53 protein-coding genes and 1 other RNA gene (1 of these 54 only partly in view) are annotated in these 56220 nt (G+C 64.2%); 31 read left to right on the top strand and 23 right to left on the bottom strand.

The features are described 5' to 3' along the window. Positions 1-450: the 3' portion of an SsrA-binding protein SmpB gene (gene smpB, locus J5M71_RS17280; RefSeq protein WP_013974300.1), read on the top strand. Its footprint begins 33 nt before the window's first position; only the last 450 of its 483 coding nucleotides appear in the window; its start codon lies off the left edge, out of view; the stop codon is at positions 448-450. A 135-nt stretch (positions 451-585) separates the two neighbouring features. Here the strand turns inward: smpB and J5M71_RS17275 are convergent, their stop codons facing one another. Then, on the bottom strand, positions 586-1353 hold the full coding sequence (locus J5M71_RS17275; protein WP_063911802.1) for an FCD domain-containing protein: 768 nt from the start codon (positions 1351-1353) through the stop codon (positions 586-588). A 256-nt stretch (positions 1354-1609) separates the two neighbouring features. Here J5M71_RS17275 and J5M71_RS17270 point away from each other — a divergent pair, with 256 nt between their 5' ends. The 7 genes from J5M71_RS17270 (at position 1610) to J5M71_RS17240 (ending at position 9305) form a co-directional block, all read left to right on the top strand. Continuing rightward, the gene (locus J5M71_RS17270) at positions 1610-3280 is read left to right on the top strand and encodes a lactate permease LctP family transporter (RefSeq protein WP_063911803.1); all 1671 of its coding nucleotides are present in this window, start codon (positions 1610-1612) and stop codon (positions 3278-3280) included. A 63-nt stretch (positions 3281-3343) separates the two neighbouring features. Then, positions 3344-4489, top strand: a complete 1146-nt coding sequence (gene lldD / locus J5M71_RS17265) for an FMN-dependent L-lactate dehydrogenase LldD (protein WP_013974303.1) — start codon at positions 3344-3346, stop codon at positions 4487-4489. A 75-nt stretch (positions 4490-4564) separates the two neighbouring features. After that, on the top strand, positions 4565-7375 hold the full coding sequence (locus J5M71_RS17260; protein ID WP_207834314.1) for an FAD-binding and (Fe-S)-binding domain-containing protein: 2811 nt from the start codon (positions 4565-4567) through the stop codon (positions 7373-7375). Positions 7376-7645: 270 nt separating this feature from the next. Beyond that, a complete protein-coding gene (locus tag J5M71_RS17255) occupies positions 7646-7930 on the top strand; it encodes a hypothetical protein (RefSeq protein WP_207834306.1) in 285 nt (94 codons plus the stop codon). Positions 7931-8029: 99 nt separating this feature from the next. Next, positions 8030-8421: a transfer-messenger RNA gene (gene ssrA / locus J5M71_RS17250) on the top strand. 354 nt (positions 8422-8775) lie between these two features. Next, positions 8776-9018, top strand: coding sequence for a hypothetical protein (locus J5M71_RS17245; protein WP_207834303.1), 243 nt, complete (start codon positions 8776-8778; stop codon positions 9016-9018). A gap of 23 nt (positions 9019-9041) precedes the next feature. After that, on the top strand, positions 9042-9305 hold the full coding sequence (locus tag J5M71_RS17240; RefSeq protein WP_207834301.1) for a DUF3077 domain-containing protein: 264 nt from the start codon (positions 9042-9044) through the stop codon (positions 9303-9305). A 398-nt stretch (positions 9306-9703) separates the two neighbouring features. Here J5M71_RS17240 and J5M71_RS17235 read toward each other — a convergent pair whose 3' ends face one another. After that, positions 9704-10582: a WYL domain-containing protein gene (locus J5M71_RS17235; protein WP_085625710.1), complete on the bottom strand. Its 879-nt coding sequence runs from the start codon at positions 10580-10582 to the stop codon at positions 9704-9706. Positions 10583-10931: 349 nt separating this feature from the next. On the opposite strand from J5M71_RS17235, the gene J5M71_RS17230 reads away from it, so the two are divergent. Continuing rightward, positions 10932-11177, top strand: coding sequence for a hypothetical protein (locus J5M71_RS17230; protein WP_085625711.1), 246 nt, complete (start codon positions 10932-10934; stop codon positions 11175-11177). A gap of 104 nt (positions 11178-11281) precedes the next feature. On the opposite strand, the gene J5M71_RS17225 is transcribed toward J5M71_RS17230, so the two are convergent. Both J5M71_RS17225 and J5M71_RS17220 read right to left on the bottom strand, forming a co-directional pair. Next, entirely contained in the window at positions 11282-11761 is a 480-nt protein-coding gene (locus tag J5M71_RS17225; protein WP_207834299.1) for a hypothetical protein, read from the bottom strand. Between the two features lie 163 nt (positions 11762-11924). Beyond that, entirely contained in the window at positions 11925-13451 is a 1527-nt protein-coding gene (locus J5M71_RS17220; RefSeq protein ID WP_207834297.1) for an MFS transporter, read from the bottom strand. Positions 13452-13627: 176 nt separating this feature from the next. Here J5M71_RS17220 and J5M71_RS17215 point away from each other — a divergent pair, with 176 nt between their 5' ends. Beyond that, positions 13628-14491 (top strand): LysR family transcriptional regulator, encoded by an 864-nt coding sequence (locus tag J5M71_RS17215; protein WP_207834295.1) that lies wholly within the window; start codon positions 13628-13630, stop codon positions 14489-14491. A 57-nt stretch (positions 14492-14548) separates the two neighbouring features. On the opposite strand, the gene gabP is transcribed toward J5M71_RS17215, so the two are convergent. The 5 genes from gabP to J5M71_RS17190 all read right to left on the bottom strand — a co-directional run bounded on the left by gabP (position 14549) and on the right by J5M71_RS17190 (position 19627). Then, positions 14549-15940 carry a GABA permease gene (gene gabP / locus J5M71_RS17210; protein ID WP_207834293.1) on the bottom strand — a complete coding sequence of 464 codons (1392 nt, stop codon included), beginning with the start codon at positions 15938-15940 and terminating at the stop codon, positions 14549-14551. Between the two features lie 337 nt (positions 15941-16277). Beyond that, positions 16278-17288, bottom strand: a complete 1011-nt coding sequence (locus J5M71_RS17205; protein WP_063911817.1) for an NAD(P)-dependent alcohol dehydrogenase — start codon at positions 17286-17288, stop codon at positions 16278-16280. Positions 17289-17453: 165 nt separating this feature from the next. Next, entirely contained in the window at positions 17454-18044 is a 591-nt protein-coding gene (locus J5M71_RS17200) for an HAD family hydrolase (protein ID WP_063911818.1), read from the bottom strand. Further along, positions 18041-18910 carry an acyl-CoA thioesterase II gene (gene tesB / locus J5M71_RS17195; protein ID WP_063911819.1) on the bottom strand — a complete coding sequence of 290 codons (870 nt, stop codon included), beginning with the start codon at positions 18908-18910 and terminating at the stop codon, positions 18041-18043. The genes J5M71_RS17200 and tesB overlap by 4 nt, the downstream gene beginning before the upstream one ends. Before the next feature lie 147 nt (positions 18911-19057). Further along, positions 19058-19627, bottom strand: a complete 570-nt coding sequence (locus J5M71_RS17190; protein ID WP_063911820.1) for a GNAT family N-acetyltransferase — start codon at positions 19625-19627, stop codon at positions 19058-19060. A 180-nt stretch (positions 19628-19807) separates the two neighbouring features. On the opposite strand from J5M71_RS17190, the gene J5M71_RS17185 reads away from it, so the two are divergent. The 3 genes from J5M71_RS17185 (at position 19808) to J5M71_RS17175 (ending at position 22926) form a co-directional block, all read left to right on the top strand. After that, a complete protein-coding gene (locus J5M71_RS17185) occupies positions 19808-20500 on the top strand; it encodes a histidine phosphatase family protein (protein ID WP_207834290.1) in 693 nt (230 codons plus the stop codon). A 121-nt stretch (positions 20501-20621) separates the two neighbouring features. Next, a complete protein-coding gene (locus J5M71_RS17180) occupies positions 20622-21536 on the top strand; it encodes a histone deacetylase (RefSeq protein ID WP_207834441.1) in 915 nt (304 codons plus the stop codon). 148 nt (positions 21537-21684) lie between these two features. Beyond that, on the top strand, positions 21685-22926 hold the full coding sequence (locus J5M71_RS17175) for a TIGR03862 family flavoprotein (RefSeq protein ID WP_207834288.1): 1242 nt from the start codon (positions 21685-21687) through the stop codon (positions 22924-22926). Between the two features lie 117 nt (positions 22927-23043). Here J5M71_RS17175 and J5M71_RS17170 read toward each other — a convergent pair whose 3' ends face one another. Together J5M71_RS17170 and yedA are read right to left on the bottom strand one after the other, a co-directional pair. Next, the gene (locus J5M71_RS17170; protein WP_207834286.1) at positions 23044-24375 is read right to left on the bottom strand and encodes a DEAD/DEAH box helicase; all 1332 of its coding nucleotides are present in this window, start codon (positions 24373-24375) and stop codon (positions 23044-23046) included. A 55-nt stretch (positions 24376-24430) separates the two neighbouring features. Then, a complete protein-coding gene (gene yedA / locus J5M71_RS17165; protein WP_207834284.1) occupies positions 24431-25351 on the bottom strand; it encodes a drug/metabolite exporter YedA in 921 nt (306 codons plus the stop codon). Positions 25352-25505: 154 nt separating this feature from the next. Between yedA and J5M71_RS17160 the strand changes: the two genes are divergently transcribed. Beyond that, positions 25506-25955 carry an Lrp/AsnC family transcriptional regulator gene (locus J5M71_RS17160; protein WP_015271918.1) on the top strand — a complete coding sequence of 150 codons (450 nt, stop codon included), beginning with the start codon at positions 25506-25508 and terminating at the stop codon, positions 25953-25955. Here J5M71_RS17160 and J5M71_RS17155 read toward each other — a convergent pair. The 3 genes from J5M71_RS17155 to J5M71_RS17145 form a co-directional block, all read right to left on the bottom strand. Continuing rightward, the gene (locus J5M71_RS17155) at positions 25952-26557 is read right to left on the bottom strand and encodes a 3'-5' exonuclease (protein WP_207834283.1); all 606 of its coding nucleotides are present in this window, start codon (positions 26555-26557) and stop codon (positions 25952-25954) included. The genes J5M71_RS17160 and J5M71_RS17155 overlap by 4 nt on opposite strands. An 8-nt stretch (positions 26558-26565) precedes the next feature. Further along, a complete protein-coding gene (locus tag J5M71_RS17150) occupies positions 26566-27045 on the bottom strand; it encodes an NYN domain-containing protein (RefSeq protein ID WP_004576858.1) in 480 nt (159 codons plus the stop codon). A 162-nt stretch (positions 27046-27207) separates the two neighbouring features. Continuing rightward, positions 27208-27963: a DUF2076 domain-containing protein gene (locus J5M71_RS17145; RefSeq protein ID WP_207834282.1), complete on the bottom strand. Its 756-nt coding sequence runs from the start codon at positions 27961-27963 to the stop codon at positions 27208-27210. A gap of 166 nt (positions 27964-28129) precedes the next feature. On the opposite strand from J5M71_RS17145, the gene J5M71_RS17140 reads away from it, so the two are divergent. Next, entirely contained in the window at positions 28130-28786 is a 657-nt protein-coding gene (locus J5M71_RS17140) for a YciC family protein (RefSeq protein ID WP_207834281.1), read from the top strand. 87 nt (positions 28787-28873) lie between these two features. Beyond that, complete coding sequence (locus tag J5M71_RS17135; protein WP_207834280.1) at positions 28874-29365, top strand: hypothetical protein; 492 nt, start codon at positions 28874-28876, stop codon at positions 29363-29365. Between the two features lie 18 nt (positions 29366-29383). Here the strand turns inward: J5M71_RS17135 and hrpB are convergent, their stop codons facing one another. Further along, positions 29384-31912: an ATP-dependent helicase HrpB gene (hrpB, locus tag J5M71_RS17130; RefSeq protein WP_207834279.1), complete on the bottom strand. Its 2529-nt coding sequence runs from the start codon at positions 31910-31912 to the stop codon at positions 29384-29386. Positions 31913-32028: 116 nt separating this feature from the next. On the opposite strand from hrpB, the gene J5M71_RS17125 reads away from it, so the two are divergent. Both J5M71_RS17125 and J5M71_RS17120 read left to right on the top strand, forming a co-directional pair. Beyond that, complete coding sequence (locus tag J5M71_RS17125; RefSeq protein WP_013974328.1) at positions 32029-32448, top strand: hypothetical protein; 420 nt, start codon at positions 32029-32031, stop codon at positions 32446-32448. Between the two features lie 22 nt (positions 32449-32470). Then, the gene (locus J5M71_RS17120; protein ID WP_272493152.1) at positions 32471-33343 is read left to right on the top strand and encodes a cation diffusion facilitator family transporter; all 873 of its coding nucleotides are present in this window, start codon (positions 32471-32473) and stop codon (positions 33341-33343) included. A gap of 130 nt (positions 33344-33473) precedes the next feature. Here the strand turns inward: J5M71_RS17120 and J5M71_RS17115 are convergent, their stop codons facing one another. Beyond that, positions 33474-34259: a DUF6515 family protein gene (locus J5M71_RS17115; RefSeq protein ID WP_207834278.1), complete on the bottom strand. Its 786-nt coding sequence runs from the start codon at positions 34257-34259 to the stop codon at positions 33474-33476. A gap of 395 nt (positions 34260-34654) precedes the next feature. On the opposite strand from J5M71_RS17115, the gene J5M71_RS17110 reads away from it, so the two are divergent. After that, complete coding sequence (locus tag J5M71_RS17110; RefSeq protein WP_003249795.1) at positions 34655-35131, top strand: Lrp/AsnC family transcriptional regulator; 477 nt, start codon at positions 34655-34657, stop codon at positions 35129-35131. A gap of 54 nt (positions 35132-35185) precedes the next feature. Beyond that, on the top strand, positions 35186-35389 hold the full coding sequence (locus tag J5M71_RS17105) for a DUF2788 domain-containing protein (RefSeq protein WP_013974331.1): 204 nt from the start codon (positions 35186-35188) through the stop codon (positions 35387-35389). 113 nt (positions 35390-35502) lie between these two features. Here the strand turns inward: J5M71_RS17105 and J5M71_RS17100 are convergent, their stop codons facing one another. The 4 genes from J5M71_RS17100 to J5M71_RS17085 form a co-directional block, all read right to left on the bottom strand. Further along, on the bottom strand, positions 35503-36135 hold the full coding sequence (locus tag J5M71_RS17100) for a pseudouridine synthase (RefSeq protein ID WP_233687365.1): 633 nt from the start codon (positions 36133-36135) through the stop codon (positions 35503-35505). Positions 36136-36141: 6 nt separating this feature from the next. Beyond that, positions 36142-37605 carry an AMP nucleosidase gene (gene amn / locus J5M71_RS17095; protein ID WP_063911834.1) on the bottom strand — a complete coding sequence of 488 codons (1464 nt, stop codon included), beginning with the start codon at positions 37603-37605 and terminating at the stop codon, positions 36142-36144. Positions 37606-37781: 176 nt separating this feature from the next. Further along, the gene (locus J5M71_RS17090; RefSeq protein WP_063911835.1) at positions 37782-39434 is read right to left on the bottom strand and encodes an acyl-CoA dehydrogenase family protein; all 1653 of its coding nucleotides are present in this window, start codon (positions 39432-39434) and stop codon (positions 37782-37784) included. A 471-nt stretch (positions 39435-39905) separates the two neighbouring features. Beyond that, on the bottom strand, positions 39906-41894 hold the full coding sequence (locus tag J5M71_RS17085; protein ID WP_207834277.1) for a hybrid sensor histidine kinase/response regulator: 1989 nt from the start codon (positions 41892-41894) through the stop codon (positions 39906-39908). Between the two features lie 265 nt (positions 41895-42159). Between J5M71_RS17085 and J5M71_RS17080 the strand changes: the two genes are divergently transcribed. From J5M71_RS17080 to J5M71_RS17065, 4 genes are all read left to right on the top strand, one after another. Beyond that, a complete protein-coding gene (locus J5M71_RS17080) occupies positions 42160-42957 on the top strand; it encodes a hydroxymethylpyrimidine/phosphomethylpyrimidine kinase (RefSeq protein ID WP_207834276.1) in 798 nt (265 codons plus the stop codon). A gap of 13 nt (positions 42958-42970) precedes the next feature. Beyond that, a complete protein-coding gene (gene thiE, locus J5M71_RS17075; protein WP_207834275.1) occupies positions 42971-43594 on the top strand; it encodes a thiamine phosphate synthase in 624 nt (207 codons plus the stop codon). A 16-nt stretch (positions 43595-43610) separates the two neighbouring features. Then, a complete protein-coding gene (gene hemL, locus J5M71_RS17070) occupies positions 43611-44894 on the top strand; it encodes a glutamate-1-semialdehyde 2,1-aminomutase (RefSeq protein ID WP_063911840.1) in 1284 nt (427 codons plus the stop codon). Positions 44895-45151: 257 nt separating this feature from the next. Further along, positions 45152-45697, top strand: coding sequence for a tetratricopeptide repeat protein (locus J5M71_RS17065; protein WP_063911841.1), 546 nt, complete (start codon positions 45152-45154; stop codon positions 45695-45697). Between the two features lie 3 nt (positions 45698-45700). Here J5M71_RS17065 and J5M71_RS17060 read toward each other — a convergent pair whose 3' ends face one another. Continuing rightward, a complete protein-coding gene (locus J5M71_RS17060) occupies positions 45701-46027 on the bottom strand; it encodes a DUF1820 family protein (RefSeq protein WP_207834274.1) in 327 nt (108 codons plus the stop codon). Between the two features lie 251 nt (positions 46028-46278). On the opposite strand from J5M71_RS17060, the gene J5M71_RS17055 reads away from it, so the two are divergent. Genes J5M71_RS17055 through lnt form a run of 4 tightly spaced genes read left to right on the top strand, consistent with a single transcriptional unit; the run spans position 46279 to position 50134 of the window. Beyond that, a complete protein-coding gene (locus J5M71_RS17055; protein ID WP_112253612.1) occupies positions 46279-47277 on the top strand; it encodes a PhoH family protein in 999 nt (332 codons plus the stop codon). Further along, positions 47270-47743: an rRNA maturation RNase YbeY gene (ybeY, locus tag J5M71_RS17050; RefSeq protein ID WP_133975639.1), complete on the top strand. Its 474-nt coding sequence runs from the start codon at positions 47270-47272 to the stop codon at positions 47741-47743. The genes J5M71_RS17055 and ybeY overlap by 8 nt, the downstream gene beginning before the upstream one ends. Before the next feature lie 25 nt (positions 47744-47768). Continuing rightward, complete coding sequence (locus tag J5M71_RS17045; RefSeq protein ID WP_003257584.1) at positions 47769-48608, top strand: HlyC/CorC family transporter; 840 nt, start codon at positions 47769-47771, stop codon at positions 48606-48608. Positions 48609-48616: 8 nt separating this feature from the next. Further along, positions 48617-50134 carry an apolipoprotein N-acyltransferase gene (gene lnt, locus J5M71_RS17040; RefSeq protein ID WP_207834273.1) on the top strand — a complete coding sequence of 506 codons (1518 nt, stop codon included), beginning with the start codon at positions 48617-48619 and terminating at the stop codon, positions 50132-50134. A gap of 129 nt (positions 50135-50263) precedes the next feature. Here the strand turns inward: lnt and J5M71_RS17035 are convergent, their stop codons facing one another. Both J5M71_RS17035 and J5M71_RS17030 read right to left on the bottom strand, forming a co-directional pair. Next, a complete protein-coding gene (locus J5M71_RS17035) occupies positions 50264-51025 on the bottom strand; it encodes a YdcF family protein (protein ID WP_207834271.1) in 762 nt (253 codons plus the stop codon). A gap of 136 nt (positions 51026-51161) precedes the next feature. Beyond that, positions 51162-51476, bottom strand: coding sequence for a hypothetical protein (locus J5M71_RS17030; RefSeq protein WP_207834270.1), 315 nt, complete (start codon positions 51474-51476; stop codon positions 51162-51164). Between the two features lie 227 nt (positions 51477-51703). Here J5M71_RS17030 and leuS point away from each other — a divergent pair, with 227 nt between their 5' ends. The 3 genes from leuS to holA all read left to right on the top strand — a co-directional run bounded on the left by leuS (position 51704) and on the right by holA (position 56054). Next, on the top strand, positions 51704-54310 hold the full coding sequence (leuS, locus tag J5M71_RS17025; RefSeq protein ID WP_063911847.1) for a leucine--tRNA ligase: 2607 nt from the start codon (positions 51704-51706) through the stop codon (positions 54308-54310). A gap of 61 nt (positions 54311-54371) precedes the next feature. After that, entirely contained in the window at positions 54372-54977 is a 606-nt protein-coding gene (gene lptE / locus J5M71_RS17020) for an LPS assembly lipoprotein LptE (protein WP_207834268.1), read from the top strand. Between the two features lie 39 nt (positions 54978-55016). Continuing rightward, positions 55017-56054 carry a DNA polymerase III subunit delta gene (holA, locus tag J5M71_RS17015; protein WP_207834266.1) on the top strand — a complete coding sequence of 346 codons (1038 nt, stop codon included), beginning with the start codon at positions 55017-55019 and terminating at the stop codon, positions 56052-56054. The last annotated feature ends 166 nt before the right edge of the window (positions 56055-56220 follow it).

Genomic DNA, 56220 nt, shown 5'->3' with positions numbered 1-56220 from the left:
ATCGCGCAGAACAAGAAGGCGCGACACGATTACTTCATCGAACACAAGTTCGAGGCCGGGCTGGTCCTGTCCGGCTGGGAAGTAAAAAGCCTGCGAGCCGGCAAGGCGCACCTGACTGACAGCTACGTGCTGCTGAAGGACGGTGAAGCCTGGCTGTTCGGCAGCCACATCACCCCGCTGACCACGGCCAGCACCCACGTCATCGCCGACCCCATCCGCACCCGCAAGCTGCTGCTGAACAAGCGCGAGCTCGAGCGCCTGGAAGCGGCCGTGGCGCAAAAGGGCTACACCTGCGTGGCCCTGGCGCTGTACTGGAGCAAGCACCTGATCAAGTGCGAAATCGCACTGGGCAAGGGCAAGAAGGAATTCGACAAGCGCGACACCATGCGCGAGCGCGATTCCAACCGCGAGCTGCAGCGGGCGGTGCGGAACAAGGGCAAGGAAGAGTAATACCTCTTCTTCAGCCTGCTCCGGCCTCTTCGCGGGTAAACCCGCTCCCACAGGGTTAACACTGAATTCAGATTCGGTGCCATCCCTGTGGGAGCGGGTTTACCCGCGAAGAGGCCAGCATTGCCAATACAAATCTCAACGCCCGCTACGCCGCTCCGCCCGCGCCACTCGCTGCGCTTCTTCGTGCGCCTCCTCCAGCACCTCCTGCACATACAGAATGTGCCGGCTGGACACCTCCCGCGCATCCTCCGCCCTGCCCTCGACAATCGCCAGGTACAGTTCCCGGTGCTGACTGATCAGCATGTCCCGGGTCTCGGTCCGTTGCTGGTACATGCCACCAATGTTGGTCACCACGTTGCGCTTGAGCAGGTCGAACAAGCCCCGAATGGTGTGCAGCAGCACGGCGTTATGGCTGGCCTCGGCAATCGCCAGGTGGAAACACGCATCGGCGGCGCCCTCCTCCGCCCGGGTCACTTCGTCAGCCCTGGCATAGCAGTCCTGCAGCGCATCGAAGGCCGCCTTGAGCCGCGCCCGGTCCGGCTCGGTGGCGCGCCGAGCCGCGTAGTAGGCGCAGGACGCCTCAAGGGTATGGCGGAATTCGAGCAGGTCACGCTGCGCCTCGGCACTGTGCTCGAGCAACTGCAACAACGGGTCGCTGAAGGTGGACCCCAGGGACTCGGCGACAAAATTGCCCCCACCCTGGCGGCTGACCAGCAGCCCCTTGGCCACCAGTTTCTGGATCGCCTCACGCAGTGACGGGCGGGACACGCCGAACTGCTCGGCGAGGACGCGCTCGGCCGGCAGCCGCTGCCCCGAGGTCAGCGTGCCTTCCAGAATCATCCCTTCCAACCGATCGACGATGTCGTCGGACAGGCGCCGTTGGCGGACCTGATCAAAAACCATCACATGCTCTCCACAAACCCCCGGCAGATTTCAGGGGGCGTCTATTCTCGCCGATCCAGGCCGCGCAAACACCCATCAGGCAACGATTTTCCCAGCCCATCAGGGGCCCGCTCATCGGCACGCGACCAAAGTTTTGCACAGGACAAATTGACACACCCACGGAGACGCTTTTAACCTAGCGACCAGCCATTGTAAATTGGTCTTACCAATTATCCAATGCCAGTGCCTGACCAACAACAATTAGGGGCCACCCCATATGCAAACCTGGCAACAACTCTATAGCCCGCTTGGTAGTCTTGGCCTGTCCGCACTGGCGGCGGTCATTCCCATCGTCTTCTTCTTCCTTGCCCTCGCCGTGTTCCGCCTCAAAGGCCACGTGGCCGGCAGCATCACCCTCGCGTTGTCGATACTGGTGGCAATCTTTGCCTTCCAGATGCCTGTCGACATGGCATTCGCCGCCGCGGGTTATGGCTTCCTCTACGGCCTCTGGCCGATTGCCTGGATCATCGTTGCTGCGGTGTTCCTGTACAAACTCACGGTCAAGAGCGGCCAGTTCGAAGTGATCCGCAGCTCGGTGCTGTCGATTACCGACGACCAGCGCCTGCAAGTGCTGCTGATCGGCTTCTGCTTCGGCGCCTTCCTGGAAGGTGCGGCGGGCTTTGGTGCACCGGTGGCAATCACTGCCGCGCTGCTGGTGGGCCTGGGCTTCAACCCGCTGTACGCCGCCGGCCTGTGCCTGATCGCCAATACCGCGCCAGTGGCCTTCGGCGCCCTGGGCATCCCGATCATCGTGGCCGGCCAGGTCACCGGTATCGACGCCTTCCACATTGGCGCCATGACCGGTCGCCAGCTGCCGCTGCTGTCGCTGTTCGTGCCGTTCTGGCTGGTGTTCATGATGGACGGCCTGCGTGGCGTGAAGGAAACCTGGCCTGCCGCCCTGGTCGCCGGCCTGAGCTTCGCCGTCACCCAGTACTTCACCTCGAACTTCATCGGCCCGGAGCTGCCGGACATCACCTCGGCCCTGGCCAGCCTGATCGCCCTGACCCTGTTCCTGAAAGTCTGGCAGCCCAAGCGTTCGTTCGCCGAAGCCAAAGGCAGCGTCGGCGCCGCCGTGGTGCAGCCAAGCGGCAGCCAGCCAAGCCCCTACAGCTTTGGCGAGATCTTCAAGGCCTGGTCGCCGTTCCTGATCCTCACCGTGCTGGTGACCATCTGGACCCTGAAGCCATTCAAGGCGGCCTTCGCCCCGGGCGGCGCGATGTACAACTTCGTGTTCAACTTCGCCATCCCGCACCTCGACCAGCTGGTGATCAAGAGCGCACCGATCGTCGCCGCGCCAACCGCCATGCCAGCGGTGTTCAAGCTCGACCCGATCTCTGCCACCGGCACCGCGATCTTCCTCTCGGCGCTGATCTCCATGGCGGTGCTGAAGATCAACTTCAAAACTGGTCTGACCACTTTCAAGGAAACCTTCTGGGAACTGCGCTGGCCCATCCTGTCGATCGGCATGGTGCTGGCCTTCGCCTTCGTCACCAACTACTCGGGCATGTCCTCGACCATGGCCCTGGTGCTGGCCGGTACCGGTGCCGCGTTCCCGTTCTTCTCGCCGTTCCTCGGCTGGCTTGGCGTGTTCCTGACCGGTTCCGACACCTCGTCCAACGCCCTGTTCAGCTCGCTGCAGGCCACCACCGCACACCAGATCGGGGTCAACGACACCCTGCTGGTAGCGGCCAACACCAGCGGCGGCGTGACCGGCAAGATGATCTCGCCGCAATCGATCGCCGTGGCCTGCGCCGCCACCGGCCTGGTCGGCAAGGAATCCGACCTGTTCCGCTTCACCGTCAAGCACAGCCTGTTCTTCGCCACCATCGTCGGCCTGATCACCCTGATCCAGGCCTACTGGCTGACCGGCATGCTGGTTCATCACTAAAGTGAAAGGGGCCGGGCGCCATCGCGCGCCCGGCAATCCCCACACGCAACGCTGCGAGAATCCATGATCATTTCTGCCTCTACCGACTATCGCGCCGCGGCCCAACGCAAGCTGCCTCCCTTCCTGTTCCACTATGCCGACGGCGGCGCCTACGCCGAGCACACCCTGCGCCACAACGTCTCGGACCTGGCCAGCATTGCCCTGCGTCAGCGCGTGCTGAAGAACATGTCCGAGCTCAGCCTGCAGACCAAGCTGTTCGACGAAACCCTGAGCATGCCGGTGGCCCTGGCCCCGGTCGGCCTCACCGGCATGTACGCCCGCCGTGGCGAAGTGCAGGCGGCGCGCGCAGCGGCGGCCCACGGCATCCCGTTCACCATGTCCACTGTGTCGGTGTGCCCGATCGAAGAAGTGGCCCCGGCCATCGACCGGCCGATGTGGTTCCAGCTGTACGTGCTCAAGGACCGCGGTTTCATGCGCAACGCCCTGGAGCGGGCCAAGGCCGCCGGGGTCAAGACCCTGGTGTTCACCGTCGACATGCCAACCCCAGGCGCCCGCTACCGCGACGCCCACTCTGGCATGAGCGGCAAGAACGGCCCGCTGCGCCGCGTGCTGCAAGCCATGACCCACCCCGAGTGGGCATGGGATGTCGGCGTGATGGGCCGCCCACACGACCTGGGCAACATTTCCACCTACCGTGGCAACCCCACGGGCCTTGCCGACTACATCGGCTGGCTGGCCAACAACTTCGACCCGTCGATCTCCTGGAAAGACCTGGAGTGGATCCGCGAGTTCTGGGATGGCCCGATGATCATCAAGGGCATTCTCGATGCCGATGACGCCCGCGATGCAGTCAGGTTCGGTGCCGACGGCATCGTCGTGTCCAACCACGGCGGCCGCCAGCTCGATGGCGTGCTGTCCAGCGCCCGCGCCCTGCCGGCGATTGCCGATGCGGTCAAAGGTGACCTGAAGATCCTCGCCGACTCCGGCATCCGCAGCGGCCTCGACGTGGTACGCATGATCGCCCTGGGTGCCGATACCGTACTGATCGGCCGCGCCTTCCTCTACGCCCTTGCCGTGCACGGCCAGGCCGGGGTGAAAAACCTGCTGGAGCTGTTCGAGAAGGAAATGCGCGTGGCCATGGTACTGACCGGCGCCAAGTCGATCAGCGAAATCACCCGCGACTCGCTGGTACGCGAACTGGGCGCCTGACCGCCCGCAAGAACGACCGCCTGATTGACCCGGGGCATGTGGCGCACAGACGCCACGGCCCCGCGAGGAGACTGCATGAGCCTGCCCGCCGCGTTCCTGCGTGATGCCGAGCGCCTGATCCCCGCCGAACGCCGTTTCGACGACCCCACCTCCACCCTGGCCTTCGGCACCGACGCCAGCTTCTACCGCCTGATTCCCAAGCTGGTGGTGCGCGTCGAGTCCGAGGACGAAGTGGTCGGCCTGATCAAACTGGCCCAGCGCGAGCGCGTGCCGGTCACCTTCCGCGCCGCCGGCACCAGCCTGTCCGGCCAGGCCATCAGCGACTCGGTGCTGATCGTGCTCGGCGATAACTGGAACGGCCGCGAAATCCGCGGCCAAGGCGAGCAGATCCGCCTGCAACCCGGGGTCATCGGCGCCCAGGCCAACGCCTGGCTGGCGCCTTTCGGGCGCAAGATCGGCCCCGATCCGGCCTCGATCAACGCCTGCAAGATTGGCGGCATCGTCGCCAACAACGCCAGCGGCATGTGCTGCGGCACCGCGCAGAACACCTACCATACCCTGGCCGGCCTGCGCCTGGTGCTGGCCGACGGCACGCGCCTGGACAGCGAAGACCCGGCCAGCGTCGCCGCGTTCGAGGCCAGCCACGCCGACCTGCTGGAAGCACTGGCCCGCCTGGGCCGCGAGACCCGCGCCAACACCGCACTTGCCGAGCGTATCCGGCACAAGTACCGGCTGAAGAACACCACCGGCCTATCGCTGAACGCGCTGGTGGACTACGACCAGCCGCTGGATATCCTGCAGCACCTGCTGGTCGGTTCCGAAGGTACCCTGGGCTTCATCAGTGCCGTCACCTACGACACCGTGCCCGACCACCCGCACAAGGCCAGCGCGCTGTTGGTGTTCCCCAGCGTGGAAAGCTGCTGCCGTGCGGTGACCGTGCTCAAGCGCCAGCCGGTTTCGGCCGTGGAACTGCTCGACCGCCGTAGCCTGCGCTCGGTGCAGGACATGCCTGGCATGCCGCTGTGGGTAAAAGGCCTGTCGGACAACGCCTGCGCCCTGCTGATCGAGTCCCGCGCCGCCAGCCAGAGCCTGCTGCATGAACAACTGCAACAGGTGATGGCCTCGATTGCCGACTTCCCACTGGAACAGCAGGTGGACTTCAGCGAAGACCCGACTGTTTACAACCAGCTGTGGAAAATCCGCAAGGACACCTTCCCCGCCGTCGGCGCCGTGCGCCAGACCGGCACCACCGTCATCATCGAAGACGTGACTTTCCCCATCGAGCAACTGGCCGAAGGCGTCAACCGCCTGATCCAGCTGTTCGACAAGCACCGCTACGACGAAGCGATCATTTTCGGCCATGCCCTGGAAGGTAACCTGCATTTCGTCTTTACCCAGGGTTTCAACAGCGCCGAGGAAGTCGCCCGCTACCAGGCCTTCATGGACGACGTGGCGCAACTGGTGGCGGTGGAGTTTGGCGGCTCGCTCAAGGCCGAGCACGGCACCGGGCGCAACATGGCGCCGTTCGTGGAGCTGGAGTGGGGGCAGGATGCCTACCAGCTGATGTGGAAGCTGAAGCGCCTGCTCGACCCCAACGGCATCCTCAACCCCGACGTGGTGTTGAGCGAAGACCCGGACATCCACCTGAAAAACCTCAAGCCGCTGCCCGCTGCCGACGAGATCGTCGACAAGTGCATCGAGTGCGGCTTCTGCGAACCGGTGTGCCCGTCCAAGGGCCTGACCCTCAGCCCGCGCCAGCGCATCGTCATGTGGCGTGACATTCAGGCCAAACAGCGCGCCGGCATCGACACCCGCGAGCTGATGCAGACCTACCAGTACCAGGGTATCGACACCTGCGCCGCCACCGGCCTGTGCGCCCAGCGCTGCCCGGTCGGCATCAACACCGGCGAACTGGTGAAGAAACTGCGCAGCCAGGCCGCCGCACACGAAAAAGCCGCCGACTGGCTGGCCGAACACTTCCACACCGCCCTGGGCGGCGCGCGCCTGACCCTGACCGCCGCCAACACCGCGCGCAAGCTGCTCGGCGCCCCACGCCTGGGCCGCCTGAGCGCCGCGCTGAACAAAGCCAGCAAAGGCCGCCTGCCGCAGTGGACCCCGGCCATGCCACAACCCCTGCGCCCGCTGGACTTCGGCCCGGCCAGCAACGACGCCCGCCCCCGCGTGGTGTACCTGGCTGCCTGCGTCTCGCGGGTGATGGGCCCGGCCTATGCCGACCGCGAGCAGAGCTCGCTACTGGACAAGACCCGCGCCCTGCTGGAAAAGGCTGGTTACCAGGTAGTGTTCCCCGACAACGCCGACAGCCTGTGCTGCGGCCAGCCGTTCGCCTCCAAGGGCTACCCCGAGCAGGCCGAACACAAACGCCAGGAACTGATCGCCGCCCTGCTGCACGCCAGCCGCGGCGGCCTCGACCCGATCTACTGCGACACCAGCCCCTGCACCCTGCGCCTGGTGCAGGACCTGAGCGATACCCGGCTGGACCTGTACGACCCGGTGCGCTTCATCCGCACCCACCTGCTCGAGCGCCTGGAATTCACCCCCCAGGACGAACCAGTGGCCGTGCACGTGACCTGCAGCACCCAGCACCTGGGCGAAAGCCAGGCACTGATCGACCTGGCGCGGCGTTGCAGCAAGCAGGTGGTAATCCCGGAGGGCATACACTGCTGCGGCTTTGCCGGTGACAAAGGCTTCACCACCCCCGAACTCAACGCCCACTCGCTGCGCAGCCTGAAGGATGCGGTGCAATATTGCAGCGAAGGCATCTCCACCAGCCGCACCTGCGAGATCGGCCTGTCCAGCCACAGCGGCATCGACTACCACGGCCTGGTCTACCTGGTAGACCGCGTCACCCGGCCACGCAGTATCTGACCCTGTGGGAGCGGGCATGCCCGCGAACACCGGCGCAGCCGGTGCCATGCACCGCGCTGCCTGTTTCGCGGGCACGCCCGCTCCCACCGGTACTGCACATGCCCGAGCCAACCCAATTCCATGTGGGAGCGGGTTCACCCGCGAACACCGGCATAGCCGGTGCCATCCCCACCATCATCTCACGCCGCCACCATCTCGATTGAACCCGCGCCAATCCCCCGCAGTCCACCCTTACAGGCCCACCTTCCAGAGGCCCAGAAGGAGACTCCCATGAAAGGTACCGCGCTTTCGGCCCTGTTCGCGGCCGCCACCATGCTGGCTTCACCGGTGTTCGCCGCCGAAGACCTGTGCACGGCCAACCTGCAAAAGATCGACGACAGCATGGCCACCGCCGGCGCCACCTCCGAAGGCCTGGACAAGGCCATTACCGAGCACGTCGACAAAGCCAAGGCTGCCCAGGCCTCGGGCGATACCAAGGAATGCATCGCCATCACCAGCAAAGTCCTCGAGCGCCTGGAAAAAACCGAGAAAGGCAGCGGTGGTAGCGGCACGTGAGCCCAGCGGCGGGCGACCGGTCCGGCTGTCGACGTCGCCCGCACAATGGCGTATACTCGGCCTCACGTACCGTAAGGTGCGTTAGCCAAGAGCTAGTGTGGGGCCGATCAGGATTCGACGCCGGTAGCGAAACTCTAGGTGCATGCCGAGTTGGTAACAGAACTCGTAAATCCACTGTTGCAACTTTCTATAGTTGCCAATGACGAAAACTACGAGGGCTACGCTCTCGCTGCGTAAGCAGCTGAGCCCGCTCTCCTGGTAGCTTCGGCTCCAGCAATCATCAGGGGATGCCTGTAAACCCGAAATGATTGTCATACAGAACAGGATCGTCGTGTAGCACGTTGGGGGCAAAGCGACTAAAACTTACCCAACTCGTCCAAAGCACCCTGCCCGTCGGGCGGCTGCGGATTAACTCAGTAGACACGGCTAAGCATGTAGTACCGACAGCGGAGTACTGGCGGACGGGGGTTCAAATCCCCCCGGCTCCACCAAATCCCAAAGAAGAAGACGCCCTCGGGCGTCTTTTTTTGTGCCTGGACTTTAGGGTGTGCGAGCCCCAAAAATCAGATTTCACCCCTTCCGTGTAGGCCGTTTCCCAAAGATACTCCCTGCGCCTGTTTTCCGTTGCGGTCGTTTTTTCAGCGTTCTAGGCTCGGTGGGTCGTTGCACATCAACGACCAGCTTTGACAGGCTGATGACGACCAAACACACGGTTTTTTGCCTATGGCAGCTGTGTGTGGGGCACCTCGTGTGCGCCGGTTTGGTCTTCACCGGTCTGTCAACCCATACACAGCTGCCACCACTTGTTTGACAGCAAGCGCTGGTCGCTCCACTGAGGACCAAAAATGCTGAAGATCGTCCCCGACCCACCCCACCATCCCCTTTCCCTGGAAGACACCATCATGCTCGCCTCGGACTACGCGCTCTGTGCCGAAGCCGCAGCCCAGCAGGCAATGCTGATGCAGCCACGATCGCTGGCGTCACTGTTGATCATGGCGTCAATACACGAGCTTGAAGCCCTGCGCAAACTTCTCGAGTCAGCGCTGGCACACATACACAAGCCCTCGGCCCCGCAAGCCGTGCACTGATTCGCGACCAGGGAGATCGGCCAATGACCACCGAAGACACCCAATGCACCGTCGGTAAAACCATCTTCTACCAAGGCGAAAACCAGACTCTCCCACTGTTCCGCATCGAGCCCGGCATACCCTGCCAGAACGCCCGCGAGCAAGCTTCGGAACTGATGGGCTATGCGCGGGACCTGACCATCGACGGCCTGATGGAAGACAAGCCGAAGCTGATCTGGGCCGCGCATTATCTTTGCGCTTTGGGCAAGGCGCTGCTGGATGATGCCGAGCTAGGAATGATGCGGTAGCCACCGTACTTCGGGCTGCGCTGTCGCGAAGCACCGGGTTCACAGACGGGTTCGCTCATTACCCTGTGGGAGCGGGTTTACTCGCGAAGAATCCAAGGCGCTGCATGGCATCGGCTCCACCGGTGCCCGCGGCGACGGCCGCTCCCACAAGTAGGGTGTGAATTCAATGCCAGCCAGTTGACCTGTGGGAGCGGGCAAGCCCGCGAAGAATCCAGTGCAGTGCATGGTACCGGCTACGCCGGTGTTCGCAATAAGCCCGCCCGACAAAGGCTACGCGCGACAGGAGGAGACAACTGACAGATTACCAGTCGCTGCTTCCTGGATATGCTCACTCCACCAGATCATCATCGGCCGTCTCCGCTCGATGTGCAAAACCGTGAGGTCGACAAGGGACGTCTTTAGTCCAGGCTCAGCCAGAGTTTCAACTCAGCCCGGTTCGCCAACACCAACTGCTGGGCTTCAGGGCGGGCGTCATGCAGGTTCGGATTTACGTGAAATCGTTTCACTACGTACTTCGCCAATGCTTGTGAGCTTTTGACCACAAGCTGCCCATCAGTCATCGCGTAGTCCACTTCAATGATCGACCGTTGCGCTGGCGTCAGGCGCTCGTCCGGCTTGAAGATCACATCGATCTTGGTGTTCCACTCCACGTCGTGCTCGACACCATTTTCCGTCTGATCGTCGAGCAGCTCCGGCTCCCCTCGAAAACGGCTCAACACAAAGTCCCGATACTCCCGGTTCTTCTCGCAGTAAGCCCGCACGTGCCAACGCATCCCGGTGTACACCAACGTGTGCGGCGCAATGGTGCGCCCTTCCACTTCCGGGGTTTTGAACGACACGTACTCGATGTCCAGACGCCGCTTTTCACGACACGCCTTGAGCAGTGGCCGCAGCACCTCGGGCCTCACAGATCGATCGGGTACCTTCAACACTTCAGTGTGCGCGTAAGCCAGGTTCAACCCTTCGATATGCGGCGCACGCTCATCGTTGTGGTTGAGCAGGTCCAGGTAGGCACTGGCGCTGTCGTCGATGAACAACGGTTTGAACTGCCGGGTTGGCACGTAGCCTTTGATCTGCTTGTCGTAGACCAGATTCTTCGAGGCATAGTCGGTGATGTAGGTGTTGATGTCCTTCGATGCCTGCTGCCGGCTGATGCCGAAGCACTGCATCAAGTGGTTGGTGGTCAGGCGCCCCTCCCACCAGACTACCGTTTCGATCAGGCGGTAGCGCAGGGCAAGGTCCCAGCGGATTTGATCCATGCTTTGCTTATGTTTCATCGTGGGCCCTGAATGATTGGCAGCGAGTAGCGACCAGACGAATGATGTGTCGTGAAATCCTACGTGTCTGCTCAATTACGTTCAACATGCGCTAGACATGTAAAGTATTTATACGTATCAAGCAGGCGGTCGAAAATCTCCATTGCGAGAGTGCTTTCCTCTTGAGGCCACGCCATACGCGGCCTGCACGATAGCACATTGCCTTCACCCTCCTATCCACGCGCCAGCCAAGCGCAGGCGGGATCTGCACTAATCCTTTACCTGTACAAGTAGCCAATATAGACGTGTAGCCTTACTAGACATATCGTTTCACTTAACGGCAAACAGCCACTACTCAAGGAAGCGATAAATGGAAACCCTGCAGCTCGCACTGCTGAGCCTAAGCGGCATCACTCTGCTCGTTCTCGTGCTGGTGCACTCTCGGATTGGAGAGGTCTGGGATGTGGTCAGAAACGATCGGGACGTGCAGCGCATCGCTCGGATTCACGAGCACGAGAACAATGAGCTGCGCTCCGAGTTGCGCGCTGAACGTGAGCTGGTGGGGCAGCTCCGGCGTCAGGTTCAGATGCTGCTGGGAGTGGCGCCCGAGAGCTGAAGTATCCCGGGATGTGAACGTGAGCCAGCGCAAGCCTGGCTCACGGGTGGGGTACTGCCTACATGAATCGCTGCGCAAGTGGCGTGTTGCCTAATGCCTGGCTATCACCTGTCTTCGCGGTTTGCAAACGGATCGAAGGCAGGGTCATTCAACTTCAGAATGTGATCCCTGATGGCATTCCCTGTCAGCTCGATGAACTGCATATAAAAATCCTTGCCCAGCTGTAGCAAAGGTGACCCCTCCAAGGAGTCAGCGACGGCATCCAAGGTAATGCTCCCGAACTGTTCAGAGATGATCTCGACGCTGCGCTCACGCATTTCGGGCTTGTCATAAGGCTTCTGGTACCAGGTCGCGATCTGGTACTGGGCATCTTCTCTCTCCAGCGCGTTGTACAGATGGCTGGCCATCGCAATACTGGTTTCGCGAACCAGGCCGGGGTCGATATCACGCTGCTCAAGCAGCACTTCAACGGGCTGCCAGGCAACATTAAGCAAGTCGCCGATGGTAAAGCCGGGCATCGGCGGAAACACGCCTGGCGGCAGTTCGGACTGTGGGATTGAAGTTTCGTTGGAGTAATCGTGCACGAGAAGGTCCTTGTCTCAGCATAATCTGGCGATTGCCAGATCCCTTGGCGCCGTTGTCTACGCGTCCTCAATGAGAGTAATCATTTGAATTGGTTGCGCGCAAGGAGCATGTAATGCAACGCGACCTGCCTCCAAAGCCGAACGTCGTTTCAGGCCACCCGGTTCACGATTGCTGTGCTCCCTGGAGGGTTGGCAGTGGCCGCCTCAGCAACGTGCCAACCGACACGGCAAACAGCAGTGCCGCTACGCCCGCAACTTGCAATACAGCTTCGAAACCACCCATGAACGCCTGCCGGGCCAAGGGAGCTACTGCTTGACGCAGGCTTGGGTCGAGCATGGCCAATGCCGCTTGCAGGTCACCTGCGGCAACCCGGGTAGCCATTGCGGCAACCTGGCCCGATTGAGCGGGCGCCACGGTGGCCATGGCCTCATGCAACAATTGCCCGCTGCGGGCAGCTAGCACACCCCCGAGAACACCGATGGCAAGCACGATCGCGCCGAACCGCGTGGTGGTGCTCAGGCCCGAAGCCATGCCGGTACGTTCACGCGGTACGCAAGCCATGATGTTCTTCTGCGTATCGCCATTGAGCAGCCCGGCGCCAGCGCCCAGCACCACGCTGGCGAGGGCGAATGCGCTATAGCCGCCGTATCCTGCAGCCCAGGCGCACAGCAGGTTGCCCGCCCCTACCAGCACCAGGCCCAGCGCAAACACCTGCGCCGGGCTCAAGCGTGCAGCCAGACGCATGCCCAGGCGTGGGGTCAGCAGCATGGCCACGGCAAACGGCAGCATGCCTGCGCCAGCAGCCAAGGCCGACAATTGCAGGCCGTTCTGCAGGTACAGCGGCAGCAGGGTCATCATCACCTGGGCGCAGGCAGCATAGGCAAACATCCCCAGCAAGGCGCCAACGAAACGCCCGCTGCGCATCAGCCGCAGGTCGATCATCGGCCGTTCCTGGCTGCGCTCGACCATGACGAACAGGCCGAACAGGAAGGCGCTGATCACCAGCCGCCCCAGGGTTTGCGCACTGCCCCAGCCTACCTGGTTGGCATCGATCATCGCCCAGATCAGGTAACCCAGGCTGCCGGCGAAAGTCAGGCTGCCCCATGGGTCGAGCCGTGCCGCAGCGCTGTCACGGGACTCTTCGACACTGCGCAACACCATCACTGCCAGCACTGCCACCAACGGCAAGTTGATGTAGAAGATCCAGCGCCAGCCAAGAGTGCTGGCGATCACCCCGCCCAGTAGCGGCGCAAAAGTGATGGTGGCGCCCATGCAGGCGCCCCAGAAGGCCCAGGCGCGCATGCGTTCCTGGGGTTGATGGAAGCGGTTGCCGATCGCGGCCAGGGCCGAGGTCAGCAAAAGCGCCGCGCCAACGCCCTTGGCTGCCCTGGCCAGGTCGAGGAACAGCAGATTGGGCGCCGCGCCGCAGGCTAGCGAGGCGATGCCGAACAGAGCCAGGCCGAGCAGCAGCATGCGCCGGCGGCCAAAACGGTCGGCAAGGCTGCCAGCGGGCAGCAGGCAGGCGGCGAAGGCCAGCAGGTAGGCGCTGACCACCCATTCAATATCGGCGAACGAGCCGGACAGTTCGCGCGCGATGCTGGGCAGGCTGACCGCGACGATGTTGGTGTCGAGAATGATCAGGGCGCAGACCAGGGAGGCGGTGAGCAAGGTGAAACGCGCAGAGGGCATGGTGAGGCTCCGGATGCATAGCGGGTCGGTTTTGGCGGTGTTATTGGCCTGCAAGATCGCCGGGCAGGCTTTGCCGCCAAGCCACCAGCCTTGTAGTGTTGGCCTCAACATAACGCCGCCAGCCCCCAGGCTTGTTAGCCCCGGCGGCCCGCGTCATTACCCTGTAGGTAACACCCATGGAAATCCGCCATTTCCGCTACTTCCTCTGCGTCGCCCGCCACGGTCACTTCACCCGCGCCGCCGAGCAACTGGGCATCGCTCCGCCCACCCTCAGCCGGCAGATCCAGGACATGGAGCGCGAACTGGGCGTGCGCCTGTTCGAGCGCAACCAGCGCGAGGTCAACCTCACCGCCGCCGGCCAGGCGCTGTTGATCGAGGCCGAACATGCCGTACGCCAGTTCGACGCCGCGCAACTGGGCGCGCAACGGGCCGCCCGAGGCGAAAGCGGGCGCATCGAACTGGGCTATGTGGCCTCGGCCGCTTACTCGGGCATGCTCCAGCAGCAAGTCAGCCGCTACAGCGAAACCTGCCCCGGTGTGCGCCTGAACATTCGCGAACTGCCCATGACCGAACTGCCCGGCATGGTCCGCGATGGCCTGCTCGACCTTGCCTATGTGCGCTCGCCGATGGAGCTGCCCGGAGAGCTCGAAGCCATCGCCTTGCACCAGGAAGGTTTCGTCCTGGCCCTGCCCGCCAGCTCGCGGATCAATGAAGTTCCGCAGATCCCGGCTTCGCGCCTGGCCAATGAAACCTTCATCCTGCCCGAGCAGATCTCCGGGACGCTGGAGGTAGCGGCACAAGGTGGCTTCGTCCCGAGGCTCGGCCCACAGCCGGGTAGCCTGGTGGCGGTGATCACCCTGGTGTCACTCGGCCAAGGCATCGCAGTGGTGCCGGAATCGGTGGTACAGCGCATCAGCCTGCCGCAGGTGAACTACCGGCGTATTGTCGACTGCCAGGCCAGCTCGTGGCTTAGCCTGATTCACCGGCGCTTCGAGAAAGCGCCAGCGACAATCAGCTACATCAAGATGATGAAAGGCTGAAAAAACAAAGGGCACCCATCCACTGGTGCCCTTTGCCCTACCGCCAGGTGAACTCAATCACCCCATCGAACGCACCGCCACGGGTTGCGCATGGCCCCGCGTGGTCACGATCCCCAGGAAGGAAATCACGATCGCCAGGCCCAATGTCGAGCTCACTTCTGCCCGGTGTTCAGGCGTGAACATCATGACCGCCAGTGCCCCGCCAATGAACAGGATCACCGCCCAGGTCAGGTACGGGAACAGCCACATGCGGAACTTCAGCTCGGTGTTCTCCCGCTCCAGGCGGCGGCGCATGCGCAGCTGCGAAATGGCGATGACCATGTACACCAGCAAGGCAATGGCCCCGGAGCTGGCCAGCAGGAACTCGAACACGCCCTTCGGCGCGAAGTAGTTGAGGATGGCAATGGCCGCGCCGATCAGCGTGCTGCCGAATACCGCAGCGCGCGGTACACCGACCTTGGAGGTCTTGTTGAGCATGGCCGGTGCGTCACCGCGCTTGGCCAGCGAGTACATCATCCGCGAGGCAATGTAGATCGACGAGTTCATGCAGCTGGTCACTGCCACCAGCACCACAAGGTCGACCATGAAGGCCGCGTTGGGAATGTTCATGATCTCCAGCGCACGCTGGTAGGAACCCACCACCGCCAGCTGAGGGTCGTTCCACGGCACCACCGAAATGATCACGAAGATCGACAGGATGTAGAAGGTGCTGATGCGCCAGATCACCGAGCGAGTGGCCTTGGCGATGTTGCGCGACGGGTCGCTGGATTCGGACGCGGCGATGGTCACCGCTTCGGTGCCGATGAAGCTGAACATCACGGTGATGAACGCCCCGACCACGGCCGACCAGCCCTTCGGCGCGAAGCCGCCGTGCTCGGCCATCAAGCCGCTCAGGCCACTGACCTCACGGTTGGGCAGCCAGCCCATCAGCGCGGCGAAACCCAGGCCGATGAAACCGAGAATGGCCGTGACCTTGAGAATGGCGAACCAGAATTCGAACTCACCGTACTTGGCCACGCTGAACAGATTGGTACCGGCCAGCAGCAGCACTGAAGCCAGGGCGAATATCCAGCTGTCCACCTGCGGGAACCAGGCGTTCAGCACATGCCCGGCGGCCAGCGCTTCGATCGGGATCACCAGTACCCAGAACCACCAGTACAGCCAGCCGATGGTGTAGCCAGCCCAGCGGCCGATGGCCTGCTCGGCGTAGGTGGAAAACGATCCGGTGTCCGGGTGTGCCACGGCCATTTCGCCGAGCATGCGCATGACCAGTACCACCAGGGCCCCGGCCACGAAATAGGAAATTATTGTAGCTGGCCCGGCTGCCGCGATGGCGTGGCCAGAGCCGACGAAAAGTCCGGCGCCGATGATGCCGGCGATAGACAGCATCGTTACATGACGTGGCTTGAAACCTTGGGCAAGGTTGCCATCAGATCCCACGGTGTTCATTGATGTTGTTCTCTTTTTGCTGACACAAGGATGGGCGGGCAGGCGTAGGCGAAAATATCTCCTTTGAAATCAAAAAGTCGACACGTTACTCGCGCTCTGTTGTTGATATTTGGCACGCGTCACAGAGCAACGTGTCAGTGCAGGTCGGGCTTCATTTAAGCCTTGCAGGGCTGTGGGTAATTACACGAGAACGCCCCGAAACTGTTTGATCACGACAGGGCATTTCCATTGCCGCCAGCTGTCACCGACGGCATGCCCGATCGCGTCACCGGGCCGTCTGGAGCTTTTGTTTTTCATTCGAGTGTATTGTGCCTGGGCTGCAAAGCAGCCCAGGCCGTTACCAGGTCAGGCAGATCTTGCCGAAGTGCCGGTTGCTCTCCTGATAACGGAAAGCCTCGACGATCTGCTCCAGCTCGAAATGCTTGTCCACCACCGGCCGCAGGCCGTTGGCATCGATAGCCCGCACCATCGCCTGCTGCTGGGCGCGGCTGCCCACCAGCACACCTTGCAGGCGAATCTGCCGCACCAGCGCCTGCACCAGCGGCAACTGCCCGGCCACGCCGGTGAGGATGCCGATCAACGACACATGTCCACCAATGCGCGTGGCAATCATCGATTGCTCCAACGTCGCCGGGCCGCCCACTTCGATCACATGGTCGACGCCGCGGTTGCCGGTCAGCTCGCGCACTTTCTCACCCCAGGCCGGGGTGCTCTTGTAGTTGATCAGATGGTCGGCACCCAGGGCCTTCAGACGCTCCAGCTTGGCGTCGCTGGACGAGGTGGCGATCACCGTCGCACCGGCCAGCTTGGCAAACTGCAGGGCGAAGATCGACACACCGCCGGTGCCCTGCACCAGCACCGTATCGCCGGGCTTGAGGTGGTCGTCGCTCATCAGCGCACGCCAGGCCGTGAGACCGGCCGTGGTCAGCGTGGCAGCTTCAGCGTGGCTGAAGCCCTTGGGCGCCAGGGTGAACGCGGTGGCGCGAGCGGTGACCTGTTCACGGGCGTAACCATCGATACCGTCCCCGGGCACCCTGGCAAAGCCTTCGACATTGGCCTGGCCGTCGAGCCAGTCGGGGAAGAAGGTACTGACCACATTGTCGCCAACCTGGAACTCGGTGACGCCACTCCCCACCGCGACCACTTCGCCAGCGCCATCGGCCATGGGGATGCGCCGCTCGCTCGGGCCCCACATGCCGCTGACCACGGCGAAATCGTGATAATTGAGGGAGCTGGCGTGCAGGCGCACGGTGATCTCGCCGGCCTGGGGTGCAGGAGCCTCGCTGCTACCGACCTCGACCTTGTCGTAGCCGCCGCCGGGTTTTACGTAAATGGCCTTGCTGGTCATGGGTAGGGTCTCCGTTCAGGGAATAGATTGGGGTTCAGCATAGACAGGTCCGGCCTCTTCGCGGGAGAACCCGCTCCCACAGGTTGAGTGCTGGACTTGAGCTCGGCGCGGTCCCTGTAGGAGCGGGTTTACCCGCGAAGAGGCCCGCACAGGCGACACAAAAACTCAGCCCAGCATCACCTTCAGTGCCCGGCAATCGGCCGCATGCCAATCCACCAGTTCCGGCCACGGATTGTCCGGCAGGTTCACCAGCACCGTGCGCGCCCCAGCAGCCCGCCCACAGTCCAGGTCAAACCGGTAATCCCCCACCATCACCAGCTCACCCGGTGCCACACCCCAGGCATTGGCAATCTTCAGCAGCCCATCCGGGCTAGGCTTGGGCGCCGCTTCGTCACGCCCGAGAATGTGCTCCACCGGGAAACAGTCCGCCAGGCCGATGGCCTCCAGCGTCACATGCGCCAACTCGCGGGCATTACGGGTCAGAATGCCCAGCCGACAACCACGCTCGGCCAGTTCGCGCACCAGTTCCACCGCCCCGGTGGCCGCCGTGGAGGCAATTGCCAGGTCGCGCTCGTGCTCCAGCAGCCAGGCATGCTTGGCTGCCGCTTCGTCCGCCGGCAAGGCCGCCAGGTGGGTGAGGATGTCGTGCTCGGCCGGGATATCCAGCGCCACGCGGATGGCGGCAAAATCGTGCACGGCCACGGTCAGGGTGCCGTCCATGTCGAACACCCAGTTGCGCACCTCGCCCAGGCTCATGCCCAGTCCTTGCGGTGGCGAATCAGGCCTTCCTGGCACGACGACGCCACCAGTTGCCCGGCCTGGTTGAAGATGTTGCCGCGGCAGAAGCCACGGGCATTACCCGCCCAGGGGCTGTCGGTGGCGTACAGCAGCCACTCGTCGGCACGCAGGTTGCCGTGGAACCACAGTGAGTGGTCGAGGCTGGCGATCTGCATGTCGCGCTGCCACACCGATTTGCCATGGGGCAGCAACGAGGTGGTCAGCAGGCCGAAGTCCGAGGCGTAGGCCAGCAGGTATTTGTGCAGGGCGGGGATATCGGGCAGGTTGCCGTCGGCGCGAAACCAGGCGTACTTCACCGGGTCGCCAGGCTTGGGGTTGAACGGGTCGCGCTCGGTGACCGGGCGGATCTCGATCGGCTTGGCGCACAGCACCTTGTCGCGAATGCGCTCGGGCAGCTGGTCGGCCATGGCCCGGGCCAGCTCGACTTCACTGGGCAGGTTCTCCGGGCCGACCACCTCGGGCATCGGCGCCTGGTGCTGGAAACCTTCCTCGTCGTACTGGAACGAGGCGCTGCAGGTAAAGATCGTCTGGCCTTTCTGGATCGCCGTCACCCGTCGGGTGCTGAAGCTGCCGCCATCGCGCACGCGGTCCACCGAATACACCACCGGCAGGCTGGCATCGCCAGGGCGCAGGAAGTAGCCGTGCAACGAATGCACATGGCGTGCATCCTCGACCGTCTGGCTGGCCGCCGACAATGATTGGCCCAATACCTGCCCGCCGTACAACTGGCGGAAGCCCAGGTCCTGGCTGCGTCCACGGAACAGGTTCTCCTCGATGGACTCGAGGCTCAACAGGTCGACCAGGTCGTCCAACACATGACTCATCGGGGGTTCTCCGTAGGAGCGAGTCTTGCTCGCGATGCGCCGCCCAAGCGGCGCTCGATCTCATAGGCGCTGAACATCTTGCGGCAAGCGCCCTCCATTAGGGAAATGATACAGGGTTTGTCATTCGCGCCGGGCATGGCCATGCATTCAGGCGCGCAGGGTACGCTCCCAGTGTGCGCGGTCGATGCGGTACAGCACATGCGGGCGCAGCGGGTGGCCCACGGGCAGGCGGGGGTGTTCGAAACTACCGTTCAGGTCCTGCTGCATACCGATGGCCTGCATGACCTTCTGCGAGGGCAGGTTGCTCTCGCTAGTGAACGACACCACCTCTTCCAGGCGCAATTGGGCAAAAGCACAACGCAGGCAAGTCCACGCCGCCTCACTGGCAAAACCCAGGCCCCAGTGACGGCGTGCCAGGCGCCAGCCGATCTCCACCGCCGGCGTGAAATCGGCATCGAAGCCCACGTGCAGCAACCCGGTCATGCCGATGAAGGCACCGCTGTCCTTGCGCTCCAGGGCCCACAGGCCAAAGCCGTATTCATTGAAATGCCCGCGCACGCGGCCGATCAGGGCAGCCGCCTCCAGGCGTGTCAGCGGCGCCGGGAAGTAGCGCATCACCTGCGGGTCGGCGCACATCGCAGCAAACTCGCGCAGGTCTTCGTCGTGCCATTGGCGCAACACCAGGCGTGCGCTTTCCAGTTGCAAGATAGGGGTCATGGGACATGCTCCGGTTTTACTGTCTTGCAGTTTACAGCGTAGGCGCGGGCGCTGGTTTCACCCAGCCGGCACGCCCGAATGCAATTTTCACATGTCCTTCACCGCCCCCCGACAGGCCGCTTGGCAGGATGCCTGCGATCCACCGCCGCGCCAGCTGCGGCCACGCCAACGGAGCAACGCATGCTAATCAGCAACACCCAGGGGCACCCTGCCATCCAAGCCCGGCGCAAGCGACGCCTGACCCGCAAAGCCCTCGGTGCCGCCCTTGGCCTATGCATGGTCGTGGCGGCGTTGAGCACCTGGCTGGCGACGAGGACGCACATCGTGGACCTTGGCAACGAACAGCAATTGAGTGACAGCGGCCTGCTGCAGGACTGGGCCGGCGGTGCAGTGATCGTGATGATCCGCCACGCCGAACGCTGCGACAGCGCCCCCGGCCCGTGCCTGGACGACCCCACCGGCATCACCGTGGCCGGCAGCCAGGCCGCGACCCGCGTTGGCCAAGGGCTGCACGAGTTGGGCCTGAACAACGCCGATATGCTCAGCAGCCCGAAACTGCGCACACGGCAAACCGCGCATTTCATCCTTGGCCAGGCGGTGCCCAGTGAGGAATGGCTGGAAAGCTGTGACGACCAGTTCGCCAGCGAAGCGCTGGCGCACAAGCGGCCGGGGCATAACCTGGTGCTGGTGACCCACAACGGTTGCATCGATCATTTTGCCCGCCAGCAGAACGTTGCGGGTGGCGAACGTGAGAGTGGCTATGCCAGTGCGCTGTTCGTTTCGGTGGATAGTAATGGCAAGGCGCGCATCCTCGGCCGCCTGAACGAGCCGGACTGGCAACGGGTGCTGGCCAGTACCACGAAACAGCGCTGACCCCGCTCCTGCCTGCCAGGGCAACTGCCTTGCACTACCTGTTCTGGCTTGCCGGTGATTGGGCAGCAAAGCTGCCCCGGCCATGGCAAGATCAGCACTGGCCCTGATTGCGACCCCACCCATGCCGTTGCCGCTGATCTACCACGAAGACTACAGCCCGGAGTTCCCCGCCGAACACCGCTTTCCCATGGACAAGTTCCGCCTGCTGCACGACCACTTGATCGACAGCGGGCTGACCACCGACCAGGCCCTGCTGCGCCCGGACATCTGCCCCAACGACATCCTCGCCCTGGCCCACGACCGCAGCTACATCGAGCGCTACATGAACGGCGACCTGTCGCGCGAGGACCAGCGTCGCCTCGGCCTGCCCTGGAGCGAGGCCCTGGCCCGGCGTACCGTGCGCGCCGTAGGCGGCTCGCTGCTGAGCGCCGAGATGGCGCTGCAGCACGGCATCGCCTGCCACCTTGCCGGTGGCACTCACCACGCCCATTACGATCATCCTGCCGGCTTCTGCATCTTCAACGACCTGGCCGTGATCAGCCGCTACCTGCTGGAGGCTGGCCGGGTCCACCGGGTGCTGATCTTCGACTGCGATGTGCATCAGGGTGACGGCACCGCGCGCATCCTGCACGACACACCAGACGCCATCACTGTGTCGCTGCACTGTGAACAGAACTTCCCGGCGCGCAAGGCGCAAAGCGATTGGGACATCCCCCTGCCCCGCGGCATGGGCGACATGGCCTATCTGAAGGTGGTGGACGACGCCCTCAACTACCTGCTGCCGCTCTATCGACCCGACCTGGTGCTGTATGACGCCGGGGTCGATGTGCACAAGGACGACGCCCTGGGCTATCTGCAATTGACCGATGCAGGCGTTGCCGCCCGTGACGAGGCGGTGCTGCGCCACTGCCTGGGCCGCGACATCCCGGTGGTGGGCGTGATCGGCGGTGGCTACAGCAAGGACCGCGCAGCCCTGGCCAGGCGCCACGGCATCCTTCATCACAGCGCGGCAGGCGTCATCGGTTGTTCACAATGACTGTGGAACCGCTTGTGGATAACCTGCGGGAAAGGCGTTGCAGCCCTTTACAGGCAAGGCCTGCAGAACACTGATCATTTTTTGAGCAGTGCTTCCACAGGCCGCGCTGCGCTAGAATGCGCCTCTTTTCCACAGCCTGCTGCCCACCATGTCTGATCTGAGCCCCGCCTCCCCTCCCCTCGCTGTCGTCATCGGCGGCGGCCCAGCCGGCCTGATGGCCGCCGAAGCACTGGCCCAGGCGGGCCTGGCGGTCGAGGTGTTCGATGCCATGCCTTCGGTGGGCCGCAAGTTCCTGCTGGCAGGTGTCGGAGGCATGAACATCACCCATTCAGAGCCCTACCCGGCGTTCGTCAGCCGCTATGCCGAGCGCCAGGGCGAAATTGCTGCGCTGCTGCGCGACTTCGATGCCGACGCCTTGCGCCAGTGGATTCACGGCCTGGGCATCGAAACCTTCGTCGGCACTTCGGGCAGGGTGTTCCCCACCGACATGAAAGCCGCGCCACTGCTGCGCGCCTGGCTCAAGCGCCTGCGCGACGGCGGGGTAGTTATCCACACCCGTCACCGCTGGTTGGGCTGGAACAGCGAGGGGGCATTGCGGATTGCTTATCCACAGGGCGAGCGGCTGGTGAAGGCCGCCGCAGTGGTGCTGGCGCTGGGTGGCGGCAGTTGGGCGCGACTGGGTTCGGACGGGAGCTGGCAGCCGTTGCTGGCCGAACGGGCTGTGGATATTTCGCCCTTGCAGCCCAGCAACTGCGGTTTTGAAGTGGCAGGCTGGAGCACGCTGCTCAGGGACAAGTTCGCCGGTGCGCCGTTGAAGAACATTGCCCTCAGCGTTCCCGGCAGCGCGCCGCGCAAGGGCGAGTTCATCCTCACCGCGCAGGGTGTGGAAGGCAGCCTGGTGTATGCCTGGTCAGCACCGGTGCGCGAGGCCATCAACCGTGAGGGCCACGGGGTGTTGCTGCTCGACCTGTTGCCGGACAAGCCTGTGGACAAGATTGCCCAGGCGCTGGCCAAGCCACGGGGTTCGCGCTCCATGGCCAAGCACCTGCACAGCCAGTTGGGTATCGATGGGGTCAAGGCGGCGCTGTTGCGTGAGCTGACCGATCAGGCGACCTTTGCCGACCCTGATGCCTTGGCGAGGGCGATCAAGGCATTGCCGATCACGCTGGTGCGCACACGGCCGCTGGATGAAGCGATCAGCAGCGCGGGTGGGGTGCGTTTCGAGGCGTTGGATGAGGGCTTGATGGTCAAGGGCATGCCGGGGGTGTTCTGTGCCGGCGAGATGCTGGACTGGGAGGCGCCGACCGGGGGGTATCTGCTGACGGCATGCTTTGCCAGCGGCTTGCGGGCCGGGCGGGCGGCGGCGGATTGGCTCAAATCCCAAGGCTGACACCGTCCACCTGTGGGAGCGGGTTTACCCGCGAACACGGGCGAAGCCCGTGCCAGACACCGCGTCGCATTCTTCGCGGGTAAACCCGCTCCCACAGAGACCGCGTAGACCGCAAATCTACGGCTTACGCTTGCGCGGCCCACCATTGAAACTAGGCACCTTGCGCACCGCCTTCACCGCCGGCTGCGCACTGCCTGATTCAGCACTGTCCATCCAGCGCCCCAACCCGCGCTTGGCGCTGTTTTCTTTCGGCTTCTTGGGCTTCTTCGGCTTCTTGACCACCTGGCCACTGGCGTCGGTCATCGGCACGCGGTGGTCAGGGATGAAATCCGGCTCTTCATGACGCGGCAAGGTTTGCCGGGTAAGCACTTCGATCGCCGCCAGCAACTGCACTTCATCCGCACACACCAGCGAAATGGCCTCGCCCTTGTTGCCCGCCCGCCCGGTACGCCCGATGCGGTGCACGTAATCCTCGGCAACGATCGGCAGGTCAAGGTTGACCACCAGCGGCAAGTCATCGATATCCAGGCCGCGGGCCGCCACATCGGTTGCCACCAGCACCTGGATTTCGCGGGCCTTGAAGCTGTCCAGCGCACGCTGACGGGTGGCTTGCGGGCGGTCACCGTGGATGCCGTCGGCATTCACACCCTCGGCCAGCAAGCGCTCCACCAGTTGGTCCACACCATTGCGGGTCTTGGCGAACACCAGCACCTGCTTCCAGCGTTGCTTGCGCAGCAGGTGGCAGAACAGGTCGACCTTGCGCTTTTTATCCACAGGCACCAGCCACTGTTTGACGCTGGTGGCCGTGGCATTGCGCGGGCTGACTTCGATGCTCAGCGGGTCATTCAGGGCCAGCCCCGCCAGCATGCGGATCTGGTCGGAGAACGTGGCGGAGAACAGCAACGTCTGGCGCTTGCGTGGCAGCGCGGCGTACACCGACTGCAGCTCTTCGGCAAAGCCCAGGTCAAGCATGCGGTCGGCTTCGTCCAGCACCAGGGTCTGCACCTGGTTGAACTTCACGGCGTTCTGCCGGAACAGGTCGAGCAAGCGCCCCGGGGTGGCCACCAGCAGGTCGACACCACGGCGCAGGCGCATCATCTGCGGGTTGATGCTGACCCCGCCATACACCGCGTAGGTGCTCAGCGGCAGGTTCTCGGCATACTCGCGCACGTTGTTGTGCACCTGCTCGGCCAGCTCACGGGTGGGCACCAGCACCAGCGCGCGGATCGAGTTGCTGGCCACCTTCTCGCCTTCCAGCGCCAGGCGCTGCAGCACGGGCAGGGCAAAGCCCGCGGTCTTGCCGGTGCCGGTCTGGGCCGCAGCCATCAGGTCGCGGCCGGCCAGCACGGCGGGGATGGCCTTGGCCTGCACCGGGGTCGGGGTGGTGTAGTCCAGTTGCTGCAGGGTGCGCAGCAGCGGTTCGATCAGGCCGAGTTTGGCGAAATTCATGGCAATACCGTCAGGGGGTTCAGCGAAGGCGGCAAGTTTACCGCATCACCCCTGCCTACTTGCAGATTTCGCCTTTCAACGGCTGCGCCGGCTCAGGTGCCTTGCGCCACTGCGGCAGGCCGATCAGCACCACCGCGCCGATGATCACCGCCATGGCCACACACTCTTCGGCACCAATCTGCTCACCGGCAAAGACGATGCCCAGCAGCACGGCAACCGCCGGGTTGACGTAGGCATAGCTGGTGGCAGCTGCCGGGCGCACATGCTTGAGCAAGTACATGTAGGCACTGAACGCCAGGATTGAACCGAACAACACCAGATAGGCCAGCGCGCCCCAGCCGGCAGCGGTCGGCATCTGTGTCATGCGCTCGCCAGACAGCACACTGCCAAGCAACAGCACGGCGCCGCCGACCAGCATTTCCGCGGCGCTGGCCATGGGCCCCTGGGGCAGCGGCAAGGTCTTGCTCCACACCGAGCCGAATGCCCATGACGCCGCCGCAAAAATGATCAGCGCCGCGCCAATCGGGCTTGCCTGCAGGTTGGAGCCCAGGTTCAGCAGGCCGATGCCCACCAGCCCGAGAGCGATCCCCGCCCACTCCAGCTTCGAATTGCGATGCCCGAACAACAGGCCGAACAGCAAGGTGAAGAGCGGCACCGTCGCCACCGCCAGCGCCGCCACGCCCGAAGCTACGCCAGCATGCTCGGCCACGGTCACGCCACCGTTGCCACAGCTGAGCAGCAGAAAACCGATCGCCCCCGCCGCCCGCCACTGCGTCCAGGTCGGCGCCGGCACACCGCGCCAGCGCAAGAAGCCATACAGCAGGCCACCGGCAATCAGGAAGCGCACCCCGGCCATGAGCATCGGTGGCCAGCTCTCGACGCCAATGCGAATGAACAGGTAGGTGGAGCCCCAGACCAGGTACAAGGCCAGGAAAGCGCCAATGAGCAATAACGGGAAGCGACGGGAGGCAGGCATGGGAAACACTCGAAATCCGTTTACGGGTGGCTTAGTTTAGAAAGGCCACCGTTTAAACTTAAGTTACAAAACAGCTTTAAATCACCCCTACACTTTGCATTGCGTGGTTATTCGGGTGTTTTTCAAGCGAATCGAAACCAGGCAGGAATAATCCATGGACAAGTACGACCGCATGCTGCTCGCTGCCCTGCTCGACAATGGCCGCGCCACCTTCGCGCAACTGGCGCGCCAGGTGAACCTGTCGGCGCCGGCAGTGGCCGAGCGGGTGGCCAAACTCGAGGCCAGCGGGGTCATCACCGGCTACCAGGCCAAAGTCGACATGAGCAAGATCGGCCTGCCGATCCAGTGCGTGATCGAACTGCGCCTGGCCAGTCATGGCAATCAGCAGGCCTACGAAGCGTTGACCCAGATCCCCCAGTTGACCGAATGCCACCGGGTGACCGGTGACCCCTGCGTCATCATGCAGGCAGCGGTGGGTTCGATGCCCGAGCTGGAAGAGCTGATCAACCGGGTAGCGCAGTTCGGCTTCAGCAAGACCTCGATCATTCTCTCCAGCGCCGTGGAGCGGCGGGTGCCGCTCGCGCAGCTGGAGAAGAAGCCCTAACAGTATCTGGCCAGGGTTTCACGAACCTTCGCGGCAGGGGTTTTCTGCAAACGGCAGAGCAGGTCGTGCGAGAGTTGCTGGACTCCGTGGCTCTGGCGCAGCACGCCAGCCAGGTGTTGCAGCAGGTTGGCGGCCATTTCGGCATCGGCCATGGCCCGGTGCGCGGTACCGGTATCCGGCAGCCCGGCCCAGCGGGTCAGGGTGCCCAGCTTGTGGTTCGGTGCCGCCGGCAGCAAGCGCCGAGACAGCAGCAGGGAACAGGCGAAGGCCTGGCTGCGGCTACGGCCGATGCGGCTCAGCTCGTAGTCCCAGAACTTCTGGTCGAAGGCGGCGTTGTGTGCCAGTAGCGGGGTGCCACCGACGAAATCGGCCACTTCGTTCATCACTTTGTCCACCGGCGGCGCACTGCGCAGCATGGCGGTGGTGATGCCAGTCAGCCCGGCGACGAAGGCCGGTACCGGCACCCCGGCGTTCATAAGGCTCTGGTAGCGCTCGACGATGCGCCCGCCCTCCAGCACCACCACCGCCACCTCGGTGGCGCGGCAGCCGGCGCCGGGGCTGATGCCTGTGGTTTCAAAGTCGATGACAGCGATACGTTCCATGAAAAATCTCAGTGTTTGAGCAACAGCGCACCCTCGATGGGCACATAGCGGGTGGCAGCACGGATCAGCGACAGTGCGGTAAGCCCGGGCACACCATATACCACTGCCTCGGTGCCATGGCGCTGGATCACCCGCTCCAGCAGCAGGTCGAAATCACCATCGCCAGAGGCCAGTACCACCTGGTCGACGCGGCTGGCTGCGTCAATCACATCCAGGGTAATGCCCACGTCCCAGTCACCCTTGGCCGAGCCATCGCTGCGCTGGATGAAAGGCTTGAGCCGCACATCGAAACCGAGGTTGCGCAAGATCTGCTGGAACTGTTGCTGCTTGCTGTCGCCACGGTCGATGGCATAGGCCACGGCCTCGACGATCTGGCCTTCGCGGCTGACATCGGCCCACAGGGCGGTGTAGTTGAAATGGCAACCGTGGGCCTGGCGCACGGTGTAGTAGAGGTTCTGCACATCGGCGAACAGCGCGATCTTTTTCACCTGGGAACCCCTTGGTCGGCCTGGAATGCAGGGGTTGCTGCGCAGCCCTTCGCGGGCACGCCCGCTCCCACAGGTTCAGCGTCGCGCGGTACTTGTGGGAGCGGGCGTGCCCGCGAAGGGGCGCAAAGCGCCCCCAAAACTGCCAGCAGTATGCCAGACCTGTCAGACGTACGAATCGTCGTCCGAGAAGAACCCGCCATCATCGCTGCCATAATCGCTGTCAGCATAACCACCCTGGTCACTGCCCCAACCACCATTGTCAGCCACCTGCTGCTGCGCCCCCGAGTCGTTCCAGCCACCGCTGTCACTGGCCGGCGCCGGCTCTTCCTTGATCACCTCGACCACCTCCTCCGGCTGCGAGTTGTGGTTGAACAGGCTGCTGATGCCCTGCGCCAGCAACACGCCACCCGCCACACCGGCCGCAGTCTGCATCGCGCCACCGAGGAAGCTGCTGGCACCACTGCGTGCCGGCGCAGCGCCGAAGCCAGGCTGCTGCGCTTGCGGCTGGGAAAAGCCCGGCGCCGACGGCTCACGCCAGCCACCAGCAGATGCCACAGGGGCTGCAGCGGGACGCTGCGACTGCACGGCCGGTGCCGTATTGCGCCCAGCCGAACCAAAGATGCTGGACAGGAAACCACCACCGCCATTGCTCGGCGCGCTGCCGGCACGGGCGGCCTCGGCCTGGGCACGGGCCTGCTTAAGTTCGGCTTCCAGTTGCTTGTTCTGCTCGTCGAGGCGCTTGATCGCCGCCTCCTGCACCAGGATCGCCTGGGCCATGTAGTACGGCGCCGCCGGCTGCTGACGCACATGTTCCTCGATGCATGCCTGAGCCTGCGCATCACGTGGCTGGCTCGGGTCCTCGGCTTGCTTGAGGCGGCCGAACAGGCCGTCGATCAGGGTTTGTTCTTCAGTATTCATGGGCGACCTCGTGGGGTAGCGGGACAACGGACAGCGTCAAAGATGGGGCGTACAGGCGTGGGATTCAATCACCGGCGGCGTGAAACTTTTTTCAGCAAATGACAGCCCCAAGCCTGCTTTGGGCTAAAGTTAGGCCCCTGTTTTTACTGCCATGCGATGTTGACTGATGAATCCGCTGAGCGTTCTGCGCGACTCCCTGTACTTCTTCCGCCGCCACCTGCCGAACATCCTCCAGCTGTGCCTGCCGCTGGTGGTGCTGGAAGCCCTGGTCACCCAACTGCTGTACCGCCAGCTGGGCGACCAGGCATCGCCAGCCTACGGCATGCTGGTCAGCCTGCTGTTCTACCCGCTGTACAGCGCCGCACTGATCCTGTACCTGGACACCCGCAGCAACGGCCAGGACATCGCCAAGCGCAACCTGTTCGCCCGTGCCGTGCAACTGTGGCCGCAACTGGCCCTGCTGATCCTGATCAGCTCGCTGCTGATCATGGCCGGCCTTGCGCTGTTCATCTTCCCGGGCGTGTGGATCATGATCAACCTGGTGTTCGCCGAGTACCTGCTGGTACTGCGCGGCCGGCCGGTAGTGCAGTCGATGCGCGACAGTGCCAGCATGACCACGGGGCATTTCATGCGCATCATGGTTTGCGTGGTCGGCGTACTGGCACCGATCTGGCTGATCGACGGGCTGCTGCTGATGGCCTTCCCCGAACCGTCGCCCGGCATGGAGTTGGCCATGGACAGCCTCAGCGGTTTCCTGCAACTGTTCAGCACCGTGGTGCTGTACCGCCTGTTCATGCTGCTGGAAGGTGAGGCCAGCGCCTGAGGTTACCGGGGAAAGTCTTCGATCTGCCTGGCTGCCGAGCCCTGGCATTAGGGTGCACAACCTTCAATGCCATTCAAGGAGAGCACCATGGACGAAGACATTCTGGCGGTATTCGCCAGGTCTTTTCGCGGCAGGCTGTACATGCGCGCAATCGACTACGACATTCCCCTGCGTCTGAGCCGCAGCACGGACAAATTCAATTGGGGCTTCACCCCTGAGGATGACTGGTTGCAGGCGGGTGGGCGGCAAGACTCGCCGGTGATGGACTTTCATTACCACTCGCGCACCGACGATCGCCTGCACTACCACATCAGCATTCCCGGGCACCCTAAGGCCAAGAAACTGGGCGTCAGCCGCAATGGCTACCTCGGTTTCTACTGGCATGCCGAAGTCACCGATTACTGGAAGATCGAACCGCTGCATCTGAGCGATGAAGGGCTGGTCTGCCATCTGCGCGACCACCGCGGTTATCGGGTTGGTGCCATCACGGATACCCCCCACAAGAGCGGCGACTGGGTGGCCTTGCTCAATGTCGAGGAAGGTGACGTGCTGACCTTCCTGCTCAAACCGCTCGGTTGAGCGGGTACTCCGACACGGTCAGGTCCCCCTGGGCTTGGCCCGCGCCGTAGCCTCGGCCACCAACGGGTCATCCGGCCAGTAATGCTTCGGATAGCGCCCTTTCAGGTCCTTCTTCACCTCGGCATAGGTCGTGCGCCAGAAGTTGGCCAGGTCCTGAGTCACCTGCACCGGGCGGCGTGCAGGTGACAGCAGGTGCAGCTTGACCTGCTGGCGGCCATTGGCGATGCGTGGGGTTTCGGCCAGGCCGAACAGCTCTTGCAGGCGCACGGCGAGGATCGGTGGGTTTTCGCTGTAGTCCAGGCGGATGTTCGAGCCGGACGGCACAGTCAGGTGCGCGGGGGCCTGTTCTTCCAGGCGCTGCGGCAGCGGCCAGGGCAACAGGTTGCGCAGCAGCGATGGCAGGTCCAGCGCCGCAAAATGGCTGAGGCGCGACACCTTGCCCAGGTAGGGCTGCAACCAGTCTTCCAGGCTGGCGAGCAAGGCCTCGTCGGCCAGGTCGGGCCATTCACTGTGGCCATCCTTGGCCAGGTCCAGCTGACGCAGCAGGGCCACGCGCGCCTGCCATTGCCGTAGCTCCGGGGTCCAGGCCAGCAGGTTCAGGCCCTTGCGCCGGACAAGGCCAAGCAACGCGCGAGCCCGCGCTTCGTCATCCAGGCCCGGCAGCGGTTCGCGACTGAGCACCAGCTCGCCAACCTTGACCTGGCGTTCGGCGCGCAGCACCTGCTCGCGCTCGTCCCAATCGAGAATATCGACCCGGTCGACCTGCTCGGCCAGCACGCCCTCGAACAGCGCCGAATCGAACTCGGCGGCCAGGTAGATGCGTTCTTCGCGCTGGCCCTGGCGGCTGCCCAGGTCGGCAATCACCAGCCACGGGCACTTCATCAGTGCATCGGCTTCGGCAAACAGCGCCGCACGGCCATTGGCCAGCCGATACTCCGCGCCACCCTCGCGGCGCTGCTGGGCGACGCGGTCGGGGTAGGCCAGCGCCAGCAGTGCGCCCAGCCAGCGCGGGTGATCCGGGTCGGCGACCGGCGCACCGGCCTTGCCACGCAGCAGGCCGCGGTACTGGCGAGACAGTTGCCGGGCACGTTGCACGCCACCCTGGCCGCCTCGCGAAGCCTTGCTCTCGCCGCTGACCAGCGCCAGCCGGCTGTGCAAGTCGGCGCCACCGCCGCGCTGGATATCCCGCTCGCCCAGCAGCGCGGCCACATCACAGGCCATCTGTGCCAGGCCCAGGTCCTGGCCGCGCAACAGCAAATGCGCGATACGGGGATGCGCCGGCAGCTCGGCCATGGCCTGGCCGTGTTCGCTGAGGTGGTCACGGCTGCCGGGCTTGAACGCATTGAGCCGTGCCAGCAGGTCCTGGGCCTGGGCGAAGGCGGCAGTGGGAGGCTGGTCGAGCCAGCGCAACTGCTCGGGCGTAACGCCCCAGCGTGCCAGTTGCAGGGCCAGGCCGGCCAGGTCGGCCTGCAGGATCTCGGCGCTGCCGTGGGCGGCCAGCTGGTCATGCTGGGCTTCGGACCACAGGCGGTAGCACACGCCGGGCTCCAGGCGGCCGGCACGGCCGGCACGCTGGGTAGCACTGGCGCGGGAGATGCGCTGGGTGTCCAGGCGGGTCATGCCGCTGCCGGGGTCGAAGCGCGGTACCCGGGCCAGGCCTGCGTCGATCACCACGCGCACGCCGTCGATGGTCAGGCTGGTCTCGGCAATGTTGGTGGCCAGCACCACCTTGCGCAGGCCCTTGGGCGCCGGGTCGATGGCCGCACGCTGTGCATTGAGGTCGAGCTCGCCATGCAGCGGACACAGCAGGATTTCGGGCCGTTCACCCAACGCTTCCTGCAGGCTCTGATGCACCCGGCGGATCTCGGCCTGGCCCGGCAGGAACACCAGCACACTGCCGGCCTGATCGGCCAGCGCCTGCAGCACGCTATCCACCACCCGTGGCTCGATGAACTCACCCGGCTGGTAAGGCCGCCCCCAACGGATGTCGACGGGGTGCATGCGGCCTTCGCTGCTGACCACAGGAGCATCGTCCAGCAGCCGCGACAGCCGCTCGCCCTCCAGGGTCGCGGACATCAGCAGAACCTTCAGTGGCGGGTCGTCACGCAACAATTCGCGCCCATTCAGGCTCAATGCCAGGGCCAGGTCGGCATCGAGGCTGCGCTCGTGGAATTCGTCGAAGATCACCAGCCCCACCCCCTCCAGCGCCGGGTCGGCCTGCAGGCGGCGGGTGAGGATACCTTCGGTCACCACCTCGATGCGGGTTTTAGGCCCGATCTTGCTGTCCAGGCGAATGCGGTAGCCCACCGTTTCACCAACCTGCTCGCCCAGTTCGCTGGCCAGCCGTTCGGCAGCCGCGCGCGCTGCCAGGCGCCGGGGCTCGAGCATGAGAATGCTCTGCCCTGCCAGCCATGGCTCATTGAGCAGCGCCAGCGGTACGCGGGTGGTCTTGCCAGCGCCGGGTGGCGCCTCGAGCACCGCTTCGTCACGGTTTTCCAGGGCCTGGCGCAGGGCGGGCAAGACAGCATCGATCGGTAATGAAATCATGGTGGTCCTCGAACAGTGCCGCGAGTATAACGGCGAACCCAGCCTGCTCTATCATGGTCTTAGCTTCAGGTGCAGGCGCTTCGCTTGCCCTGCTGAATACCTTCTCGGAGATTTACATGCGCATCCCAACCCGCGTCATCGGTGGCGCCCTCATCGTCACCTTGCTGACCCAACTGACAGCCTGCGGCACCATTCTCTACCCGGAACGTCGTGGCCAGATCGGCGGCAAGATCGACCCTGTGGTTGCCGCAATGGATGCCATCGGCATCCTGTTCTACGTGATCCCGGGGCTGATCGCCTTCGGTATCGACTTCGCCACGGGCGCCATCTATTACTCAGGCGGGCGATCCGCCCAGGTCGACCCGGTCAAACTGCGCGAGGCTGTCAGCCCCGATGGCAAGGTCGACAACCTGAAGTTGCAGGCCATTCTCGAAAGCGAGCTGGGCCAGCGCCTGCCGCTGAACGACCCACGGCTGATCCAGCATCGCGGCAGCATTGAACAACTGGCCAGCCTGGGCCTGGTGCCTGCAGCCTGAACCACAAGGACATTGACCACGGATGATGACCACCCCGGCTGAACACCAGCGCCTGCTGCGCCTGGCCACCCGCGCATCACTGGCGGTGGCCAGCATCCTGGTCCTGAGCAAGGCGCTGGCCTGGTGGCTGAGCGGCTCGATCAGCCTGCTGGCAGGGCTGACCGACTCGGCACTGGATGCCGTTGCCTCGTTCCTCAACCTGCTCGCCGTGCACTACGCCCTGCGCCCGGCCGACGACGACCACCGTTTCGGTCATGGCAAGGCCGAAGCCCTGGCCGGTATGGCGCAGGCGCTGTTCATCGGGGTCAGTGCGGTGCTGATCGGGGTGCAGGCGGTGGAACGCCTGCACACCCCGCAACCCTTGGGCGATACCGCCATAGGTATCGCGGTAATGCTGCTGTCGCTGGTGCTGACCCTTGCCCTGCTGGCACTGCAACACAAGGTCATCCGCCTGACCGGCTCCACGGCGGTGCGGGCCGACTCCCTGCACTACCGCTCGGACCTGCTGCTTAACGGCAGCATCCTGCTGGCCCTGCTGCTGGCACGCTTTGGCTGGCCGCAGCTGGATGCGCTGTTCGGCCTGGGCATTGCCGTCTACATCCTCTGGAGCGCGCTGCAGATCGCCCGGGAGAGTACGGCCATCCTGATGGATCAGGAACTGCCCGGCGATGTTGGCGAGGACATGGCTACGCTGGTGCTGGCCATTCCCGGGGTTGAAGGTGTGCATGACCTGCGTACACGGGTGTCGGGCAACCAGTGGTTCGTGCAGCTGCACCTGGAGATGCCGGGGCAGTTACCGCTGCATGAAGCGCACGCCTTGTGCGTGGAGGCCTCGCGGGTGATCCGCCAGCGTTATCCACAGGCGGATGTGATGGTGCATGCGGATCCGGTGTGAATCAGTGAGCGTAACTGTGGGAGCGGGTTTACCCGCGAACACCGGCACAGCCGGTGCCATGCACCGCGTCGCATTCTTCGCGGGTAAACCCGCTCCCACAGGGCTCTCCGTTGCAGGGACGTGTCCCGCTTCAGTTGATGCTGTAGCCCCGGCCACTGAAGCACGCGCCCAGCGCCCGTCGGTAGTTGTCCGCCACGTTGGCCGGCGGCGCATAAGTCGCCGTTGCCGGGTCGAAGCCTGACTGGTTCACGGCCCAGCGGTGGCACTGATAACGGTCCTGGTCCTGCTGCTCCTGCCCTTGCCCATACATCGGGTAGGCCACCACGTCATACCCACCGCCTACAGGTGCCGGTGCGGCAACCGGCGGGTTGACCACCACGTACTCGCGGCTGTCGGCCAGGTACTGGTAATAGGTATCGGCCACCAGGAAGAACAACGCCCCACCCAGCCAGACCTCCCGCGCATAGGGCGGCAGGTAATTGACCCGCACGCCGTAGGGCGGGGCCACCACGACATAACGGTCACCATGGGGGCGGTACCAGTAACCACCGGAGTAGAAGTAATCATCGCCACGGTAGGGCACTTTCCAGTAGCGGTCCGGGAAATGATCGATGGTGTGCCCCGGGCGATACTGCGGCCCCGGCCCCCAGCCATTGCCATGACCGTCCGGGCGCCCCTGCCAGTCACCGCCAGGCCGTTGCCCCGGGCCACCGCCTTCCCAGTAGCGGCTATCACCATGGCGGCGAGGAATATCCTGATAGTAGCCCTGACGCGGCGGCTGGGTCTGCTGCACTTCGTCACGCGAATTGAGCGAGCGCCCTGGCGCCCCCTCGCCCGGCCCTTCGGCCATGGCCCCGAGGCTGATGCTCAACCCCAACACACCAACACCTGCCAACTGCCAGATGCGTGACTTCATGCTGTTCCTCTCGGTAGAAAATACGGCAACCACAGCCAGTCTACCGCGCCCGTAACGCCGGCCAATTAAATTTCCAGCCATGAAAAAAGGGAGGCCACAGGGCCTCCCTTCAGGAATTGTCGTCCGTGCTCGGCACTTGTGGCGCCGGCTCACCTCACACCGTCTTCTGGAAGGTGTGTAGCCCGGGGGCCTGCAGATCCTGTTGGATGGCTGGCCGCGACCGCCCGCCTAGGGCGCGTCGCCGTGGACTGATGTCCGGGCAGTGATTCTGTGGATAAAGATACCGAAGCAGTTGCGGCAGATGATTGCGAAGATTGCTCAGATAAATAGCACTTGCGCAATTTTTCACCCTGGATTGATAATTCACCGCAATCCGAACAGAAAAGGCATAAACCATGAGCAAACTTGACCGCTACGACCTGAGCATCCTCGCCGAATTGCAGCGCGATGCGCGCATTTCCAACCAGGAACTGGCCGAACGCATCGGCCTGTCGCCTTCGCCATGCTCGCGTCGGGTCAAGCAACTGGAGGACGATGGCTACATCTCGCGCCAGGTGGCCTTGCTCGACCGCAAGAAGCTGGGCCTGAGCCTGACGGCCTACGTGCTGATCGGCATGGACCGCCATACTCCGGAGCGTTTCGAAACCTTCGAGGCGGCCATCCGCAACTTGCCCCAGGTGCTCGAATGCAGCCTGGTCACCGGCATGGATGCCGACTATCAGCTGAAGGTGGTGGTGCCCGACATGGACCACTACCAGAAACTGCTGCTGGGCAGCCTGACCCGCATTGAAGGCGTCACCAGCGTGCGTTCGAGCTTCGTGCTGAACCAGGTGCTGGCCAGCACCGAGCTGCCATTGACCCACCTGCGTTAATTGCCTGCGCCAGCAGGCGTATAATCGGCCGCTCAACCCGCCTGGAGAACACTGATGGATCCCGCCGTATTCGAAGAGTGGATGATGATCATCCTGGTCACCGTGTTGATCGGTTTCATGGGCTTCATCGTCTGGGACCTGGCGAAAAAGTCCAAGGCGGGGCGGTTCGGGACGCTGATCCTGTTCTTCGTGCTGGGGCTGGGGGTGCTGGCCTTTATCATCAAGAGCGTGGTGGTGGGGTTTCTCGAAGGGGTGTAGAAAATTCAGGGCCATTCGCGGGCACGCCCGCTCCCACAGGTCTGGCGCTGCACTTGAGGGCTGCACCCTACCTGTGGGAGCGGGCGTGCCCGCGAATAGGCCCTTGAACTGGGCTAAAGCTTGGCAGCCACTTCGCGCCAGCAGCCCTGTTCCAACCCGTCCAGCGCCCAGTCGCCAATCCGCACCCGCACCAGGCGCAAGGTCGGCAACCCCACCGCCGCCGTCATTCGCCGCACCTGGCGGTTACGCCCTTCGCGAATCACCAGCTCCAGCCAGCTGGTCGGCACACTCTTGCGAAAACGCACCGGCGGGTTGCGCGGCCACAGTTCGGGCTCTTCCAGGCGCCGCGCCTCGGCCGGCAAGGTCGGCCCGTCGTTCAGCTCCACGCCATCGCGCAAACGCTGCAACTGCTCCTCGCTCGGCTCCCCCTCTACCTGAACCCAGTAAGTCTTGGCCAGCTTGTGCTTCGGGTCGGCAATGCGTGCCTGCAGGCCGCCATCGTTGGTCAGCAGCAACAGGCCTTCACTGTCGCGGTCCAGCCGCCCGGCCGGGTACACACCCGGGATGTCGATGTAGTCCTTGAGCGTCGCGCGCCCGTCACCGTCGCTGAACTGGGTCAGCACGTCGAACGGCTTGTTGAACAGGATCAGGCGCGGCTCGGCCGGTGGCGCCTTGGGCTGGCGACGCGGGCCGGTGGCAGGCCGCGCCTGGGGGCGGCGCGGCTTGTTACGGGGGGGCAGTGACATGGATCCTCAGCGGAACGGCGGCTCATCGAAACTGCGCAGTTTACGCGAGTGCAGCGAGTTGAGCTCGGTGCGCAGCAGGTCGAGGGCGGCAATGCCGATCTTCAAATGCTGGCTGACCGCCCGGTTATAGAAGGCGTTGGCCGAGCCCGGCAGCTTGATCTCGCTGTGCAGCGGCTTGTCGGACACACACAGCAAGGTGCCGTACGGCACGCGCAAGCGGTAACCCTGGGCGGCAATGGTGCCGCTTTCCATGTCCACCGCCACGGCACGCGACAGGTTGATCAGCGGCCGTTCCTGGGCCCAGCGCAGCTCCCAGTTGCGGTCGTCGTAGGTCAGCACGGTGCCGGTGCGCAGGCGCTTCTTCAGCTGTTCGCCACGCTCGCCGGTGACCTGCGCGGCGGCTTCCTGCAAGGCCAGCTGCACCTCGGCCAGGGCCGGAATCGGGATGTTCGGCGGCACCACCCGGTCGAGAATGCCGTCACGGCGCATGTAGGCGTGTGCCAGCACATAGTCGCCGATGGTCTGCGACTGCCGCAGGCCGCCGCAGTGGCCGATCATCAGCCAGCAGTGCGGGCGCAGCACGGCCAGGTGGTCGGTGATGTTCTTGGCATTGGACGGGCCGACGCCGATGTTGACCAGCGTGACGCCGTCGCCGTCGGCGGCGATCAGGTGATATGCCGGCATCTGGTAGCGGTGCCAGACCACGCTGGCTACCAGGGCCTGGGTTTCACCGTGGTCCATACCCTTTTCGATCACCACGTTGCCCGGCAGCACCATGCGCACGAAGCGCGGGTCGTCACGCAACTGGTCGAGGCCGTGGCTGATGAACTGGTCGACATAGCGGTGGTAGTTGGTCAGCAGGATCCATGGCTGCACATGGCGCCAGTCGCTGCCGGTGTAGTGCACCAGGCGGCGCAGCGAGAAGTCGACCCGCGCGGCATCGAACAGCGCCAGCGGCAGGGTTTCGGCACTGCCCCAGTCACACAGGCCGTCGGCGATGTTGTCGGTGGCAGCCGACAGATCGGTGCTGGGGAACACCCGCGCCAGTTGCGCGGCGGTGATGCCGCTGCCGGCCAGCTCGTCGCCCTGGTCGACCACGTAGGGGTATGGGATGTTCTGTTCGCTGACGCCAACCTCCACCGTGACGGTGTAGTCATGCATCAGCGGGCGCAGTTGCTCCAGCAGGTAGCCACGGAAAGCAGCCGGCTGGGTGATGGTGACACTGTAGGTACCGGCCACCTGGACCTTGGCGTAGGCCCGCGTGGTGGCGGCGACTTCACCGTGGCTGTAGTAGGTCAGGCGCAGCGCCGGGTAGCGGAACAGGTCACGCTCTTCGGCGTCCGGCTCGGTACGGTCCTTCAGGTAACGCTTGAGGGCCTGGCTAAGGGCCCCGGTGGCCTGTTCATGCAGGGCCGCCAGACGGTCGACGGCCTGTTCGGGGGTATCAACGACTACAAAAGCTTGGCTCACACTGTGCTTCCTGTCTGGACATGCATGTGAACCATCTTGCCTGCCTTCTTGGCTAAATACACCCCCATTGATCGGTGTTGCATCCATTCGCGGGCACGCTCGCTCTCACAGGATATTCACTGCCCTAAGTACGGCGCAGTACCTGTGGGAGCGGGCGTGCCCGCGAAAAAGCCAGCTCAGTTCGTCCAGGCTGGCGTAGCCCTGGCCACCAATGCCGCCACATCCACACCCCGCGGCAACGCCCCATAAACGCGCCCCCCACCCGCCAAGCGGCTGTCGATGAACGCATCACTGACCACCGTATTGCCCGCCTCCAGCAACAGCTTGGCCTGCAACGCCAGGGCAATGTCCTCGGTCAGTTGCCGCGCGCGGTACTGCATGTCGCCGGTGTCGGCAAACGCACCCTTGAGGTTGCCGATGTGCGCCGCCAAACGCGGGTCCCCATGCCCATCACCCAGCTCGGCGAACAACGCATCGAGCACGCCCGGTTCCTTGGACAAGGCCCGCAGCACATCCAGGCACTGCACATTGCCCGAGCCTTCCCAGGTCGAGTTGACCGGCGCTTCGCGGTACAGCCGTGGCAGGATGCTGTCTTCCACATAACCCGCCCCGCCCAGACACTCGGCGGCCTCGTTGATCATGGCCGGCGCGCGCTTGCAAATCCAGTACTTGCCCACCGCCGTGACCAGCCGGGCGAAATGCGCCTGCTGCGGGTCGTCCAGCTGTTCCAGCGCCTGCCCCATGCGCAGGCTCAGGGCCAGCGCGGCCTCGCTTTCCAGCGCCAGGTCGGCCAGCACGTTCTGCATCAACGGCTGCTCGCTCAGCAGCCGCCCGCCGACCTTGCGGTGCGCACAGTGGTGGGCCGCCTGGGTCAGCGCCTGGCGCATCAGGGCGCTGGAGCCGACCATGCAGTCGAAGCGGGTCATGGCCACCATTTCGATGATGGTCGGCACGCCCCGCCCTTCTTCCCCGACCATCCACGCCAGGGCGCCGCGGAATTCCACCTCGCTGGAGGCATTGGAACTGTTGCCCAGCTTGTTCTTCAGGCGCTGGATATAGAACTGGTTGCGGCTGTCGTCCGGGCGGTGACGCGGCAGCAGGAAGCAGCTCAAGCCTTTTTCGGTCTGGGCCAGGGTCAGGAAGGCATCGCACATCGGCGCCGAGCAGAACCACTTGTGCCCGACCAGCTCGTAGGCCTGGCCCGGGCCTGCGGCGCCGACCGGATAAGCCCGGGTAGTGTTGGCACGTACATCGGTGCCACCCTGCTTCTCGGTCATGGCCATACCCAGGGTGACCCCGGCCTTGTGCCGGTCGCCGACGTTACGCGGGTCGTATTCGCAGGCGAGGATTTTCGGCAACCAGTATTCGGCCAGTTCGGGTTGCAGCCGCAGCGCAGGTACGGCAGCGAAGGTCATGGTCAGCGGGCAGCCGGTACCGGCCTCGGCCTGGCTGTGCAGGTAGGTCATCGAAGCCCGCGCCACATGGGCGCCGGGGCGGGGTTCGGCCCAAGGTAGCGAAGGCAGGCCATGCTCGACGGCGGTGCGCATCAGTTCGTGGTAGGCCGGGTGGAACTCGACCAGGTCGATGCGATGGCCGTAGCGGTCATGGCTGCTGAACTCCGGCTTGTGCGCATTGGCCAGGAAACCCGCCTGCATCAGCGGGCCACCGGCCAGGGCCCCGTAGGCATCGATCCGCGACTCGGCCCAACCCGCGCCGAAGCGCCGCGACCATTCCTGTAGCGGCAGGTCGAGACGGTACAGGTTGGCACCGTCGAGGGGCGGTGGCTGGTTGGTGACTTCGTGGGTTTCAGCGTACTGGTGCAGGTTCATCGGGGGCTCCTGGATCCGGGTAGGCTTGAGAGACCCAGTGAAGCACTCTGTACGAGTCAGTCAAAGTGACATTAATGACTAAACATGTGGTGGGGGGCGCATGTGTTGGGTGTGTATCAGGGCTGACAGGTGTTCGCCACAACAGGTTCAGCGCCTGTGAGATCGAGCGCCGCCCGCGCGGCGCTTCGCGGGGCAAGCCCGCTCCCACATTTGTTGCAACGTGGCCATGCCTGTAAGGCCATGGTTGGCAGCCTTGTTGGCATGGCTGGATTTCAAGGTGGGCATTGATGCCGCCCCGCCTGCCTCAAGCCATGCACCAAGGCAGGCAACCATGGCCTGGCAGGTTCGGCACGTTGCAACAAATGTGGGAGCGGGCTTGCCCCGCGAAGCGCCGCGCGGGCGGCGCTCGATCTCACAGGCGCTGAACCTGTTGTGGCAAACACCTGTCAGCCCCAACCAAATGCCATGCCTTCACAGCGACTGCCGCGCCTGCAGTATGTGCGGGCTCATCTGCACCTGCGCAATAGCCATGTTCAAACTCAACTCGAACCGGCTGCCCAACCCCCGCGTCGACTCATGCGACAACTTCGCCCCCAGCAATTCCCCCATCTGCCGGCAAATCGACAACCCAATCCCCAGCCCGCCATAACGCCGGGTCATCGAGCCATCGACCTGGAAGAAGCGCTGATACAGGGTCGACTGGTCCAGGTCATCGAAGCCAATACCGCTGTCGCTGACAATGAAGGTCAACGCCAGGTCATCCAGCCCCGCCCGGCGGCCGCGCACCTGGATCATTACCCCGCCCTGGTGGGTGAACTTCAGCCCGTTGTCCACCAGGCACCCCAGGCAGCGGGCCAGTTTCTGGCCGTCGCCCAGCAGTTCGTCCGGCAAATCGGCGGGGATGTCCAGGCTCAGGTACAAGCCTTTGCCCAAAGCCTGCCCGGCATAACCGGCGCGCAAGCCCTGCAGCAGGGCACGCAGGCTGAACGGCGCAGGCTGCGCGCGCAGGCGGCCGGCCTGCAGTTCGGACAGGGTAAGAATGGCATCGACCATGTCCATCATGCCCTGGGCCGACCCCACCGCCGTGCGGTGGTACTGGGCCATCTCGGCCTCCATCGGCAGGGTGTGCATCAGCTCCAGCGAGCCGATCACGCCATTCATCGGCGTGCGCAGCTCATGGGTCACGCAGGCCAGGAATTCGTCTTTCAGCCGGTTGCTCCTGGCCAGTTGCAGGTTCAATTGCTCCAGCGTGCGCCCGGTGTCACGCAAGGTCTGCGCCTGCTGCTCGCGCAAGCTGTTGATACGGTCGGCCAGCGCCAGCGACAGCAAGGCCACCTCCAGCGCCGACCCCAACTGGCTGGCATACATGGTGATGAACACGTTTGGCAGGTAGCCCAGCACCATCAGGGTGTTGACCAGGCCACCGAGCAGGAACGCCGTCCAGGCGATGATGAACCAGCGTGCCACGCGCAAGCCACGCCACCAGGCGTACAGCCCGGCAGCGAAGATGCTCACGGTAAACAGCAACGCCAGCACCGTGGCCATGCGCAGGGCGACGCCGTAGGGCATGCTCACCGCCAGCACCATGACCAGCGCGCCACCCAGCATCAGCAGCTGCAGCAGCCGGTCCAAACCACGGCTGATGCTGCCCAGTTGCAGGAAATGCCGGGCGAACTGGCAACCGAACAGGCCCGCGGCACCAATGAACAGCGGCGTCGAGGCATTCGCCCACCAGGGGCTGTCCGGCCAGAAGTAGGCCACACCGGCGCCATTCACCGACACCTGGTAAAAGCCGAACGAAGCGATATAGAGGATGTAGTAGAGGTAGCTGACGTCGCGCACGCTGAGGTAGATGAACAGGTTGTACACCAGCATCACCAGCAGCACGCCGTAGATCATCCCCAGCACATACAGGCGCGTGGGCTGCTGCTCCATGTAGGCCTCGGCGGACCACAGCGCCAGCGGCGCCTGCACCGAGCCCTGGCTGTGCAGGCGCAGGTAGGCGGTGGTTACCTGGCCAGGAGGCAGCTGCAACTCGAACAGGTAGTTGTTCTGCCGGATCTGCCGGCTGTCGTAGGGCAAGGCGTCACCGGTGCGCTGGGCCAGACGGTAACTGCCACTGCGGTCGGGCAGGTACAGCTCCAGGTGGTCCAGCGGTGGATAGGCCAGCTCCAGCAACCATTGCCGTGGGGCAGCGCCGGGCGCGGCGACAGGACGCAGCTCGACCTTGAGCCAGAACACCGAGGTGGAATAACCGGCGTTCAGCACGTCTTCGAGATGGGGGCGAAAGTGCTCGGCGAACCCAGGGGCACTGACCTGGGTGATGCTGGCACTGCCATCGAGGTCTTCATAAACCTGCATGGCCTTGCCAAGCGGAAGATGCCGGGTAGCGTCGTCGAAATCGACGGCTCCGGCCACCATGGGCAGCAAGCCCAGAAGCACAATCAGCAAATAGCGCATACAGCCCCAGCATGGCCTGTCCAGTCGAGTCGCGGTTGCCTCCCATCCGTTTGAGACGACACGATCCGGCAGAACCCGTTAGTAGAGTTATCCGAGCACTCTAGCATAGCTTCGCAACCTGGCAATCGGCCATATCAAAAACCAAAGAAAAGGCTCTAAATCAATACTTTCACGAGCAATAAACAAAAAATTCTGACCGTTCGATCAGTAAAACGCGTTTGTCGGACGATCCGCCCAAACAGGATTGGTGGTAAGCTCGCCGACCATGAATACCTACAGCTCCCGCCCCGTTGTCCTCTGTCTCTCCGGCCACGACCCCAGTGGCGGCGCCGGCCTGCAGGCAGATATCGAAGCCCTGATCGCCCAAGGCTGTCACGCCGCACCCGCAGTGACCGCCCTGACCGTGCAGGATACCGTCAACGTTTCCGACTTCCGCGTGCTTGACCGCGAGTGGGTGCTGGCCCAGGCCAACGCCGTGCTGGCCGACGCCACGGTGGCCGCCGTCAAGCTCGGCATGCTCGGTTCGATCGAGATGGTCGACACCGTCGCCGAACTGCTGGCCGACCACCCGCACCTGCCGCTGGTCTGCGACCCGGTACTGCGTGCAGGTGGTGGTGGCCGCCTGGGCAAGGACGAAGTGGGCTACGCCCTGCGCGAACGCCTGCTGCCGCTGGCGACCATCGCTACGCCGAACCTGCCCGAAGCCCGCATCCTGGCCGAACTGCCCGAAGGCACCGCCGACGAGTGTGCCGAAAAACTGTTGCCGTTCTGTAGACACCTGCTGATTACCGGCGGTCACGGCGACGAAGACGAAATTCACAACCGCCTGTACAGCCGCGATGGCCAGCGCCACACCTGGACCTGCCAGCGCCTGCCGGGCAGCTACCACGGCTCGGGCTGCACCCTGGCCAGTGCCCTGGCCGGCCGCCTGGCCCTCGGCGAGCAGCTGGAAAGCGCCGTGCGCAGCGCTCTGGACTACACCTGGCGCACCCTGCGTGACGCCGAGCAACTGGGCAAGGGCCAGTACGTGCCGCGCCGCCTGCCACTGGATTTCTGCTCCTGACACGAGGCCTCCAATGAAGCTACGCGGTCTGTACGCCATCACCGACAGCCAGCTGCTCGCTGGCCGTTTCCTGTCCCATGTCGAGGCGGCACTGGAAGGCGGCGTGTGCCTGCTGCAGTACCGCGATAAAAGTGACGACGCGGCACGGCGCCTGCGTGAGGCCGAAGGGCTGATGAAGCTCTGCGAGCGCTACGGCACCCAGCTGATCATCAACGACGATGCCGAACTGGCCGCGCGCCTGGGCGTCGGCGTGCACCTGGGCCAGACCGACGGCCCACTGACCCCGGCCCGCGCCCTGCTTGGCCGCCAGGCGATCATCGGCTCCACCTGCCACGCCAGCCTCGAACTGGCTGCCCAGGCTGCCAGCGAAGGTGCCAGCTACGTGGCCTTCGGCCGCTTCTTCAACTCCGTCACCAAGCCCGGCGCCCCCGCTGCCAACATCGAACTGCTGGAGCAGGCTCGCGCCCGGATGAAGCTGCCGATTGCAGTGATCGGCGGCATTACCCTCGACAACGCCGCCCCGCTGGTCGCCCATGGCGCCGACCTGCTGGCGGTGATCCACGGCCTGTTCGGTGCCGACAGCGCGCAGGAAGTCACCCGCCGCGCCCGCGCCTTCAATGCCTTGTTCGCATCCTGATTCGAGAGAACCTTCCATGTCCCGTTCCGAAGCCCTGTTCGCCCAAGCCCAGAAGCACATCCCCGGTGGCGTCAACTCGCCGGTCCGCGCTTTCAAGAGCGTTGGCGGCACGCCGCTGTTCTTCAAGCATGCCGAAGGCGCCTACGTCGTTGACGAGGATGACAAGCGCTACGTCGACTACGTAGGCTCCTGGGGCCCGATGATCCTCGGCCACGGCCACCCGCAGGTACTGGACTCGGTACGCAGGCAGCTGGAGCACGGCCTGTCCTATGGCGCACCGACCGCCATGGAAACCGAAATGGCCGACCTGGTCTGCTCGCTGGTGCCGTCCATGGAGATGGTGCGCATGGTCAGCTCGGGCACCGAGGCCACCATGAGCGCCATCCGCCTGGCCCGTGGCTACACCGGCCGTGACGCCATCATCAAGTTCGAAGGCTGCTACCACGGCCACTCCGACAGCCTGCTGGTAAAAGCCGGCTCCGGCCTGCTGACCCAGGGCGTGCCGAGCTCGGCCGGTGTACCGGCGGACTTCGCCAAGCACACCCTGACCTTGCCGTTCAACGACATCGCCGCCGTCGAGAAAACCCTCGCCGAAGTCGGCCAGACCGTAGCCTGCATCATCGTCGAGCCGGTGGCCGGCAACATGAACTGCGTACCGCCGGCGCCAGGCTTCCTCGAAGGCCTGCGCGAGCAGTGCGACAAGCACGGCGTGGTGTTGATCTTCGACGAAGTGATGACCGGTTTCCGCGTCTCGCTCGGCGGCGCCCAGGGCCACTATGGCATCAAGCCGGACCTGTCGACCTTCGGCAAGATCGTCGGTGGCGGCATGCCGGTCGGCTGCTTCGGCGGCAAGCGTGAAATCATGGGCTGCATCGCCCCGCTCGGCCCGGTCTACCAGGCTGGCACCCTGTCGGGCAACCCGCTGGCCATGGCCGCCGGCCTGACCACCCTGAAGCTGATCAGCCGCCCGGGCTTCCACGCCGAGCTGACCGACTACACCAGCCGCATGCTCGACGGCCTGCAACAGCGCGCCGATGCCGCTGGCGTGCCGTTCGTCACCACCCAGGCTGGTGCCATGTTCGGCCTGTACTTCAGCGGCGCCGACGACATCGTCACCTTCGACGACGTGATGGCCAGCGATGCCGAGCGCTTCAAGCGCTTCTTCCACCTGATGCTCGACGGTGGCGTGTACCTGGCACCGAGTGCGTTCGAGGCGGGCTTCACCTCCATCGCCCATGGCGACAAGGAGCTGCAGATCACCCTGGATGCGGCTGAAAAGGCTTTTGCAGCCCTGAAGTAATGCTGTGTCTGTACCGGCCCTTTCGCGGGTAAACCCGCTCCCACAGGGACTGCGCAACCCTTGAAAGCGGCGCGGTCCCTGTGGGAGCGGGTTCACCCGCGAAGAGGCCGGCACAGGCAATAAATACCCATGCACAATCAGCTGACTTCCCCAACCAAGCAGAAAATCGAGTAAAACTTTGTAAGGTTGGCGCCGCTTATCCCATAATGTGCCACCAGAGACATTGGCCGCAGCTTTGCAGAGGTAAGTCGATCCCCATGAACCGCACCGGCCGCGCCCTGACCCTGGGCTGCCTGTTGCTTCTTCAGCCCCTGCTGGCCCTGGCGGAGGGCGGTAACTCGTTGCTGATTCCGGCGACGGGCCGCTGCACCTTGAATGTCCAGCCTGAAGACCTGGCAAACGCCCTCAAGGCTTGCGAGCAGACGGCAACGACGGGGGATGCCCAGGCACAATTCGAACTGGGCGAGTACTACTACACGCAAACACCGAAAAACCTGAACAAAGCCCTGAACTGGTTCGAAAAGGCCTCGCTGCAAGGCCATGCCGAGGCGCAGTACCGCCTGGGCGCCATGTTCTTCCGTGGCGAAGGGGTCAAGGCCAACAACGTGCAGGCCTACATCCTGCTGAAGATGGCCGCGGTCAACGGCGCCGAAGATGCGCTGGACATGGCCGACGAAGTGACCGAGCAAATGCCCCGCGACGAGCTGGAGCATGCCACCCAGGTGCTCGGCCAGATCTTCCGCAAGTACCTGCTGGAGCTGCAGAACGCCGAAGGGCGCACGCCGTTCTCGCCACTCCCCTGAGGCTTACTTTTCCGGCATCGGCATGGGGAACGGCATCACGTTGCCGCCGCCCTTGGCTTCGCTGATCTTGGCCGTGCCCAGGCGCTCCACCTCGTCGATGCGTACGATCGAGTGCATCGGCACGAAACTGCGGATCACCCCCTCGAACTGGCTCTTGAGCTTCTCCTCGCTCGGGTCCACCAGCAACTGCGAGCGCTCGCCGAACACGAACTCCTCGATTTCCAGGAAACCCCACAGGTCGCTCTGGTAGATCTGCTTGGCATATATCTCGAAGACCTGCCCCTGGTTGAGGAAGATCACTTTATAGATGGCAGGTTCGCGTTTGCTCATGTTCGGCAGGATAAACACATGCGTAAGAAAAGGCGGGCATCATAGCAGTGCCGGCCCCTTCGCGGGTAAACCCGCTCCCACAGGTTCTGCGCAGCCCTCAGGAACAGTGCAATCCCTGTGGCAGCGGGTTTACCCGCGAAGAGGCCGAAACAGGCAGTACATACCGTTGAACGTTTCAGTGCTTTCGCCACTGCCATTCAAGGGTTATTCTTGAGTTCACATCCATTGCCGTCGAGCGGCTAAAAACGACCTTGAACGCACCCATAGAACCCCATCGTTTCATCCTCGAACCTTTCGAGGCCCACCGTTTCGCCAACTTGTGCGGCCAGTTCGACGAGCACCTGCGCCTGATCGAACAGCGCCTGGCCATCGAGATCCGCAACCGCGGCAATCAGTTCGAGCTGATCGGCGAACCCAAGACCACCTCCGCTGCCGAACAGCTGCTGCGCCGTCTCTACCGCGAGACCAAGGCCAGCGACCTGTCGCCGGAAACCGTGCACCTGTACCTGCAGGAATCGACCGTCGAGAACATCGACAACCCGGCCGTCAACGAGGTCAGCGTGTCGCTGCGCACGCGCAAGGGCAACATCCGCCCGCGCGGGGTCAACCAGCAACGCTACGTCAAGGAAATCCTGGCCAACGACATCAACTTCGGCATCGGCCCGGCCGGTACCGGCAAGACCTACCTGGCCGTGGCCTGCGCCGTGGACGCGCTGGAGCGCGAACAGGTGCGCCGTATCCTGCTGGTGCGCCCGGCGGTCGAGGCGGGCGAAAAGCTCGGCTTCCTGCCCGGCGACCTGGCCCAGAAGATCGACCCGTACCTGCGCCCGCTGTACGACGCCCTGTACGAAATGCTCGGCTTCGAACACGTGGCCAAGCTGATCGAGCGCCAGGTGATCGAGATCGCCCCGCTGGCCTACATGCGTGGCCGCACGCTGAACAACAGCTTCATCATCCTCGACGAAAGCCAGAACACCACGCTGGAACAGATGAAGATGTTCCTCACCCGCATCGGTTTCGGCTCCACCGCAGTCATCACCGGTGACATCACCCAGGTCGACCTGCCCCGTGGCACCAAGTCGGGCCTGGCGCACGTCATCGAGGTGCTGAAGGACGTTCCGGGGATCAGTTTCACCCATTTCCAACCCAAAGATGTGGTTCGTCACCCACTGGTGCAGCGCATTGTTGAGGCCTACGACCGCTTCGATGCTCGCCAGGCCAAGCCCGAGGCGCCCGGCAAAGATGCTTGAACTCGATATTCAACGGGCCACGGATGCTGCCGCCCCGGATGACACCGCCTTCCGCCGCTGGTGCGAACTGGCCCTGCGCCAGCGCAGCGCCGACTCGGAAATGACCATTCGCCTGGTCGACGAAGCCGAAGGCCGCGAGCTGAACCACACCTACCGGCACAAGGACTACGCGACCAATGTGCTGTCGTTCCCGGCCGACGTACCCGATGACCTGCTCGATATCCCGCTGCTGGGCGACCTGGTGATCTGCGTACCGGTGGTCGAGCGCGAAGCCGCCGAACAAGGCAAGTCGCTGGAAGCGCACTGGGCGCACCTGGTCATCCACGGCTGCCTGCACCTGCTCGGCTACGACCACATCGAGGATGAGGAAGCCGAGGAAATGGAAGGCCTGGAACGGGAATTGCTGGCAGAACTGGGTCACCCCGACCCGTACGCCGACGATGAAACCGACACCCTCACACACTGATACACGAAGGATCACGAGAACCGCCATGAGCGAAGATCGATCGAGCAACGGGCAGAAGTCCTGGCTGGGTAAACTGACCCAGGCTTTTGCCCATGAGCCGAAAAACCGCCAGCAACTCCTGGAGCTGCTGCGCGAAGCCCATCAGAACAAACTGCTGGACAGCGAAGCGCTGACCATCGTCGAAGGCGCCATCCAGGTGGCTGACCTGCAGGTTCGCGACATCATGGTGCCGCGTTCGCAGATGATCAGCATCAAGGCCAGCCAGTCGCCGCGCGAGTTCCTGCCGGCGGTGATCGACGCCGCGCACTCGCGCTACCCGGTGATCGGCGAAAGCCACGACGATGTGCTCGGGATCCTGCTCGCCAAAGACCTGCTGCCGCTGATCCTCAAGGAGAACGGCGACAGCTTCAACATCAAGGACCTGCTGCGCCCGGCCACGTTCGTGCCCGAGTCCAAGCGACTGAACGTGCTGCTGCGCGAGTTCCGCGCCAACCATAACCACATGGCCATCGTCATTGACGAGTACGGCGGCGTGGCCGGCCTGGTCACCATCGAAGACGTGCTGGAGCAGATCGTCGGTGACATCGAAGACGAGCACGACGTCGAGGAAGACAGCTACATCAAGCCGCTGCCCAGCGGTGACTTCCTGGTCAAGGCACTTACCCCGATCGAGAACTTCAACGAGTTCTTCGACAGCGAATTCTCCGATGACGAGTTCGATACGGTCGGCGGCCTGGTGATGAGCGCCTTCGGTCACCTGCCCAAGCGCAACGAAACCACCGAGATCGGCCCTTACAAGTTCCGTATTCTCAATGCCGACAGCCGGCGGATACACTTGCTGCGCCTGACACCGATCACCCGTTAAGGACAAACATGCGTTGGATCACCCGCCCCGGCTGGCCCGGTAACCTGCTGGCCCTGGCGGCCGGCGCCTCCACTCTGCTGGCCCTGGCGCCGTTCGACATCTGGCCATTGGCCGTGTTGTCCATCGCCCTGCTCTACCTTGGCCTGCGCGAGCTCAGCCCGCGCCAGGCCATGTGGCGTGGCTGGTGGTTCGGCTTCGGCCTGTACGGCGCCGGCACCTGGTGGATCTACGTCAGCATGAACACCTACGGCGGCGCCTCGCCGCTGCTGGCGATCCTGCTGCTGCTGGCGTTCTTCGCCGCCCTGGCCTGGTTCTTCGCCCTGCCCACCTGGCTGTGGGCCCGCTGGTTGCGGCGCAGCGAAGCACCGCTGGCCGACGCCCTGTGCTTCGCCGCCCTGTGGCTGCTGCAAGAGGCCTTCCGCGGCTGGTTCCTGACCGGTTTCCCCTGGCTCTACGCCGGCTACAGCCAGCTGGACGGCCCGCTGGCCGGCCTGGCGCCGCTGGGCGGCGTGTGGCTGATTTCCTTCGCCCTGGCCCTGACCGCCGCCCTGTTGTGCAACCTGCACCGCCTGCGCGCCCGCCCCTCGTTCCTGGCGGTGGGCTGCCTGCTGTTGCTGGCCCCATGGGTGCTGGGCCTGGTGCTCAAGGGCCATGCCTGGACCAAGCCGGCGGGCGACCCGCTGAAAGTGGCGGCCATCCAGGGCAACGTCGCCCAGGACCTGAAATGGGACCCGGCGCACATCGACGCACAACTGGCGCTGTACCGTGACCTGAGCTTCAGCTCCAGGCCGGTAGACCTGCTGGTGTGGCCGGAAACCGCGGTGCCGGTGCTCAAGGACCAGGCCCAGGGCTATATCGACGTGATGGGCCGGTTCGCCGCCGAACGGCATTCGGCGCTGATCACCGGCGTGCCGGTGCGTGAAGTGGTGCACCACCAGCGCCGCTACTACAACGGTATCACCGTTACCGGTGAAGGCGATGGCACCTACCTCAAGCAGAAGCTGGTGCCGTTTGGCGAGTATGTGCCGCTACAGGACATGCTGCGTGGCGCTATCGAGTTCTTCAACCTGCCCATGTCGGACTTCGCTCGCGGGCCGGAAGATCAGCCGCTGCTGCAGGCCAAGGGCTACCAGATTGCGCCGTACATCTGCTACGAAGTGGTCTACCCCGAGTTCGCCGCTGGCCTGGCGGCCCGCAGCGACCTGCTGCTGACCATCAGCAACGACACCTGGTTCGGCACATCGATCGGCCCGTTGCAGCACCTGCAGATGGCACAGATGCGCGCGCTGGAAGCCGGTCGCTGGATGATCCGCGCCACCAACAATGGCGTGACTGCGCTGATCGACCCGTTTGGCCGCATTACCACGCAGGTACCGCAGTTCCAGCAGGCGGTGCTGTATGGTGAGGTGGTGCCGATGCAGAACCTGACGCCTTACCTGCAATGGCGTTCGTGGCCGCTGGCGATTGTCTGTGCGCTGTTGCTGGGTTGGGCATTGCTGGCCGGACGCATTGCCAAGACCGTCTGATGATGCCGCCTGTACCGGCCTCTTCGCGGGTAAACCCGCTCCCACAGGTCCTCCACCATTCTCGACGCCTGCGGGAATCCTGTGGGAGCGGGTTTACCCGCGAAGAGGCCGGTACAGGCAACACAAGGCTCAATAAAGCAGCCGATACCCCACCAACCCCGCCACTTCATTGAGCAATTGCCCGCTCTGCCACATCGCCCGGCTCTCCGGCAGCAACCCGCCAAACGGCCGTGCATGATCGCGCCCGAGGAACCCGACCGGCGCCGGCACCACCTCGAACCCCGCCTGCTCGAAGCTCCAGCGTGAGCGCTGCATGTGCCAGGCCTGGGTCACCACGACCACCCGGCGAATCCCCAACGGCTGCAGCACCTTGGCCGTAAGCCGGGCATTCTCCCAGGTCGTGCGGCTGCCCTCTTCCTGCCACTTCACCTCGACGCCGAAATCTTCACGCAGGCGATCGGCCATCAACCGCGCCTCGCTCGGCGGCGTGCCATAGTGCAAGCCGCCGCTGGTCAGCACCGGCAAGCCGGAAGCCTTGGCCAGCCGCGCGGCAAAGCGCATGCGCTCCAGTGCCGTGGCAGTGGGCTGGTCACCGCCACCCCAGGCCGGGTCACCCCGCTCACGCCCGGCGCCCAGTACCACGATGGCATCCGCCCGGCTTGCCAGGCCGGCCCAATCGCTTACCGCCAGCGGCGCTTCCGTCTCCAGCACACGGGCGGTTTCCTGCACCACCAGCGGCAGGCTCATCAACCACAGGCCACCAAGGCCCACGGCAAAGCACAGCGCTGCCAGCCTGGGCCGGCGGCGGCGCAGCCACCACGCCACAAGCAGCAGCAGGAACAGGACACCTGGCGGCATCAACCATTGTTTGACGAAGAATCGGATCGGCATTGGCCACACCTCCTTGGCAGGCGTGCAGCCTAGAAGGATCGACGCCGGTCAACAAGGGTGCGGCCGGCGCCGATCGTGAGCTGTGCAAATTTTGAAGAACCGGCGCGCGATAGCCTGCGCCTGGCGTCCTGAACGGCTAGCGGTGTGGCAGCGTCCTGGATCTCGCCGTGCTGGCGGGGCGTTTCTTGTCCTTAAGCCAGATGATCCTGGCCGATGTCGGCTCCGCTTGTGGGTAACTGCCGACACAGGCATGGTGGCGCTCCGGAAGGGAATCCAGGTAGGCCTTGATCAGTTCGAACTCTGCGTGGCTCAGGCCACGCAACTCCAGCTCGGCTGGCATTTCGTCGCGCAATCGCACCGAGGTCCTGGCCACTTCCAGCGCCAGGCCAAGCCGGTCGATCAGGCGTTCGTATAGCTCCGGTTTGATTACGGGTAGCTGCGTCTCTCCCATCCGTTCACCTCATTGAAGATAAGAACATCTCCCCCCACACCTGAGCTTAGCGTCGTTGCAAAAAGCAGCCGTGTGCCGCGACCAGCGGGCATTCGCAACGAAGGTTTCCCACGATGCGCAGCGCTGCTGTATGCTACGGCGTTCACTCTAAACGACACCGGAGTGCCGGTCGCAGCGAGGTTCCGCTGCCTGGAACAAGGTCTCTTCTCTCTCAGCAAAAAGTAGCCATGCACGAACAATACACGCCCCGTGATATCGAAGCCGCCGCCCAGAACTTCTGGGACGAGCAACAATCGTTCGCTGTTACCGAGCAGCCAGGCAAGGACACCTACTACTGCCTGTCGATGTTCCCGTACCCGAGCGGCAAGCTACACATGGGCCACGTGCGCAACTACACCATCGGTGACGTGATTGCCCGCTACCAGCGCATGCTGGGCAAGAACGTCCTGCAGCCGATGGGCTGGGACGCTTTCGGCATGCCCGCGGAAAACGCGGCGATGAAGAACAACGTCGCCCCGGCCAAGTGGACGTACGAAAACATCGACTACATGAAGACCCAGCTCAAGAGCCTGGGCCTGGCCATCGACTGGGCACGTGAAGTCACCACCTGCAAGCCCGACTACTACCGTTGGGAGCAGTGGCTGTTCACCCGCCTGTTCGAGAAAGGCATCATCTACCGCAAGAACGGTACCGTGAACTGGGACCCGGCGGACCAGACCGTACTGGCCAACGAGCAGGTCATCGACGGCCGTGGCTGGCGTTCGGGCGCGCTGATCGAGAAGCGCGAAATCCCGATGTACTACTTCCGCATTACCGACTACGCCGACGAGCTGCTGGAAAGCCTCGACGAGCTGCCGGGCTGGCCTGAGCAGGTCAAGACCATGCAGCGCAACTGGATCGGCAAGTCGCGCGGCATGGAAGTGCAGTTCCCGTACGACCTGGCCAGCATCGGCCACGAAGGCACCCTCAAGGTCTTCACCACCCGTCCCGACACGCTGATGGGCGCCACCTACGTCGCCGTCGCCGCCGAGCACCCGCTGGCCACTCAGGCCGCCCAGGGCAACCCGGCGCTGCAGGCGTTCATCGACGAGTGCAAGAGCGGCAGCGTTGCCGAAGCCGACATGGCCACCCAGGAGAAGAAGGGCATGGCCACTTCCCTGCTGGTCGAGCACCCGCTGACCGGCGAGAAGCTGCCGGTGTGGGTCGCCAACTACGTGCTGATGCACTACGGCGATGGCGCCGTAATGGCCGTGCCCGCCCACGACGAGCGCGACTTCGAGTTCGCCCACAAGTACAACCTGCCGGTCAAGGCCGTGGTGCGCACCAGCGCTGGCGATGAAGTCGGCAGCGAGTGGCTGGCCGCCTATGGCGAGCACGGCCAACTGATCAACTCCGGCGAGTTCGACGGCCTGGACTTCGCCGGTGCCTTCGACGCCATCGAAGCCGCCCTGATCCGCAAGGAGCTGGGCAAATCGCGTACCCAGTTCCGCCTGCGCGACTGGGGTATCAGCCGCCAGCGCTACTGGGGCTGCCCGATCCCGATCATCCACTGCCCGTCCTGCGGCGACGTACCGGTGCCGGAAGACCAGTTGCCGGTCACCCTGCCTGAGAACGTGGTGCCGGACGGTGCCGGTTCGCCGCTGGCGCGCATGCCTGAATTCTACGAGTGCAGCTGCCCGAAATGCGGCACCGCGGCCAAGCGCGAAACCGACACCATGGACACTTTCGTCGAGTCGTCCTGGTACTTCGCCCGCTACGCCTCGCCGAACTACGAAGGTGGCATGGTCGACCCGAAAGCGGCCAACCACTGGCTGCCGGTCGACCAGTACATCGGCGGTATCGAACACGCCATCCTGCACCTGTTGTACGCGCGCTTCTTCCACAAGCTGATGCGTGACGAAGGCCTGGTTACCTCGAACGAACCGTTCAAGAACCTGCTGACCCAGGGCATGGTGGTCGCCGAGACCTACTACCGTGTGGCCAGCAACGGCGGCAAGGACTGGTTCAACCCGGCCGATGTCGAGGTCGAGCGCGATGCCAAGGCCAAGATCATTGGCGCCCGCCTGAAGACCGACGGCCTGCCGGTGGAAATCGGTGGCACCGAAAAGATGTCGAAGTCGAAGAACAACGGCGTCGACCCGCAATCGATGATCGACCAGTACGGCGCCGACACCTGCCGCCTGTTCATGATGTTCGCCTCGCCGCCCGACATGAGCCTGGAATGGTCCGACTCCGGCGTCGAAGGTGCCAGCCGCTTCCTGCGCCGCGTCTGGCGCCTGGCCCAGGCCCATGTGGCCCAGGGCCTGCCGGGCAAGCTGGATGTCGCCGCCCTGGACGACGCGCAGAAGGTCATCCGCCGCGCCATCCACGCTGCCATCAAGCAGGCCAGCACCGACGTCGGCCAGTTCCACAAGTTCAACACCGCCATCGCCCAGGTGATGACCGTGATGAACGTGCTGGAAAAGGCCCCGCAGGCCACTGAACAGGACCGCGCCCTGCTGCAGGAAGGCCTCGAGGCCGTCACCCTGCTGCTGGCACCGATCACCCCGCACATCTCCCACGAGCTGTGGCAACAGCTGGGCCACCAGCAGGCCGTCATCGACGCCAGCTGGCCAGCCGTCGACGAGGCAGCCCTGGTACAGGACACCGTCACCCTGGTGGTGCAGGTCAACGGCAAGCTGCGTGGCCAGGTCGAGATGCCGGCCGCCGCCAGCCGCGAAGAAATCGAAGCCGCCGCGCGCAGCAACGAGAACGTCCTGCGCTTCATCGATGGCCTGACCATCCGCAAGGTCATCGTGGTACCGGGCAAGCTGGTCAACATCGTCGCCAACTGATGGCAACGCCCGCCCGCAGCCACTGCGGGCGGGCGGAACAGGCCCACAAGGGAGCAACAACATGATCAAACGCAATTTGCTGGTAATCGGCCTGGCGGTCATGCTCAGCGCCTGCGGTTTCCAGCTGCGCGGCACCGGTTCTACCGAGCTTAGCGTGAAGGAAATGGACGTCAGCGCCCGCAACGCCTACGGCCCGACCGTGCTTCAGCTGCGTGAAGTACTGCAGCGTAGCGGCGTCAACGTGCACGCTGGCGCACCGTACCGTCTGGTGCTGACCAACGAGCAGGAGCGCGAGCGCTCGGCGACCTACAACAGTGGCAACCGTACCGCCGAGTACGAGCTGACCACCGTGCTGAACTACAGCATTCAGGGCCTGAACAACCTGGAGCTGATGAGCGACAAGCTGGAAGTACGCAAGATCTACGTGCGTGACGGCTCGAACATCACCGGCTCCGAGCAGGAGGCCAACCGCGCCCGTGAAGAAATGCGTCGCGACCTGGTCAACGCCATGGTCGTTCGCCTGCAGATGCTGACCCCGTCCCAGCTGGACGAGCTGCAACGTCAAGCCGACGAGCGTGCCAAGGCCGAAGCCGCTGCGCTGGAGGCCGCACGCCGCCAGCAGGCCGAAACGCCTCAGCAGTCGCCATTGGAAGTACCGGGCAACTAAGCCCGAGCGGGGTACCTTCGGGTACCCCGCCTGTCCCCCATGAAGCTCGCCCCCGCCCAACTCAACAAGCACCTGCAAGGCGCCCTGGCACCAGTCTACGTGGTGAGCGGCGACGACCCGCTGCTGTGCCAGGAAGCCGCCGACGCCATCCGCAACGCCGCACGCCAGCAGGGCTTTGACGAACGCCAGGTATTCAGTGCCGACGCCAACTTCGACTGGGGCACCCTGCTCCAGGCCGGCGCCAGCCTGTCCCTGTTCGCCCAGCGCCGCCTGCTGGAATTGCGCCTGCCCTCGGGCAAGCCCGGTGACAAAGGCGCTGCGGCGCTGATGGAATACTGCGCCAACCCCGCCGAAGACACCCTGCTGCTGATCAGCCTGCCCAAGCTCGACGGCAGTGCGCAGAAGACCAAGTGGGGCAAGGCCCTGATCGAAGGCGCCCACTGCCAGTTCATCCAGATCTGGCCGGTGGATGTGCACCAGCTGCCGCAGTGGATCAATCAGCGCCTGCAGCAGGCCGGCCTGTCGGCACAGCGAGACGCCGTCGACCTGATCGCCGCCCGCGTGGAAGGCAACCTGCTGGCTGCCGCGCAGGAAATCGAAAAGCTCAAGCTGCTCGCCGAGGGCAACCAGATCACCGTGGAGACCGTGCAGGCCGCTGTCGCCGATAGCGCCCGCTTCGATGTCTTCGGCCTTGTAGATGCCATTCTCAATGGCGAGGCCGCGCATGCCCTGCGCATGCTCGATGGCTTGCGCGGTGAAGGCGTGGAGCCACCGGTGATCCTCTGGGCCCTGGCCCGTGAGTTGCGTCAGCTGGCCGGGCTGGCCCAGCAGTTCAGCCAGGGCGTACCGCTGGACAAGGCCTTCAGCCAGGCCCGCCCGCCGGTCTGGGACAAACGCAGGCCACTGGTCAGCAAGGCCCTGCAGCGCCTCTCGGCGCAGCGCTGGGCGCAGTTGCTGCAAGATGCCCAGCGTATCGATGCACAGATCAAGGGCCAGGCCGAGGGCTCGCCCTGGACTGGCCTGGCGCGCTTGTCGCTGCTGATGGCCGGCCAGCGCCTGGCGCTACCCCCCGAGTAATTGGGGCCGCTGTGGGAGCGGGCATGCCCGCGAGTCAGGCGACGCGGTGGATGGCACCGGCTTCGCCGGTGTTCGCGGGCACGCCCGCTCCCACAGGGCTGCAATGCCCCCAACATCTGGACCATAAACACAATCAATTGGCCCCACCCTGCCCCAAGCCCTACAG

Source organism: Pseudomonas sp. 43(2021), from assembly GCF_017490805.1.
Taxonomy (GTDB): Bacteria; Pseudomonadota; Gammaproteobacteria; order Pseudomonadales; family Pseudomonadaceae; genus Aquipseudomonas.
Note: the sequence above shows the minus strand (reverse complement) of the source record. Positions and strands in the feature narration are given on the sequence as shown.

Coding starts and splice junctions, on each gene's coding strand:
- J5M71_RS17215 (WP_207834295.1), top strand. CDS start 13,628: ATGGAAATCCGCCATTTCCGCTACTTCCTCTGCGTCGCCCGCCACGGT.
- lldD (WP_013974303.1), top strand. CDS start 3,344: ATGATCATTTCTGCCTCTACCGACTATCGCGCCGCGGCCCAACGCAAG.
- J5M71_RS17125 (WP_013974328.1), top strand. CDS start 32,029: ATGCGCATCCCAACCCGCGTCATCGGTGGCGCCCTCATCGTCACCTTG.
- holA (WP_207834266.1), top strand. CDS start 55,017: ATGAAGCTCGCCCCCGCCCAACTCAACAAGCACCTGCAAGGCGCCCTG.
- J5M71_RS17140 (WP_207834281.1), top strand. CDS start 28,130: ATGAATCCGCTGAGCGTTCTGCGCGACTCCCTGTACTTCTTCCGCCGC.
- J5M71_RS17135 (WP_207834280.1), top strand. CDS start 28,874: ATGGACGAAGACATTCTGGCGGTATTCGCCAGGTCTTTTCGCGGCAGG.
- hrpB (WP_207834279.1), bottom strand. CDS start 31,912: ATGATTTCATTACCGATCGATGCTGTCTTGCCCGCCCTGCGCCAGGCC.
- J5M71_RS17245 (WP_207834303.1), top strand. CDS start 8,776: ATGCTGAAGATCGTCCCCGACCCACCCCACCATCCCCTTTCCCTGGAA.
- J5M71_RS17100 (WP_233687365.1), bottom strand. CDS start 36,135: ATGTCACTGCCCCCCCGTAACAAGCCGCGCCGCCCCCAGGCGCGGCCT.
- yedA (WP_207834284.1), bottom strand. CDS start 25,351: ATGCCTGCCTCCCGTCGCTTCCCGTTATTGCTCATTGGCGCTTTCCTG.
- J5M71_RS17110 (WP_003249795.1), top strand. CDS start 34,655: ATGAGCAAACTTGACCGCTACGACCTGAGCATCCTCGCCGAATTGCAG.
- J5M71_RS17255 (WP_207834306.1), top strand. CDS start 7,646: ATGAAAGGTACCGCGCTTTCGGCCCTGTTCGCGGCCGCCACCATGCTG.
- J5M71_RS17185 (WP_207834290.1), top strand. CDS start 19,808: ATGCTAATCAGCAACACCCAGGGGCACCCTGCCATCCAAGCCCGGCGC.
- J5M71_RS17145 (WP_207834282.1), bottom strand. CDS start 27,963: ATGAATACTGAAGAACAAACCCTGATCGACGGCCTGTTCGGCCGCCTC.
- J5M71_RS17235 (WP_085625710.1), bottom strand. CDS start 10,582: ATGAAACATAAGCAAAGCATGGATCAAATCCGCTGGGACCTTGCCCTG.
- J5M71_RS17230 (WP_085625711.1), top strand. CDS start 10,932: ATGGAAACCCTGCAGCTCGCACTGCTGAGCCTAAGCGGCATCACTCTG.
- tesB (WP_063911819.1), bottom strand. CDS start 18,910: ATGAGTCATGTGTTGGACGACCTGGTCGACCTGTTGAGCCTCGAGTCC.
- J5M71_RS17270 (WP_063911803.1), top strand. CDS start 1,610: ATGCAAACCTGGCAACAACTCTATAGCCCGCTTGGTAGTCTTGGCCTG.
- J5M71_RS17180 (WP_207834441.1), top strand. CDS start 20,622: ATGCCGTTGCCGCTGATCTACCACGAAGACTACAGCCCGGAGTTCCCC.
- J5M71_RS17085 (WP_207834277.1), bottom strand. CDS start 41,894: ATGCGCTATTTGCTGATTGTGCTTCTGGGCTTGCTGCCCATGGTGGCC.
- hemL (WP_063911840.1), top strand. CDS start 43,611: ATGTCCCGTTCCGAAGCCCTGTTCGCCCAAGCCCAGAAGCACATCCCC.
- thiE (WP_207834275.1), top strand. CDS start 42,971: ATGAAGCTACGCGGTCTGTACGCCATCACCGACAGCCAGCTGCTCGCT.
- J5M71_RS17035 (WP_207834271.1), bottom strand. CDS start 51,025: ATGCCGATCCGATTCTTCGTCAAACAATGGTTGATGCCGCCAGGTGTC.
- J5M71_RS17275 (WP_063911802.1), bottom strand. CDS start 1,353: ATGGTTTTTGATCAGGTCCGCCAACGGCGCCTGTCCGACGACATCGTC.
- J5M71_RS17120 (WP_272493152.1), top strand. CDS start 32,471: ATGATGACCACCCCGGCTGAACACCAGCGCCTGCTGCGCCTGGCCACC.
- J5M71_RS17170 (WP_207834286.1), bottom strand. CDS start 24,375: ATGAATTTCGCCAAACTCGGCCTGATCGAACCGCTGCTGCGCACCCTG.
- J5M71_RS17175 (WP_207834288.1), top strand. CDS start 21,685: ATGTCTGATCTGAGCCCCGCCTCCCCTCCCCTCGCTGTCGTCATCGGC.
- J5M71_RS17200 (WP_063911818.1), bottom strand. CDS start 18,044: ATGAGCCTGGGCGAGGTGCGCAACTGGGTGTTCGACATGGACGGCACC.
- J5M71_RS17155 (WP_207834283.1), bottom strand. CDS start 26,557: ATGGAACGTATCGCTGTCATCGACTTTGAAACCACAGGCATCAGCCCC.
- J5M71_RS17060 (WP_207834274.1), bottom strand. CDS start 46,027: ATGAGCAAACGCGAACCTGCCATCTATAAAGTGATCTTCCTCAACCAG.
- gabP (WP_207834293.1), bottom strand. CDS start 15,940: ATGAACACCGTGGGATCTGATGGCAACCTTGCCCAAGGTTTCAAGCCA.
- J5M71_RS17240 (WP_207834301.1), top strand. CDS start 9,042: ATGACCACCGAAGACACCCAATGCACCGTCGGTAAAACCATCTTCTAC.
- J5M71_RS17090 (WP_063911835.1), bottom strand. CDS start 39,434: ATGAACCTGCACCAGTACGCTGAAACCCACGAAGTCACCAACCAGCCA.
- lnt (WP_207834273.1), top strand. CDS start 48,617: ATGCGTTGGATCACCCGCCCCGGCTGGCCCGGTAACCTGCTGGCCCTG.
- J5M71_RS17080 (WP_207834276.1), top strand. CDS start 42,160: ATGAATACCTACAGCTCCCGCCCCGTTGTCCTCTGTCTCTCCGGCCAC.
- ybeY (WP_133975639.1), top strand. CDS start 47,270: ATGCTTGAACTCGATATTCAACGGGCCACGGATGCTGCCGCCCCGGAT.
- lptE (WP_207834268.1), top strand. CDS start 54,372: ATGATCAAACGCAATTTGCTGGTAATCGGCCTGGCGGTCATGCTCAGC.
- J5M71_RS17260 (WP_207834314.1), top strand. CDS start 4,565: ATGAGCCTGCCCGCCGCGTTCCTGCGTGATGCCGAGCGCCTGATCCCC.
- J5M71_RS17160 (WP_015271918.1), top strand. CDS start 25,506: ATGGACAAGTACGACCGCATGCTGCTCGCTGCCCTGCTCGACAATGGC.
- J5M71_RS17030 (WP_207834270.1), bottom strand. CDS start 51,476: ATGGGAGAGACGCAGCTACCCGTAATCAAACCGGAGCTATACGAACGC.
- J5M71_RS17065 (WP_063911841.1), top strand. CDS start 45,152: ATGAACCGCACCGGCCGCGCCCTGACCCTGGGCTGCCTGTTGCTTCTT.
- J5M71_RS17205 (WP_063911817.1), bottom strand. CDS start 17,288: ATGACCAGCAAGGCCATTTACGTAAAACCCGGCGGCGGCTACGACAAG.
- J5M71_RS17190 (WP_063911820.1), bottom strand. CDS start 19,627: ATGACCCCTATCTTGCAACTGGAAAGCGCACGCCTGGTGTTGCGCCAA.
- J5M71_RS17105 (WP_013974331.1), top strand. CDS start 35,186: ATGGATCCCGCCGTATTCGAAGAGTGGATGATGATCATCCTGGTCACC.
- leuS (WP_063911847.1), top strand. CDS start 51,704: ATGCACGAACAATACACGCCCCGTGATATCGAAGCCGCCGCCCAGAAC.
- J5M71_RS17115 (WP_207834278.1), bottom strand. CDS start 34,259: ATGAAGTCACGCATCTGGCAGTTGGCAGGTGTTGGTGTGTTGGGGTTG.
- J5M71_RS17220 (WP_207834297.1), bottom strand. CDS start 13,451: ATGCCCTCTGCGCGTTTCACCTTGCTCACCGCCTCCCTGGTCTGCGCC.
- J5M71_RS17045 (WP_003257584.1), top strand. CDS start 47,769: ATGAGCGAAGATCGATCGAGCAACGGGCAGAAGTCCTGGCTGGGTAAA.